Genomic DNA, 56,466 nt, shown 5'->3' with positions numbered 1-56,466 from the left:
CTCGGTCGACATCGCTTCTCCTTCGTCGCGGGTGTTTCCGACAGGAGTTATCTGACCACCGGCGTGCCGGGGCCCGCCTGGTCCGTGGGACACCGTGGGACACGGAGAACCCGGTTGAGCAGCGCGAACGCATGGCCGATCCGTCCGCGCGGGCCGGGACGGGTACGGTGTTGCACGTGTCCAGCCCCCAGGAACGACTGGTGGCTCAGCTCGTCCGGATCAAGGAGCTGAGCGGGCTCAGCCTGCGCGCACTCGCCCGCCAGACGGATCTGAGCAGCTCGTCGTTGTCCAGGTATCTGACCGGCCAGCTCGTGCCGCCGTGGGAGGCCGTCGTGGCGCTGTGCCGGGCCGTGGGACGCGATCCCCGGCCGCTGCGCGCGCTGTGGGCCGAGGCGGCCGAAGCCGGCGCGGCGCCCGTCCGGCGCCGCAACGATCTGCCGGCCGACCTGTTCGACTTCACCGGCAGGGAAGCGGAGTCCGCGCTGGTCGAAGAGCTGCTGCGCGCCACTGGCGCGGCCGCGATCGACGGTATGGCCGGCGTGGGCAAGACCAGCCTGGCCGTGCACGTGGCCCATCGGCTCGTTTCTGCCTATCCGGACGGCGGGCTCTACCTCGACCTGCAGGGCTTCACCCCGGGCCAGGAGCCACTGGAGCCGCACGCCGCGCTGGGCCGGCTGCTGGGCGCGCTGGACGTCACGCATCCCCCGGCCGGCACCGCGGAACGCGCGGCGCTCTGGCGGTCGGAGCTGTCCCGCCGGCGGGTTCTCGTCGTGCTCGACAACGCGGTCGACGCGGAGCAGGTGCGCCCGCTGCTCCCCGGCGCGGGGAAGTCCGCGGTCCTGGTCACCAGCCGCCACCGGCTGGTCAGCCTGGACGCAGTGCCGCCGGTGTCCCTGGAGCCGCTGACCGACGGCGAGGCGGCGCACCTGTTCGGCCGGGCGGCCGGGCTCTCGCTCACCGAAGAGGAAGCGGTCAGCCAGGTGCTGCGGCAGTGCGGCGGACTCCCGCTGGCGCTACGGATGGCGGGTGCGCGGCTTCGCCACCGCCCGGGCTGGACGGTGGCGGTGCTGGCCGAGCGGCTGCGCGCCACCCCCAGCCGCTTCGACTCCGCCTTCGGCATGTCGCTGCAGCAGCTCGACGCGGTCCAGCGTCGTATGTTCCGGCTGCTGGGCGTGCTGCCGGGCGCCGACTTCGACGCGGCGGTGGCGGGCGCGCTCACCGACATGCCGTCCGACCGGGCCGGCGCCGCGCTGGAGGAACTGGTCGACGCCCACCTGGTGCAGGAGCCCTCGCCCGGGCGCTACCGGATGCACGATCTGATCCGGCAGTACGCGGCGGACATCGCCGCCGACGAGGAGCCACGGGCCGAAGCGGCTCTGCGCCGGGTTCTGACGCACTATCTGGCGCAGGCCGTCGCCCACGATCGGACCCTGCCCTCGCCGCACCGCAAGGAACCCTCGCCGGGGGATCCGGCGAAGGCCATGGCCTGGTTCGACCTCGAGTACGTCAACCTGGTCGCCTGCTTCGACGCCGCCGTACGGCTCGGCATGGACGAGGTGGTGGCCGAGCTGCCGCAGGCCATGCGGGTCTGGTTCTTCCGGCACCGCGGAACCGACGACCAGGCACGCATGCTCGACGCCGCCGCGGACGCCGCGGCACGTCTCGGCCGCGACCAGCAGCGGGCGTCGCTGCTCGCGGACCTCGGCTACGCCCGTGCCGCCGCCGGACGCCTCAACGAGGCGCTGTCCGCCTACGAACTGGCCGAGCAGTCAGGGGCGGACGACGACATCGCAGCCGCCCTGGCGCTGCGCATCGGCTTCGTGCGCCGGGATCTCGGCGACCTCGAAGCGGCACAGGCGCACTTCCGGCGGGCACGCCGGCTGTTCGAGAAGCTGGGACGCCCCATGGGGCAGTCCCAGGCGCTGGCCTTCGACGGGTGGGTGACACTGCACCTCGGGCGGCGTAGTGAAGCCGTCGAACTCGCCCGGGCGTCCGTCGCCCTGGCGGACGGGCCCGCACAGATCACCGGGCTGGTCACCCTCGGTCTCGCGCTGGCGCCGGACGACCCGGCGGAGTCGCTGCGAACGCTGCATGACGCGTTGAAGCTGTCCGAGCAGAACAATCTCCAGCACAACCAGGCGTGGTGCCACAACTATCTCGGTGTCGCGTTGCGGATCACGGGTTCACCCGAGGAGGCGCTCGAACACCACCGGCGGGCCTTCGAGCTGCTGGAACCGCTGGCCGAGGTGCAGTTGGAGATCGACTTCCTGCACGCCTACGCCGAGACGTGCCGCGCGGCGGGCCGCTGGGACGAGGCGGTGGCGCTGCTCGACCGGACCATCGAACTCGCGCGTGAGCTGGGCCGGCCGTACGACGAGAAGCGCGCCCGCGCGGCGCGGGAGGCCGTGCGCGCCGCCTGCTGAGCCGTCCCCGCCGTCCGTACGTCTCGTCCGATCGCCGGCCATGCCCTCGTTAATCGCTTGTCGGCCGCCTTGCGCGTCACCCATGATGCGGCCATGGCGCATGCTGCCGGCACAACCGATCGGGGATCACCATGGACGTCGCCAAACGCCGTGAGCTCGCCCGCAGGGCGCTCGACGGCTACGTGAGCGGTCCTGCCGCCCCGATCCGGGCGATGGAACGCGCCCTGGCGAAGGTCGGCGACGCGGTGACCGTGGTGCTCGTCGAGGGCCCCAGCGACCAGATCGCACTGGAGACCGCCGCGGTGGGCCGCGGCCGGGATCTCGAGGCGGAGCGGGTCGTGATCGTGCCGATCGGCGGGGCGCACGCGATCGGCCGCTTCCTGACGGGGTTGGGCCCGCCGGACACCCGGGTGCGTCTCACCGGTCTGTGCGACCTGCATGAGGAGGAGATATTCCGGCGCGCGATGGTCGCGAACAATGTCGGCTCACCCCGCACGCGTGTCGACATGGAGCGTCTCGGGTTCTACGTATGTGTGAAGGACCTGGAGGACGAGCTGATCCGCGCCGTGGGCACGCCAGGGGTCGAAGCGCTCTTCGACTCGCAAGGCGACCTCGGGTCGTTCCGCTCGTTGCAGAGCCAGCCCGTTTGGCGTGGCCGGGAGCCCGAAGCGCAGATGCGGCGGTTCCTGAGCAGTGGCTCGCGCCGCAAACTCCGCTACGCACGGCTGCTCGTCGAGGCGGCGGTCGGCAGGGACGTCCTGCCCCGGCCGCTCGACGCACTGCTCACCGCCGTTTGAGGCAGCAGCTCCATTGCCCCGTAGGACTCATTGAATGCGCTGCCTGCCGCCCCGGTTCATCACACTGGATTTTCACGTGCCTTCTCATGATCCGGCCGGGTAGGTTGAGGGGTCGCGGGAGGGATGATCATGTCGGGCGAGTTGACGACCTTATGGCGGCCGACCGGCCCGGAGGAGTTGGAACTGGTCAGGCGATCCGGGTGGCGGGCGTGGCCGCCGCGGTTGCCCGAGCAGCCGATCTTCTATCCGGTGCTGAACGAGGACTACGCGATACGAATCGCTCGCGACTGGAACGCGCCCCACTACGGGGTGGGCTACGTGACCCGCTTCCACGTGCCCGAAGAGTTCCTGGCCCGCTATCCGATCCGGCAGGTCGGCGGGGAGACGATTCTCGAACTGTGGGTTCCCGCCGAGGAACTGGACGAGTTCAACGCGCACATCTCCGGCGTCATCGAGGTGGTGCACGAGTTCCGGCCGGACCTGGACAGGACGTGAGCTCGTGCCCCTGATCTCCCGTAGCGACGGCTTCCTGCTCCTCGGCGAGCCGGAGCGGCCGTGGAACGTACGGGTGTACACGCGGGCCGATGACGGAGCGGATCCGCGGGAGCAGTTCTTGGTCCAGTTCTGGCCGCCGAGCGCCTCGACCTAGATCCAGATCTTCTTTGCGCAGGGTCGGGAGAGAACAAGATCCGGCCAACTGTTGGCACGACCGCACGTGTCATGCCCCGCCTCTCGTCCCCGTCGGGCGAATCTTCCCTGCGGTGCCAGCGCCGGTCATACGGCCTGGTGAAACGCCACGACGAGAGGACGTTCATGATGAGGCACATCCGCAGGATGTGTTACCCCGTCGCCGCCCTGGTGGCGGCGGCTGTCCCCCTGACGCTGTCCGGAGCGGTTCCCGCCGACGCCGCGCCCGCTCGTACCGAGGTCGCGGCCACAGCGGCGCAGCGGGCCGCGGCGCCGAACCCCGCGTCGTGTCCCGAGCAGGTGGCGCTGGTCAACGGCGGTTTCGAGAAGCCCGTCGTCGCCGGGACGTGGGCTTCGTTCCCCGACGCCTCACAGAACAACCCGAACGCGGTGCCGGGCTGGCGGACGACCGCCACCGACCACATGATCGAAGTCTGGAGCCCCCGGATGAACGTTCCGGCGGTGGAGGGCGCGCAGTTCGCGGAGCTGAACGCCAACCAGGTCTCAACTCTCTACCAGGACCGTCCGACCACTCCAGGCCAGAAGCTGTACTGGCGGCTGTCCCACCGCGGGCGTCTCGGCAGCGACCAGATGGCGCTGGACATCGGCGCCCCCTCGGGTCCCGCCCAGCAGGGGACCATGTCCGACGCCACCGATAAGTGGGGCACCTACCACGGCAGCTACACCGTGCCCGCCGGGCAGACGACCACCAGGTTCGCCTTCCGTTCCATTTCCGCTGCCGGAGGCAACGCGTCGGTCGGCAACTTCCTCGACGACGTCTTCTTCGGCACCCCGCCGTGCGTCGTGGTCACCAAGTCCGCGAGCCCGCAGGGGCCGGTGAACGTCGGCGCCGAGATCACCTACCGGCTGACCGCCGTCAACAAGGGCGGCGACGTCGCGCAGAACGTCCGGCTCACCGACAAGGTCCCGGCCGGGACCACCTACGTGCCCGGCTCGCTGCGCGTCGTGGGCGGCCCGGGCAGCGGCGCCATGACCGACCAGGCCGGCGACGACCAGGCCGAGTTCGACGCGGCCACCGGTGCGATCTCCTTCAGGCTGGGAGACGGCGCCACGGGTACGGCGGGGGGCCGGCTGGCCAACGACACCACCCTGCCGGACGGCACCACCGTGGAGTTCCGGGTCAAGGTCGGCAGGTCGGTCGCGGGCAAGCAGGTCGTCAACAGCGGCGCGGTCGCCTACGAGAACCGGCTCGGCCCCGAGCCCGAGCCGCTGACCTCCACCAGCGGTGACACCGTCACCGAGGTCAACCCGGCCGTCGACCTGAGCGTGGTCAAGTCCGCGGACAAGACCGAGGTCACCGTGGGCGAGACCGTCACCTACCGCGTCACGATCGCCAACGCCGGGCCCAACGACGCTACCGGCGTCGCCGTCAAGGACGCCCTGCCGGCCAACCTCGCCTTCCTGTCGTCCACGCACTCGACCGGCACGTACGCCGACGGAACGTGGACCGTGGGGACGCTGGCCAGTGGCGCGACGGCCACGCTGGTCGTCCGCGCGAAGGCCACCGCGGTCGGGGAGACGGTCAACACCGCCACCGTCGGAGGCAAGGAGCTCGACCTCGACCCGGCCAACGACAGCGACGCGGTCAAGGTCTGCGTCCAGCGCGAGCCGTTCTGCCCGTACTGCACGCCCGGGAGCAAGCAGGGCATCGAAAAGTGACCTGCTGAAACCGGGAGCCGCCGGGACTACCGTTGTGTCGCCGAAGACGCGCCACGACGGAGAGGACTCCCATGGCAGGCACTGTTCTGGACGAGCTGTACGAGGCCGAGCGGCGACTGCAGAAGGCGCAGCTCATCGGTGACGTGGAGGAGCTCGACCGGCTGCTCGACGAGCGGCTCGTCTTCACGGGACCGCCGGACGGCCGGCTGCACACTGAGGCCAAGCAGCTCGATCTCCACAACCACCGCTCACGTACGCAGGTGATGACGAAGGTAGCCGAGGAGGACCTCACCGTCGTCGTCTCGGGGACGACCGGAGTCACGTGCTTCCTCGGCACCCTCGAAGGCACCTTCGCGGGCGAGCCGTTCGCCGGCCGGCTGCGCTACACGCGTACGTGGGTGCACACCGACGAGTACGGCTGGCGCGTCCTGGCGGCGCACGCCAGTGAGGCGTGACGCGAGGTTTCGACGTCACGAGGCCCCTCCGGACCAGGCGAATTCCAGGGCTCGTCGCAACACATGATCAATTACTGGCTGCGAGCAGCATAGCGAGACGCTCGGCTGGGGTATCCCAGTCGAGCGTCTTTCGTGGTCTTCAGTTCAGTTCAGCGCCTACCGGGCCGGAAACGCGCGAGCGGCGAATCGCCGCAAAGACGCGAGCAGCGGATCGGCGGGGGTGCGCGTTCACACTGCATGGATCGTGAATCCCTACGGCTGACGGCGCTCGCGCCGCCCGCACCGCCTCCCGAGGCCGATCTGGCGGGGCTGTACCGCGAGCACCGGGTCGGCCTGGTGCGGCTCGCGGTGCTGCTCGTCGGCGACCTGGAGACGGCGGAGGACGTGGTGCAGGACGTCTTCGCCCGGTTGCACGGCCGGCGGCGGCCCCCGGATCTGACGCTCGCCTATCTGCGGACCTGTGTGCTCAACGGGTCGCGGTCGGTGCTGCGCCGCCGTGCGGTCATGCTGCGCCGCACGCAGCGGGTCACCGACCTCGCCGACTCGGCGGAGACCGCCGTCCTCATCGGCGAGTCCCGCAGGCAGGTGCTGCTGGCGCTGGCCCGGCTGCCCCGGCGCCAGCGGGAGGCGCTGGTGCTGCGTTACTACCTCGACCTGGCGGACTCCGAGATCGCCCTGGTCATGGGGGTGGGGCAGAGCACCGTCAGATCCACGACCGCAAGGGCCCTGGCCCGACTCCTCCGCGAACTGGGAGAGGACGAATGAGCACCATCGAGGATCGGCTCCGTGACGCCATGGCGGCCCGCGCGCGTACGGTGCCGGACGACGGCCTCGACCACGCGCTGCCCGCGCCACGCACCACCCGGCCGCGCGGCCTCGCGATCGCCGCGGCGGCCCTCGCGGTGGCCGGCACGATCGTGGGCATGGCACGGCTCGCGGAGCCGTCTCCAGACCCTCGGGAGGCCGGCCTCGCCGTGACGTCGCTGAGCGGCGGCGCAACCTCGTCCAATGGGGTCGACATCTCGGTCTACCTCTGTACGGATCACTCCCCCTTCCCGCGCTGCAGGGGCGGCGCGACCACCGACTGGGAGAAGGGGAACATGGAGCGAGCTCTCCGGGCCCGCCGCGACGTGCAGATCGTGACGTTCGAGGACCGGCGGACGGCGTTCGAGAACTTCCGCAGAAGCGAGACGAACCCCAGGCTGCTGGAGGTGACCAAGGCCGAGGACATGCCGGAGTCCTTCCGCCTGAAACTCGCCCCCGGCGCCGACCACCTGGCCGTGGCCAGGGCGGCGAGCGACCTGCCCGGGGTGTCCAACGTCGTCGACGAGGGGTGCCTGAGGGACAACCTGACCCGGCCGGCGGAGGAGCATAGACAATGCAGCTTCCGGAACAGGGGACGTTGAGCGCGTACGGACGACGAGAGAGGCACGGGCGGGAACGCCCGTGCCTCTCATGGCCCTACTACTGGATGTCAGGACCTCGCTTCCCGGCTCACTGGCCGCAGCCCTCGCTGGACGAGCGCATCATGGGCCGGCTGTAGCTGGTGATCTGCCGTGACTCGGTGACGTACCGCGTCTCGGTGACCGGACGCCGGTAGGTCATCATGCGCGTGTAGCTGACCGGACGGCTCTCGGTGACGAAGCGCGTGGACTTCACCTCGTGAGTCTCCGGCACCATCCGGGTGTAGCTGACCGGACGGCTTTCCGTGACGAAGCGCGTCTCCGTGACCGGGCGCCGGAAGGTGACCCGCTCGGTCACCGGACGGCTCTCGGTGACGAACCGCGTCTCGGTGATGGGCCGCCGGTAGGTCACCTGGCGGGTGACCGGCCGGGTCTCGGTGACGTAGCGCACCACCGGGCGCTGATAGGTGACGTACCTGGTCACCGGACGCGACTCGGTGACGTACCGGGTCTGGGTGATGGGCCGCTGGTAGGTCACCAGGCGGGTGACCGGCCGGCTCTCGGTGACCATGCGCGTGTAGGTCACGGGGCGCTGGAAGGACACCTGACGCGTTTCGGTGACCGGACGCATCCGGGTGACCATCCGCCTCTCGGTAACCGGGCGCCGGAAGGTGACCTGCCCGGTGAACGTGACCGGACTGCTCTCGGTCACCATGCGCGTCTGCGTGACCGGGCGCCGGTAGGTGATCGTCCGCGTGTAGCTGATCGGACGGCTGTACGACGCCCGCTCGCGCAGCGACGACTCGCGCAGCGACGAGCGCAGTGATGACGAGCGCAGCGAGGCCCGCGAGTGGTGGTAGGCGATGTTGCTCCCGGACTGGCCGCTTGACTCCTCGCTCGATGAACCTTCCTGGGCGCTCTCCCGCCCGTACCCGCTCTCCTCCTCGTACGCGCGTCCGCTCTGCTGACTCGCCTCCTGCGACTGTTCGCCGAGGCTGCTGCCCGGCTCCTCGGCCCGCGGCGCGCTGAGCGCGGCGGCGAGGCCGGACGGGTGGGCGGCGGTGGAGGCCGATGCGATGGCCGGCCAGAGCGTGATGGCGGACAGGACTGCCGGACCCAGCAGTAATGAGAATCGAGTGCCGTGCATAGAGATACTCCTCTCCGATCAGCGATCGGGTGTATCTCAATCGTTGGCACACGCCGCCCGAGCCCGTCCAGGCGATTTGACCCCTCCCGGGCCGTTCGCTGTGGCATTTCATGTATGCCGATGGGCGTGGCTGTCGATGACGCCGTCAATGACCGGGCTCCGTTTTGCCCCCGCATTCCGCGGACAATGCGCTTCGACTAATTGCCGAGACGTTTACGGATTCGGCATTGCGCGTTTTCCGCAGAATACGCAGCTCAGTGGTGGGCGATGACGGCGTACCGCTCGTCGTGAATGGGCTTGCCCCACAGCACGGGGTCGGTCAGCGGCTCCACCCGCATGTCCGCGGCGTACGGCCGCAGCACCTCGACGAGGGGCCCGGCGCTCACCCCGCCGAGCCAGGGCAGGGAGCCCGCGCCCGGCACGTACGGCGGGCCGTCCCCGGAGGCCTGCCAGTTGCCCTCGATGAGGATCAGTCGGCCGTGCGGGCGCAGCAGACTCATCCAGGTGCGCAACGCGCGTTCCGGCGCGGGCAGGGTCCACAGCAGGTGCCGGGCCAGGACGACGTCGAAGGAGGTTCCGGCGGCGGCCGGCGGGTCGCTCGCGTCGCCGGTGAGGACGGGCGCGGCGAAGCCCGCCGCGGCGAGCTTGCGCTGGGCCGCCTCGGCCATCCTGGGGGACAGATCCACGCCCACCGGCCGGTGTCCCTGCTCGGCCAGCAGCAGCGTCAGCGAACCGGTGCCGCAACCCAGGTCGAGGACGTCGGTGGGAGGCCGCGGCATCCAGGACCGTAGCCGTCCCGCCCAGGCCGCGCGCACCCGGAGGTCGCGAAGCCCGTGGTCGGCTTCGTCGTCGAAGGTGTCTGCCTCCGCGTCCCAGTAGGAGGCGATCGACTGGGGATCCAGATCAGGCACGGACGCATCTTGTCACCCGTCACCGACAAAAGTGGACGCAAAGGGTAAGACAGGTGATATCCGCAGGGTCAGCCGGCCTGGGGGGTGAACGGTTCACTCCAGGACAGACGCCAGGACCCCGGCAGGAGGATCTCCTGCCGGGGTCCCGCACGTGTGGTGCCGGTGCCGGGTCGCCTCTCGGCGAAAGGCACAACGCGGCTCCAGCCGAACGGTAGTCCGCGAAGGCAAATTAGGTGAGGCCCGGGGACACCTGCACACCGGCCACGCTTCATCCAACCACGTGTCCGCACTCGTTGTTCCCGGGCCACGCCATCTTTTTCCGAGCCGATCTCCGGCGCCCGCCGCTCAACACTCCTCAGTCCCGGAGGAAGACGGTCTTTCCGGACGTGCCGGGGAAGACGAGGACCAGGTGCTCCTCGACCGGGCCATCGGACTCGTACGTCATCGCCTCCTCCTGTTTCCGCAGGTAGATGCGGACGCGGTAGCGGCCGGGCCCGGCGGAGGCGAGGTTCGGCAGTGGGGTGCTGTCCTCTCCGAGGAGTTCGAGCGTGCCGGCCGGGCTGTCGACGCCGGTCTCGACGACCGTGTCCCAGCCCGGCAGCCGCACGCGGGGAGCCTGGCGCAGCGCCTTGACTGTCAGGCAGATCGGGTAGTTGTCCACGGCGGTGCCCACCGAGACGGCGGTCGTGGTCAGCCAGTCGATGACGTCGTCGAACGCGCGGGCCAGACTGCGCGGCCGCTCCTCGCCGGACCGGCCCGTGCCGCCGTCGACCAGATAGCCGCCGCCCTCACCCACGTGAAGGGCGGTGGTCGCTTGCCGCACCGCCCGCAGGCGGCGGGCAGGGTCCGCGCAACGGGCGGTCATCCGCGTCTGATACTCGTCCTCCTTCCGCTGCGCCTCGGCCTCCGACAGCACGAGGTCGGGCCACTTCCGGGCGACCGCGTCCGGACACAGGAACACCAGCGCCTCCGCGAGCTGGTAGCTCCAGTCGTACGCCCCGGCCTGGTCGAGCAGGGTGCGGACGCGCGGCTCGGTGGAGGGCCGCCCGGCGACGCCGCACAACGCCCGGCCGAAGGACAGCAGCTCCCGATCGGGCAGCCCCACGAGCCGCGGGGCGTACCCCGCGACGTCCCGCGCCATGCAGAGGAAGGCGAGTTCGCGGTCGCGGGGCGCGGTGTCGCCGTACGACTGGTGGATCACAGTCCACGGGTCGCAATCGGGCTCCGCGGCGAACCCGCCCTCGTGTCCGCTCTCGTCTCCGGCTTCGTCGAGGTCATCGCCGAGGCTCAGGGCCGTGCCCTCGTTCTCTCCGGCCTCCTCCGCGGCCTTCTCGGCCGCGATGGCGAGCAGCCGCTCCGTCTCGAGATCCCTGCCGGACCCGGCGGCCGGGGAGTCCGTCGGCGGGAGGTCGGCGTACAGGCGCATGACCACGTCGAGGCCGGTGTAGCGGTCGTCGGCTCCCCGGTCCGCCACGGGCACGGTCAGCAGGAGGCAGCACACCGCGAGTCCCCCGGCCGTACGGCGCAGCCGGACGCGGGGGCGGGACCAGGCGGGCCGGACGGCCGACAGGATCAGGGCGGCGGCGACCACGTCGCAGGCGCTCACGCCCAGGTTCCACACGGCCATCGGCTCCCACTGCCTCCAGCACCCGGAGCCGGCCGTGAACAGGTCGTACGCGACGAGCGCCGGGTTCACGAGCGCCAGGAGCAGCCCTTGGCAGGCGACGACGCGGCCCGTCACCCGGCTCGGGAGCCCGCTGCGCGTCACCAGCCAGAGCGCGAAGGCGAGAGGGACGGCGACGACGTGCGACCAGAGCAGGTACGCCATGACCGGAGCGGAGAACAACGTCGTCTGGAATTCGAAGGCGGGACAGGACGGGACGTCGACGAACGTCGTGAATCCGAAGGACAGCTCCCCGTACGTAAACGCCCACGGCATCAGGGGCAGCAGCGTCATCACGGTCGCGGTCACCCACAGCCAGAAACCTCGTGATCGCCACATGACGCCACTCCCGGTCCGCCCGACAAAACCAGAGGCACCTTATCCACAGGAAGATCGAAATGTATGGATGAATGGAAAAAGGGCCGTGGCCGCCGTTTTCTCCGGAGGATCCCGCGTGCGCGGGGCGAAAAACGTGTTGCCCGGCGTTGCGGGCTGCGGAAGCCTCCCTTCTGTGGAGCGAGTGATTCTGGCCGGGGCGGACGGCGCCCCTGCCTTCAGTTATGTCGAGGACCAGCGGTATGGGCTGCCGTGCGCCGACCTGGTCGAGGTCCTGGGCCCGGGCGCGGTCGATGCGATCATGGCGAAGCTGCCGGGCTGGGCGGTGGCGGGGCCGGTGGACCTGGGCGAGGCGCTCGTCGCGCGCGGCGCCCGCGTGCGGCGGCACGCCCACGAGATGACCTGTGAGCTGCGTACGGCGCCTCCCGCCGAGGCCGGGGCGCCCGAGGACTTCCGGTTCGTGCCCTGCGACCGGTCTCCGGAGGAGGTGTTCGCGGCGTGGCGGGCGGCCTATCCGCCGGGTCACCCCGACCACCGGAACGTGGACGACGCCACCGCGCTGCGCGACCTCCTCACCCCGCTGCTGAAGGGACAGGTGACCGGGGAGATCCTGCCCTGCAGCCGGCTCGCCGTGGACCGGGACGACGTGGTGGCCGGCGGCGTGGTGGTCACCCTCTTCCACGGCCGGCCCTGGGCGGTCGAGGTCTTCCGCCACCCCGCCCGCACGCCCTCCGGCCTCGGCACGCGCATGCTGGCGGCCGTACGGGACAGGGCCGCGGCCGACGGATGGGAGCGGCTGGGCCTGGTCGTGTCCGAGGGCAACCCGGCCAGACGCGTGTACGAACGGCTCGGCTTCACCCTGGTCGGCAGCTCGATGACCGTCGTCATCCCGAGCTGATCGACGAGACGAACTCCTTCAACTCCCGCTCGTAACGCCCGGGGTCGGCGTTCCAGGAGCCCGTGTGCCCGCCTCCGTTCGTCCGTACGAGCCTGACGATGTCGGGGCGGGCCTCGGCGAACCGCAGCGCCGGGGGGGTCGGCACGGTCGCGTCGTCGTCGTCCACGAAGACCAGCGTGGGGATCCTGAACTCGCGGGCGTGCCGCAGGTGGTCGAGGTCGTCGAACGACACGCCGGTGCGCCGTTCGATGACCCATTCGCCCACCGACACGAGGAAGCCGGGCACGCCCATCTGCTCGGCCCCGAGGGCGATCGGCGCCCGCCAGTCGATGACCGGGCTGTCCAGGATCATGGCCTTGATCGGCTCGCCGGGCAGGTTGCGCACGGCCATCGGCACGATGCCCCCGCCCATCGACCAGCCGTACAGCACGATCCCGGTCGCGCCCTGGCTCTTGGCGTACGCGATGGCGGACGCCACGTCCTGCCACTCGGTGGCGCCGAGGTGGAACTTGCCGTCCGGGCTCGCCGGGGCGTCCTCGTCGTTGCGGTAGGTGATGCCCAGCACCGGCATCCCCAGGCTGTGGAAAACCGGCAGCACGCGCAGGGCCTCCGCCGGGCCGCCGTTGCGGCCGTGTACGGCGATCACCCAGGTCGTCGAGGTGCCCTCGGTCCGCCAGCCGGGGAAGGCGCCGAGCGGCGAGGGGATCTTCACGTCCGTGTACGGCACGCCGGCGGCGGCCGGGGTCGCGTGGCCCCACAGCCAGCGGTCGAGGTAGGCGTGCACCCCGGGCCGCAGCTCGCCGTGGACGATCTCGGTGACCTTCCTGGTCACCGTGCCGGCCCCGGTCGCGATCACCTGGCCCAGCAGTGCGTTGCCGTCCGCCCAGGTCAGGCCGTACGTGCCGGGGGCGTCCGTGTCGGCGCCGCCCTTGATCGTGACCTGGTCGCCGCCGACGGCCGTCACCTCCAGGGGATAGCCGGAGGTGTGGACGGGGTCGATGACCAGGCCGGAGTAGTACCAGCCCGCGCCGCCGACGGCGGCCACCGCGAGCACCACGACGACGGCGAGCGTCCACAGCAGGCGGCGCCGCCAACGTCTTGTCCCGCGCATGGCCCAGAATCTACTGGGCCTTTTTCAATTGGTTAAGTGCGGATGACGCCTTTCGTACGCATGAGGAACTCGCCCAGGTAGGCGTCGTGCGGAACCCACGGCGGCATCAGATACGTGGGGGTGTCCCCCAGGTAGACGTTCCTGATCGACGGGTCCTCCACCAGGCGGTCGACCAGCCCGTCGTCCTCGGTGACGGCGGTCAGCACGAGCGTGTTCCGCAGCGGCTCTATGCCGTCCGCGCGACTCCACGGCGCGAACCACACACAGGGGAACGACAGCTCGATGCCCGTCTGGGGCGCGTCCGGCCGGTCCACCCGGAAGACGGCCGGTCGCAGGACCCCGCTGCCGTCGCCCAGGTCGTCCACCACGCCGTCGCCGCCGAGCACGGGCGTCGCGCCGTTCACGTGGTCAAGCAGGTACTTCTCGATCGCGTGCGCGTCCGCGACCGGCTGGACGGGCAGCACCGCGCCGTCGTCCTCCGGCGGCAGGCTCGGGATCGCCGAGAGCCGTTCCGCGACGGCATCGGCCACCGGTGCGGGATCGCCCTCCACGAAGACGGCGGTGGTGTTCACACAGGCCGTCCCCCCGAAGGCGCTGACCGACTCCACGATCGTGCCGAGGTGGGACTCCCAGTCGTGCCCGGTGAGAAGGATCTTGGACCGTCCCGGGCCCTGCGGCAGCACCCTGACGTCGTTGCCGTACTTGTTCACGACCTCCTCGCCGCCGTACACCATGGCGAGGTCCGCGTCGCGGATGATGTCGTCGGCCACCGCGTAGTCGGTCGGCAGGAGCACCACCTGGTCGTCGCCGAACCCCGACTCCCGCAGCGCCGTGATCAGGCGGTGCGGGGTGAACGGCTCGCGCCGCGAGGGGCGCACCGCGACCCGGTAGCCGAGCGCCAGGGCCTCCAGCCACAACGTGTGCACGCCCGGGTGGTTGCCCGCGGCGTGCACGGCGAAGACGTCGCCGCGCCGCGTCCAGACCGCCTGGCCGTTGCGGGTGAGCGGGTCGCGCCAGTCGTCCACCGCCCCCTCGGGACGGGCGTACCGGGTGGTGCGGTACGCCTCTCCGGCGCGCCGGCCGATGCCCGCGGTCGCCGAGCGGACCACGGTGATCGGCATCCCCGAGACGCGGCTGACGATGTGCCGGTATTCCTCCGCCGGGATGCCGTCCACCACACCGGTCGCGAAGAGCCGTCCCGCCCGGGCGAGGGCCGTCGCCCGCTCGTGGGCCGGCAGGGTTCGCGCCTCGCGCAGGGCCGCCATCGTCCGCTGGACGAACAGCCGCGGCACCAGGCTCAGCTCGGCGACCGGCGTCCCGGTCAGCTCCCTGATCGTCGACCGGCTGCGGCTGTGGTAGGGCCCGCCCGCGCCCAGCGCGTCGAGCCGGATCAGCTCGTCCATCAGTACACCCCCTCGATGACCGTTTCGTTCTCGAAGGTGGTGAGCGGGCCGACGTCGGCGACGGAGTCGCCCATCTGCCCCGGCGGCGGCGCCACGCGGGTGGCCAGGTCGCGTTCGAGGTTGTTGGGCAGCAGGAAGCTCTTGCTGACATGGTGCATCACCACCTGGCCGCGGTCGCCGTACCGGACGGCCTCCCCGGTCTCCTGGTCCACCACCGAGAACGTGATGTAGGGCGAGAACGTGTCGAAGACGACGAGGTCCTCCTCCGGCGGCGTGACACGCTCGCCCAGCCCGCCGAGGATCATCGTGCTGCCGTACGTGCCGTACAGCTTGACGTTCGGGAAGACCTCGGTGCGGAGCAGGTAGCGGGTGTCGGGGTCCATGTGCGCGCCGCCCCAGCTGATCGCGGCGATCTTCGAGTTGATCAAATCGACGAGCGCGTTCCTGCGGGCAAGCCGGGTCAGCAGCGGCGGCGTGGTCACCAGGACCCGCACGTCCTGGGTCTCCAGGATGTAGGTGCTCTGGTCGATCAGGTGCTCGGCGTAGCGTTCGGCCTCGTCGCCGCGGCCCTCGGCGATGCACCTCTTCACCCACCGGGGGTCCATGTCGACCGTGAACCGGATGCCGCCCCGCCGCGCGGCCTGCCAGCGGACCAGTTCGCCGAAGACGTGCGGCCCGGTCGGCCCGAGCGACAGCCAGTGGCCGCTCTCCGGGTAGCCCCTCGCCTGAAGGTCCTGCTCGGTCCGGTGCATCAGCCGTTCCATCCAGTCCCGCAGCAGCACGACGCGCTTGGGTGGCCCGGTCGTGCCGCCGCTCTCGTACACGCCGATCACGTCCGCGTCCGGGCCGTACCCCCGGGGGATCAGGTCCTCCACCCGGACGTCACGCAGTTCGTTGGCCACATTGGGGAACCGGCGCAGGTCCTCGAAGGTGCGCACGTCCTCACGCGGGTCGAAGTCGAGCGTCTTCGCCCGTTCCAGCCAGTACGGCGAGCCGGTCTCGGGACTGAAATGCCACCGCATGGCGGCCTCGATGAACTCCGGGCCCTCCGGGACCTGGTCGAGCGGGCAGTCGAGGATCGGATCTGTTGACATATCCGGCCCCTTTGACTCGGAAATCCCCTGAAAGGCCAGGCTATTTCCGGGCGATTCGCCACCAGGTCAAGAGATTCCGGGACTGTGGAAAAGATCGGACACCAGATCCCAGGGCCGGATCTCAGGGCCAGATTTCAGGGCCGGGGCGAGGTGCGCTGCCAGAGCCGGCCCTGGCCCTTCCCCGTCGCGGCCCGGCAGCGGGGACACACCCTCCGCACCTCGTCGGCCGCCCCGCCCGATTCCGGGAACGCGTCCGGCCACGGGACATGGTGGAACCGGTGCAGCCGCGACCGGCTGAGCGCGAGCCCGCACACGGTCTGGTTGGTGCCGGGCCACCAGGCGTGCGCCTCGCCCGCGGGCTTGCGTACGCCGTCCTCGTCCCGCCACTCGCCCGAAGCGGCCACAGAAGGCTCCCCACGCGGCATCGCCCGCCTCCTCTCGCGTCCCCGCCGCATGCTTCCCGTACGAGGCGGGGCGAACCCTCAGCAGGGCACCTTGACGTGGGAGGGGCTCGGCGCGAGAGAGGGCAGGTCCTGTGCGACGTCCACCCCGACGACGGCCGCGGAGTCGATCACCGCCCCCTTCGGCGTACGCGTCGTCACCGTCCTCGGCTTCCTGTCCCGTTCGAGCTCCCTGCGCAGCCCCTTGGGATCCACGCCCTTGGTGACCATGTAGCGGTAGGTGCGGTCGACGTGCGCCTTGCTCAGGGGCCCGGTCGTGAACGACCTCGTCCTGTCGCGGATCGCCACCGCGCTGTGGTCGCGGGCTGGGCAGTGCGATGCCCGGAGCCGGAGCCGCGCCGATCTGCCGTTCCCGGCTGAGCCAGGGGCCGGTGCCGCCGGCCGGGATCCAGCGCTCCTCCGTGCCGGTGACCTGCATCCCGGTCCCAGGCGACGAGCAGCAGCACGTGACGGTCGCCCGGTCTGAGCGCGGCGAGCGCGGCCGCGAGCGGCCGGTTCACCGCCAACGTCGTCACTTCGTCCTCCACCAGGCCGCCGGACACGGCGGCGGGATGGACGTCGCTGCGGACGTACGCCCGATAGAGGGTCATCTCGCTGCGCCGGCGCTTGCCGATGACGTTGGAGGCGATGCCGTACAGCCATGGACGGGCGTCGGCGTGCCGGACGTCGTAGCGATGCCGGCTCTGGAACGCGGCGAGGAACGTCTCGGACACCACGTCCTCGGCGCTGTCCGGCCCCAGGCGTCGGGCGGCGTACCGGTGCAGGGAGGGCGCGTGCCGGTCGAAGAGCACGGCGAAGACCTCGGGCTGCCGCATCGACCGCTGGATCAGCGTCATGTCCGCGGCGTCAACGGCCGTGACGGGTTCCGGCATGAATGGTGGGCCCCTTCATCAGTCGCCTCTCGCGACGGCGGGTACGGTCGCCCGTCATTACCGGCCGCCCCCGGAATGGTTCACGATGCCGATGTTCCGGCCCGCAGGCCGTCGTGACGGCGGAAAAATGGCGTGCCCGGTGTGGTGGGCGGCAGGTAGCCTCTCCGGGAAATCCGGAAGGGGCGTCAAGTGGGTCATGTCGAGGTCGGGCATCTGACGCATGTGCTGCCGGACGGCAGGATGCTCCTGAACGACGTCTCGTTCCGGGTGGGGGAGGGCGTCAAGGCGGCCCTGGTCGGCCCGAACGGCGCGGGCAAGACGACCCTGCTGCGGATGATCGCGGGCGATCTCCAGCCGGTCGAGGGCACGGTGGCCCATTCGGGCGGTCTCGGTGTGATGCGGCAGTTCGTCGGCAACATCCGGGACGGCCGTACGGTCCAGGACCTGCTGCTCAGCGTCGCGCCCGAACGGGTCAGGACGGCGGCCGAACGGCTCGACGCCGCCGAGCTCGCGATGATGGAGCGGGACGACGAGAAGACCCAGATGCGGTACGCCCAGGCGATCACCGACTACACCGACGCCGGGGGCTACGACATCGAGGTGCTCTGGGACGCCTGCGCGATGGCCGCCCTCGGCACGCCGTACGACAGGGTGAAGTATCGCGAGGTCGCCACGCTGTCCGGAGGCGAGCAGAAGAGGCTGGTGCTGGAGGCGCTGCTGCGCGGGCCCGACCAGGTGCTGCTGCTCGACGAGCCCGACAACTACCTCGACGTGCCGGGCAAGGTGTGGCTGGAGACGGCGCTGCGCGAGACGCCCAAGACCGTGCTGCTGGTCTCCCACGACCGCCAGCTTCTCGCCAACGCCGCCGACCGGATCGTCACGGTCGAGTCCGGCAACGTCTGGATCCACGGCGGCGGCTTCGCGACGTACGCCGAGGCGCGGCGGGAGCGCAACGAGCGGCTCGACGAGCTGCGCAGGCGCTGGGACGAGGAGCACGCCAAGCTCAAGCGCCTGGTGGTCATGCTCAAGCAGAAGGCCACCTACAACGACGGCATGGCCCCCGCCTACCACGCGGCGCAGACGCGGCTGCGCCGGTTCGAGGAGGCCGGGCCGCCGGAGCTCGCGCCGAAGGAGCAGGTCATCAGCATGCGGCTGCGCGGCGGACGCACCGGCAAGCGTGCGGTGATGTGCGAGGGGCTGGAGCTGACCGGCCTCATGAAGCCCTTCGACCTGGAGGTCTGGTACGGCGAGCGGGTCGCCGTGCTCGGCTCGAACGGCTCCGGCAAGTCACACTTCCTGCGGCTGCTCGCGGGAGAGGGCGTACGGCACACCGGGACGGTCAAACTCGGCGCGCGGGTCGTCCCCGGGCACTTCGCCCAGACCCACGCCCGGCCCGAACTGCTCGGCCGTACGCCCTGCGAGATCGTCATGACCGAGCACGCCCGGCTGAAGAACGAGGCGATGAAGGCGCTGGCCCGCTACGAACTCGCCGGCCGGGTCGCCGAGCAGCGGTTCGAGACGCTGTCGGGTGGCCAGCAGGCCCGCCTGCAGATCCTGCTGCTCGAACTGTCGGGCGCCACGCTGCTGCTGCTCGACGAGCCGACCGACAACCTCGACCTGGCCAGCGCCGAGGCCCTGCAGCAGGGACTGGACGCCTTCGAGGGCACCGTGCTGGCGGTGACGCACGACCGCTGGTTCGCCGCGGACTTCGACCGCTACCTGGTCTTCGGCTCCGACGGGCGGGTGTACGAGTCGCCCGAGCCGGTCTGGGACGAGACACGCGTGGTCCGCCCGCGATAGACGGCCGGTAAAGATACCGGCGGGAGCGCGCGTGTCCCGGAGGCGGCGTCCGATTCAGCGGTTATGACGGCTAAGTGACGCGACGTTGCCACATGACCGTCGCACTCGCCCTCGCCGCGCTGGCGATGGCGTCGTGCGCGAGGGAAGACAAGCAGGAGGGCCCGCAACCGCTGGCCCTCAAGGAGCAGGTGTCCTCGATCGTGCGCTCGGGGACCGGATACGCGGTGACCTGGGCGGGGGTGCTGAGCAACCCCAACCGCTGGCACTTCGGGGAGAACGCGGTCGCCGTGATCACGGCGGTGGACGCCGCGGGCAAGGAGGTCGTCCACCTGGAGCAGCCGCTGGACGCGGTGCCGCCCGGCCGCCCGCTGGCCTTCGGCGGCCAGGTCGCGAGCGCCGCCCAGCCGGTTCGCGTGAAGATCGACTATCGCCCCGCCTCGTGGCGGTCCATCCCGCGCGCCCCTTCGGCGTTCCTCAAGTTCCCGATCTCGGACGTCCGCAGCGACAAGCTGACGAACGGGTCCTACCTCGTCACCGGCTACGTGCTCGACCCGTTCCGCAAGCCCGCCGGCGGCCTCGCCGTCACGGCCCTGCTGCGTGACGCGGCGGGCAAGCTCGTCGGCGGGGCCACGTCGTACGTGGATGACGTACGGCCGGGGGCCAAGCGCAGGTTCGTCATCACCGTCGAGGGCGTGCGCGGGCCGGTCGCCGCGACCGACGTGCAGGCCACGACCTGGGGCTCGACCGCCAAGACGTACGAGGATCTGGCCCAGGCCGGGGCCGTTCCGCTGCACACGGTCGCGCCGACGACGGAGCCTTTCGTCAAGGACCGCGGGTATCCGCCGCCCAACGACCGGCGCCAGTGAGCGGCCCACTGCCGATCTTGACAGGACGGGCGGGTTACCGTAGCGGGATGGCCACCCCGAGGATCGTGCTGTTCGGAGCCACCGGCTTCACCGGCAGGCTCACCGCCGAGGCGCTCACCGCACGCGGGGCCCGGCCGTTGCTGGCCGGGCGGGACCAGACGCGGCTCACCGCCCTCGCCGACTCGCTGGGCGGCGACCTGCCCACCGCGGTCGCCGACGTCGGGCGCCCCGAGTCCGTACGGCGGATCGTCGCGCCGGGCGACGTGCTGATCTCGACCGTCGGCCCGTTCGTCAGGTGGGGAGAGGCCGCGGTCGCCGCCGCCACCGAGGCGGGCGCGGTCTACCTCGACACCACCGGAGAGCCCACGTTCATCAAGCGGATCTTCCAGCGGTACGGCCCCGCCGCGGCGGCCCGGGGCGCGGCCCTGATCACCGCCTTCGGGTACGACTACGTGCCCGGCAACCTCGCCGCGGCCCTGGCCCTGCACAAGGCGGGGCCGGGGGCCGTACGCGTGGACGTCGGCTACTTCGTGGAGGGTGGCATGGCGCGGCGCGCGAGCGCCGGGACCCGCGCCTCGGCGCTGGGAATGATCCTCGAACCGATGTACGGCTTCCGCGAGGGCCGTATCGTCCCCGAGCACGGCCGCACCCGCAAGTTCCTCGTGGACGGCCGTGTGCGGCACGGCCTGTCCATCGGCGCCTCCGAGCACTTCACGCTGCCGCCCGCGCATCCCGGCCTCCGCGAGGTGAACGTCTACCTCGGCTGGCTGGGCGGGCTGACGAGGGTCGCGGGCGTGCTGGCCAAGGCGACCCCCACCATCGCCGCGCTGCCGGGGATCCGGCGGGCGACCGAGGCGCTGGCCGACCGGGTGCTCCGTACGGGCGGGGGCGGCGCGCCGGCCGGGGCGGGCGTGTCGTCGCGCATCGTCGCCGAGGCGTACGACGCGGAAGGCCGCCGCCTGGCCGCCGTCGACCTCGCCGGAGGCGACCCGTACGAGTTCACGGCCGGTGTGCTGGCCTGGGCGGCGACGACGGCGCTGGCCGAGGGGGTGCGCGGCACCGGTGCCCTCGGGCCCGTGGACGCCTTCGGCCTCGACGCGCTCACGCGCGGCTGCGCCGAGGTGGGAATGACCGCGAGGGAGTGACGGGCCTCCACACGGCGTCCTGTATCGGGAGCCGGGGTTTTTCATGATTAGTCGCGCGATATAGCGGAAAATTCCGGCAAATTAACTGGATGGCGAAGTGTAAAAGCCGACGAGGTAGGACGTGACTTCGCCCGAACGGGTGGAGCGGCGAGTTACTGAGCATTTACTCTCAGTTATATGAATGATGGCGTCCTGGTCGAGGCGTTGCGGGCCCGGGATCCGGGAGCGCTGGCCGCCCTTTATGACACTTATGCGGGCAATCTTTACCGATACTGCCGCACGTTGCTGGCCGGGCCCGACGCCGCCCAGGTCGCGCTGCGCGACACGCTGATCGCCGCGGAGGCCCTCGTCGGCTCGCTGGCCGACCCGGACAGGTTCCGCCCCTGGCTGTACGCCCTGGCCCGTGGCGAGTGCATGCGCCGCCGCACGCCAGGGGAGGAGGGCGGGCCGGACCCCGGGCCGGTCCCCGTCGCGACCGTGCCCTTCCCCGGCGTCACGGCCGAAGGCGCCGAGGCCGACCTGCGCCTCGTCGCGAGCAGTGCCGTGGGGGCGCTGTCGGCCGAGGACCGTGAGGTGCTCGAACTGGTGGCCCGGCACGGGATGACCGGCCTGGACCTGGCCGCCGTGCTCGGTACGGGCGAGCGGTACGCCGAGGCGCTCCTCGACGCGGCCACGGAACGCCTGCGTGAGACGGTGACCGTCGAGATCCTGGCCAGGCGTGCCACCCACGACTGCGAGCGGGCGTCCGCCATCCTCGCGGGCTTCACGGGAGAACTCACCCCGCAGACGCGGGCCCAGCTCACTCGGCACCTCGCCCGGTGCGAGACCTGCGGGCGCCAGCGCGTCCGGCAGATCTCGCCGGCCAAGGTATTCGGCCTGCTCCCCCAGATCGCCCTGCCGGAGACGCTGCGGGTGCGGGTGCTCAGCAGCTTCATCGATCCCGAACTCGTCCCCTATCGGCGGTACGTCGCCAAGCGCGTGGGCGGGCTCAACACCGCGGGCTTCCCGAGGGCGGGCCGCCGCGAGGGCAGGCTGGCGCAGGCGGTGGCGGGCGCCGTGGCCGCCCTGGCGGCGGTGGCGACGATCGCGCTCGTGTTCGCCCAGTTCGCCGGGGACCTGCGCGAGCAGGCCGCCGACACGTTCGCCCCGCGACGGCTCCCCACGGCCGAGGCCCCCGCCAGCCCGTCCGGCGGCACCACCTCCCCCGAGGGGTCTCAGGACGAGGCCGACGGGGTCGGCGGGCGCTCGCCGGTGCCTCCGGTCTCCCGGGATCTGGCCGAGCCGGTCGTGCCCGTGGTTTCCGCGAGGCCGGTCGCCCTGCCGCGCCCCGCGCCCCTGCCCGCTCCCGTGCCGCCCACGGCCGGCCGGCCGCACCACCCCGCGCCGCACGGGAAGCCGTCCGGGCACCCCACGGGCGCGCCGTCCTCACAGGGGCCGGGTGCCTCACCGTCCGGCCCGACACCCACGCCGACCATCACCCCCGGAACCCCAGGCACTGAGCCGGGCGAGGAGCCCAGCCCCGGCGGGTCCGGCTCCGATGACCCGGGTTCCGGCGGGCCCGGCTCCGAGGGGCCGGGTTCCGGTGGGCACTGGCCCGGCCACCCCGGATCGGGCTGGCCGCCCCGTGGCGGACCGCCGCCGGCGCACTGGCCGGGACACCGTCCGCCCTGGCGTGACCACCAGCACCATCCCCGTCCTCACCGGGAGTGCCCGCCGACTCCCGCGCCCTCCCGCAGGCCCTCGGGCGATGACGGCGGGCCCTCGGCCGTACCGCCCGGGCGCGGCGGATACGGCGGGAGGCGCGAGGCGCACGGCCCAGGAGGCGGCGCGCGAGCACAAGGTGCCGGAGGCGGCCGACGAGCAGAGGGCGCCGGAGGCGACGGGAGGCAGGGCGCCGGATACGGCGGCCCGCCGCGGCACGTCCGGCCCGGCGACCCCGGCCGCGACGGCCGCGACGGCTCACGCCGCGACGGTCCTGGGCCCGACCGCCTCGGCCGGGACGGCTCCCTGCCGGGCGTACCCGATGGAACCCGGGACGGCGGCTCCGAACGCGGGCCGGAGCGCCGTGGCACGTCCGGCGACCCCGCGGCCGGAAGCTCCGGCGGGCCCGGAGGGCCCGGGGGCGGATCCGCTCCGGGCCGGACCGTCCGCGAGGCGGTGTAGGGGCCGCTCACAGGCCCCGAGACGTCGGCCCGTTCTTTCCCTGCCTAAACGGGACGACCTACCACATAGGTTGATTACTGGACGTAGCTTAGATGTGTACGGAGAGTAGTCGACGGGAAGTGAGGGGAGTGGAGCAGGGAAGGGGAAGGAATTGCCACTCCTCAGAGCATCGGGGCTGGTCGCCGGGCTCGGGTCAAGTCTCGTCCTGACCTTCGGAGCCCCGGCGGGAGCCGATCCGAAGCCGTCCGCCAAGGACGTCGCCAAGGCACGCCAGCAGGTGCAGGAGCGCGTAAAGGAACTGGGCAAGGCCGAGGCGGACCTCGCGGTCGCGCAGGCCCGCCGGGAGGCGCTGAACACCGAGGCCGAGCGGCTCGTGGAGGCGTACAACGGGCAACTCGTCCAGCTTGAGCAGGCGCGTTCCGCGTACGAGCAGTCGGCGCGGCGGGTCCGCCAGGCGGCCGACCAGGTCGCGGAGCTGCGCGGCGAGGTGGCGGCGAGAGTGGCCGAGGGGTACGGCGGGGTGCGGCTGTCACCGTCCGCCGCGGCCATGCTCGGCGGTCTCGGCGACGTGCACGGCTTCCTGCGAAGAGCCAGCGTGCTGACGCAACTCGGCGACGAACGGACCGCCTCGCTGCAACGGCTGAAAGACGCGCAACAGGTCTTCGAGATCCTCCGAGAACAGGCGGCCCGTGCCTACTCCGAGCAGTCGCGCAGCGCCGACGAGGTGCGACAGGCGAAGGACGCGGCACAGCGGGCCGTCGAGGAACAGCTCGAACAGACCAAACGGATCGAGCAGGAGAAAGCGGAGATCTCCAAACGGCTGGAGGCCGCCCGCGACCGCGTCGACGAACTGAAACAGGCGAGGAGCAAGGCCAGGCAGGCGGCCCTCCCCGCACGCAGAAGTCTGGCGGTGCCGGCCTGGGCCGGGCGGCTCGGGTCGGGACCCGGCGAGATGGCCGCCCAGTGGGCGCTCAAACAGATCGGCAAGCCGTACGTGTGGGCCGCCGCAGGCCCGTCGGGGTTCGACTGCTCGGGGCTGACGATGCGGGCCTGGCAGCGGGCCGGGGTGTCACTCGATCACTGGACCGGCACGCAGTGGACCTCGGGACGGCACGTCCCGATGAAGGACCTGCGCACCGGCGACCTCATCTTCTACGGCCGGTTGAGCCGGAATCCCGGCACCATCCATCATGTGGGCATCTACATCGGGCGCGGCATGATGGTCCACGCCCCCCAGACGGGGGACGTGGTGCGCATCTCGCCCATCTGGCGCCACGATCTGGTCGGCGCCACCCGGCCCGGCTAGTGCTCCTCGTCGTGGTGCTCGGTCTCCTGGAAGCGCTCGATGCTGGCGAGGATCTCGGCCTCGGCCTCGGTGCGGCCGACCCAGTTGGCGCCCTCGACCGACTTACCGGGTTCCAGGTCCTTGTAGACCTCGAAGAAGTGCTGGATCTCCAGCCGGTCGAACTCGGCGACGTGGTGGATGTCGCGGATGTGCTCCATCCGCGGATCGGTCGCCGGAACGCACAGGACCTTGTCGTCGCCGCCCTTCTCGTCGGTCATCCGGAACATCCCGACGGCGCGGCAGCGGATCAGGCAACCGGGAAAGGTCGGCTCCTGGAGCAGGACCAACGCGTCGAGCGGGTCTCCGTCCTCGCCGAGAGTGTTCTCGATGAACCCGTAGTCGGCGGGGTACTGGGTAGACGTGAAAAGCAGGCGGTCCAGACGTATGCGGCCGGTCTTGTGGTCAACCTCGTACTTGTTCCGTTGTCCCTTGGGGATCTCAACGACAACGTCGAACTCCACTCGTTCCTCCGCATGAGTCCCCGGTCTCCCGGGCTGGCGTTAATGTCTCGTAGGCGTGGTCAAGGTCGGCGCGAAATGAGGGTGTAGTGGTGCGACGTGAGCGGTGGATGGTGGTGGCCACCCTCGCCCTGCTGCAGATCTTCGTCGTCCTCGCGGGCACCTATCTGATCACCCATGACGCCGACAGGACCCCGGCTCCGGTCGCGTCCCCGAAGCCGACCCCGATCCCCCTGGTGACCGCGGGTCCGGTTCTGGCCGCGGCGGGGGACGGGGCTCTCCCCGCCAAGGGTACTTTGACCACCCGGCTCACCGCTGCGATGGGTGACCCCGCCCTCGGCGGCAGCGTGGCCGGGATCGTGCTCGACGTCGCGACGGGAACGCCGATATTCGACGGCCGCTCGGGCACGGCCATCACCCCGGCCTCGACCACCAAGGTCGTCACCGCGCTGACGGTGCTGGCCACGGTGGGGCCGGACGCCCGCCTGGCCACCCGGGTCGTGCGGGGGGCCTCCGCCACATCGATCGTCCTGGTCGGCGGCGGCGACCCGACCCTGGCCGGCCCGCGGACGAGCGCCGCCGAGCAGGAGGAGATCTACCCGCGGCCCGCGTCGCTCGCCCGGCTCGCCGCGAGCACGGCCAAGGCGCTCAAGGCGGCGAAGCTCACCTCGGTGGACCTGTCGTACGACGCCTCCCTGTTCGGCGGGCCGCGGACGGCGCCGGGCTGGAAGCCGACGTACATCCCGGAGGGCAGCGTCGCCCCGGTGTCCGCGCTCATGATGGACGAGGGCCGGGCGGCCAACGGCGCCCGCTACCCGGACCCGGCGCAGGCCACCGCCGACGCGTTCGCCACGCTGCTCAGGAAGAACGGCATCAAGGTGGGCAAGGGGGTCGACTCGGCCAAGGCGGCGCCCACCGCGCAGGAACTGGCCCGGGTGGAGTCCGGCCCGATCTACGCGCTCGTGGAGCGGATGCTCACGCACAGTGACAACGACCTCGCCGAGGCACTCGCCCGCCAGGCCGCCATCAAGGAGGGCCTCCCGCACACCTTCCAGGGCGTGCCCACGGCGGTCGGGCGCGTGCTCACCCGCCTCGGCGTGACCGACGGGGTGGAGGTCCACGACGGCAGCGGGCTGTCCACGAAGAACCGGATCACGCCGACGGCCCTCGCGCACATCCTGGCCGTGGCGTCGTCCTCCGCCCATCCGGAGCTGCACTCGCTGATCAGTGGCCTGCCGGTCGCGCATTTCACCGGGACTCTGCACAATCGTTACCAGAAGTCCGATTCCAGGGCCGGCGCCGGATTGGTACGCGCGAAGACGGGCACTCTGAACGGGGTGAACACCCTGGCGGGCATCGCGTACACGTCCACGGGCCGGTTGCTGACCTTCGCGTTCATGGCCGACCAGGTGGCCAACCCGCCGGAGGCGATCGCCGCCCTCGACAAAATGGCCACGATCGTCTCCCAGAGCTAGCGATCCCCTCACGCCTGCATGCGCGGCGAGAAGTCGGAGAACGTACGGTGGTGGGTATGCAGGTGATCGACTGGGATCTGGCCGTCGCGACCGGGGTGCGCCTCGTGCGGCCCGGCCCTCAGGTGAGCCGCGAGGAGGCCAGGCAGGCGGTCCTCGAACTGCGGCGGCTGTCGCGGGACGCCGAGGGGCACGTGCGGGAGTTCACCCGCATCGACTCGGCGACGCCCGAGGCGGCGACCGTGGTCGACCGTCCCGGGTGGATCCGCGCCAACGTGGACGGCTTCCGCGTGGTGCTCGAGCCGCTGACGCAGAAGATGTCGAACATGCCGGCGGTCGTCGGCGCGGTCGGCTCGCGCATCACCGGTCTCGAGGTCGGCGCCGTGCTGGCCTTCCTCGCCTCCCGGGTGCTCGGTCAGTACGAGCTCTTCCTCCCGCCCGACCCCTCGGGCCGCGCCCCGACCGGCCGCCTGACGCTGGTGGCGCCCAACATCGTGCACGCCGAGCGCGAGCTGGGCGTCGATCCCCGCGACTTCCGCCTGTGGGTGTGCCTGCACGAGGAGACCCACCGGGTGCAGTTCACCGGCGTCCCCTGGCTCCGGGAGTACGTCCGCAGCCAGATGACCGAGTTCCTCCTCGCGTCCGAGATGGACCTGGCGACGCTGCTGGAGCGCCTGCGCGCCGCCTCCGACGCCGTGGCCGACGCCTTCAGGGGCGGCGAGGGCAACCTCATCGAGGCCATCCAGACGCCCGAGCAGAAGGCCGTGCTCGACCGCGTGACGGCCGTGATGACGCTGGTGGAGGGGCACGGCGACTACGTCATGGACGCCGTGGGCCCGTCCGTCGTGCCGTCGGTCGCCGAGATCCGCGCCAAGTTCCAGCGCCGCCGCGAGGGCGGCTCGCGCTTCGACCAGCTCGTCCGCCGGCTGCTCGGCATCGAGCTGAAGATGAAGCAGTACGCCGAGGGCTCCCACTTCGTCCGCACCGTCGTGGACGAGGCCGGCATGGAGTCGTTCAACAAGGTCTGGACCTCGCCGGAGACCCTGCCCGACCGCGAGGAGATCGCCGACCCGCACGCCTGGATGTCCCGCGTCCTGACCTCCGCCTGATCCCGCCCACCTGCCCGGACCCGTCGGACGCGCGTTTCCCCACGCCCGCCCAGGGCGGACAGAATGGCCGCATGGGCCCACATCCCGCCGTCGCCGACGTCCGCCGCGCCGTACGGCTGTCGCTCGCGGACCTCGCCGCGCCGGACGACTCCCCCGCCCCTCGCGGGGCGCGGGAGTCGTCCGGCGCGCTCGTCCTCGTGGCCTGCAGCGGCGGCGCCGACTCGCTGGCGCTGGCGGCGGCCACCGGCTTCGCGGCCCCGCGCCTCGGCCTGCGCGCCGGGCTGCTGACCGTCGACCACGGCCTGCAGGAGGGCTCGGCCGGCCGGGCCCGCGACGTCGTAAGGCTCGCACCCTCGCTCGGTCTCGACCCGGCCGAGGCGCTGACGGTCACGGTCGGCACGGCCGGGGGCCCCGAGGCCGCGGCGCGGGAGGCCCGCTACGCCGCGCTGACCGCCGCGGCCGAGCGACTGGGCGCGGCCGCGGTCCTGCTCGGCCACACCCGCGACGACCAGGCGGAGACCGTGCTGCTGCGCCTGGCCCGCGGCAGCGGCACGCGGTCCCTTTCCGGCATGGCGGAGGTCTCCGGGATCTATCGGCGGCCCCTGCTGGGGCTCGGCCGGGAGCGGACCAGGCAGGCGTGTGACGCCCTCGGCCTGCGGCCCTGGGACGACCCGCACAACGACGATCCCGCGTACACCAGGGTCCGGGTGCGGCGCGACGCCCTCCCGGCGCTGGAAGCCGCGCTGGGACCGGGGATCGCCGAGGCGCTGGCCCGTACGGCGCGGCTGTGCCGGGACGACGCCGACGCTCTGGACGAGTGGGCGGACGCAGTCCACGCGAAGTCGCGCGGCCCCGGCGGGGAGCTGGACGTGTCCGTGCTGGCGGACGTGCCGGGGGCGGTGCGGCGGAGGGTCATCCAGCGGGCGGCCGTGGAGGCCGGGGCGCACGCCGCCGCGCTCGCGGCGGTGCACATCGAGGCGGTCGAGCGGCTGGTGACCGGCTGGCACGGGCAGAAGGGAGTGGACCTACCCGGGGGGGTAGGGGTGGTCAGGCGCTGTGGCACCCTTGTCTTCGCCGTGGACAACCTCTCGCTCGCGTAAGGAAAACCCCAGGTGGACGCAGCCGACATGGGCAAGGATCTCTCCAGAGTCCTCATTTCGGAGCAGGAGCTACAGGAGAAGATCAGAGAACTGGCGGGCCAGATCGACGCCGACTACGCCGGCAGGGAACTGTTGATCGTCGGCGTGCTCAAGGGAGCGGTCATGGTCATGGCCGACCTCGCCCGCGCGCTGCACGTGCCCGTGCAGATGGACTGGATGGCCGTTTCCTCGTACGGCGCGGGGACCATATCGTCCGGCGTCGTGCGGGTGCTGAAGGACCTCGACACCGACATCGCCGGCCGGCACGTGCTCGTGGTCGAGGACATCATCGACTCCGGGCTGACCCTCTCGTGGCTGATGAACAACTTGAAGTCGCGCAACCCGGCGTCCGTGGAGATCTGCACCCTGCTGCGCAAGCCCGACGCGGTGAAGGTGGAGTTGGACGTCCGTTACGTCGGTTTTGACATCCCCAACGAGTTCGTCATCGGGTACGGGCTCGATTACGCCGAGCGGTATCGCAACCTGCCGTTCATCGGGACTCTTGCGCCTCATGTGTATGGAGGGGAGTAAGCCCTTAGCGAAGTGACCCTCGAATCGTGCGTTATTGGGCGCCAGGTCCGGGAACACGGGGTTGGCTGACGTACGTTGGAAAGGCAAAGCCGGAGCCGCTCGGGCAGTTACCCGAGGCGGCTGCCGGGTGTACCTTCGGATATCCGTGGGAGGCCGCTTGGCCGGCCCGCGGTAGCCAGAAGGAGCGGTAAGGGATGCCGCGACCCCGGGGTTTCCCGGGGCAGGCCTTGGTCAGGAAGGGACGGGCCCGCCGGGGTTCCGCAACGGATGGATCTCAAGCGATTTACACGTGGCCCACTGCTGTGGATCCTGGGCATCGTATTGCTTCTCCTGCTCGTCACCACGATGTTCGGCGGAGACGGCAACTACACCACCGCTGACACCTCGACGGTCGTCCAGCAGATCCAGCAGGGCAATGTCAAGAACGCGGTGGTCGTCGACAAGGACCAGCGTGTCGAACTGACGCTGAACAAGCCGATCGACGCCGGCGGCAAGCAGGGGGTCACCCGCATCCAGGCCCCCTGGGTCGAGGGACAGGGCGTCCAGCTCACTCAGGCGCTCGACCAGGCCAAGCCCACCGGGGGCTGGACCGTCGAGGTGCCGAAGGAGAACTTCCTCGTCAGCCTGCTGGTCAGCTTCCTGCCGATCATCATCATCGTCCTGATCTTCCTGTTCATCATGAACCAGATGCAGGGCGGCGGCTCCCGGGTCATGAACTTCGGCAAGTCGCGGGCGAAGCTGATCACCAAGGACACCCCGAAGACGACGTTCGCCGACGTCGCGGGGGCCGACGAGGCCATCGAGGAGCTCCAGGAGATCAAGGAGTTCCTCCAGGCCCCGGCCAAGTTCCAGGCGATCGGCGCCAAGATCCCCAAGGGCGTGCTGCTGTACGGCCCGCCCGGCACCGGCAAGACCCTGCTCGCCCGCGCCGTCGCGGGTGAGGCGGGCGTGCCGTTCTACTCGATCTCCGGTTCCGACTTCGTCGAGATGTTCGTCGGTGTCGGCGCCTCACGCGTCCGCGACCTGTTCGAGCAGGCCAAGGCGAACGCCCCGGCGATCATCTTCATCGACGAGATCGACGCCGTCGGCCGGCACCGCGGCGCGGGCCTCGGCGGCGGCCACGACGAGCGCGAGCAGACGCTGAACCAGCTCCTCGTCGAGATGGACGGCTTCGACGTCAAGGGCGGCGTGATCCTCATCGCCGCGACCAACCGCCCCGACATCCTCGACCCCGCGCTGCTGCGTCCCGGCCGTTTCGACCGGCAGGTCGTCATCGACCGGCCCGACCTGGAGGGCCGCAAGGGCATCCTGCGCGTCCACGGTCGCGGCAAGCCGTTCGCCCAGGACGTCGACCTCGACGTGATCGCCCGCAGGACCCCCGGCTTCACCGGCGCCGACCTCGCGAACGTGATCAACGAGGCGGCCCTGCTGACCGCCCGTCAGGACCAGAAGCTCATCACGATGACGACTCTCGAGGAGTCGATCGACCGCGTGATGGCCGGTCCCGAGCGCAAGTCCCGGGTCATGTCGGACCAGGAGAAGAAGATCATCGCCTACCACGAGGGCGGTCACGCCCTGGTGGCCCACGCGCTGCCCAACTCCGACCCGGTCCACAAGATCACGATCCTGTCCCGCGGCCGCGCCCTCGGTTACACGATGACGCTGCCGATGGAGGACAAGTTCCTCGCGACCCGGTCCGAGATGATGGACCAGCTCGCCATGCTGCTCGGCGGCCGCACCGCGGAGGAGCTCGTCTTCCACGAGCCCACCACCGGCGCGTCCAACGACATCGAGAAGGCGACCTCGATCGCCCGCCGCATGGTCACCGAGTACGGCATGAGCGAGCGGCTCGGCGCCCGCAAGTTCGGCAGCGGCAACGGCGAGGTCTTCCTCGGCCGCGAGATGGGCCACGAGCGCGACTACTCCGAGCAGATCGCCTCGGCGATCGACGAGGAGGTCCGCCGCCTCATCGAGAGCGCGCACGACCAGGCGTGGGAGATCCTCGTCCAGTACCGGGACGTGCTCGACAACCTCGTGCTCGAACTGATGGAGAAGGAGACGCTCTCCCGGGAGCAGGTCCTCGAGATCTTCTCGCCCGTCGTGCCCAAGGAGAAGCGTCCCTCCTACGCCGGGTACGGCAAGCGCCTGCCGTCCGACCGTCCTCCGGTCATCACGCCCAAGGAGCGCGCGAACGGCAACGGCTCGGCGCTGCCCGCCGGCGGCACCGGCTCCACCCCGTGGGTCAACGACCAGTCGGCGCAGCGGGACGAGGCCTGACCGTGGCGGAACCCAACGTGGTGGGCCCGCCCCCCGGATTCGACCACGACCGGATCGAGAAGGCTGTCCGGGAGATCCTGTTCGCGATCGGGGAGGACCCCGATCGCGACGGGCTCCGGGACACCCCGGCCCGGGTGGCCCGCGCGTTCGCGGAGCAGTTCGCCGGCCTGGGCCAGCGACCCGAGGACGCGCTGACCACGATGTTCGACGCGGACCATGACGAGATGGTGCTCGTCAAGGACATCGAGGTGATGTCCACCTGCGAGCACCATCTGCTCCCGTTCCACGGCGTGGCCCACATCGGCTACACCCCGAACGACAAGGGACGCATCACCGGCCTGTCCAAGCTGGCCAGGCTGGTGGATGTCTACGCCCGCAGGCCGCAGGTCCAGGAGCGGATGACCTCCCAGATCGCCGACGGACTGATGCAGGTGCTGGAGCCGCGCGGTGTGATCGTGGTCATCGAGGCCGAGCACATGTGCATGACCATGCGCGGCGTGCGCAAGCCCGGCGCCAAGACGATCACGTCGGCCGTCCGGGGTGACTTCCGTTCCAGCGAGGCGACCAGGGCCGAGGCCATGTCGCTGATCCTGCGCGGCTGAGCGCGGGCGACGGCCGATTGGGACGGCGCTCCTGCCCGACAGGCATCGACCCTTGGGGCATTACTCTTGACCCCATGACCGCAGCGAGTGTGCCCGGTATGCCCGAGTTCGGGCGCTGTCTGGTCATGGGCGTGGTCAACGTGACCCCCGACTCCTTCTCCGACGGCGGGCAGTGGTTCGACGCCGACGTCGCGATCAGGCACGGCCTCGCCCTGGTGGCCGAGGGCGCCGACATCGTCGACGTGGGCGGCGAGTCCACCCGTCCGGGCGCGGCGCGGGTCTCCCTGGAGGAGGAGCTGCGCCGGGTCGAGCCGGTGATCCGCGCGCTCAGCCAGGAGGGCGTGACGGTCAGCGTCGACACCATGCGCGCGGAGGTGGCCGAGGCGGCCGTCGCGGCCGGGGCGAAGCTCGTCAACGACGTGAGCGGCGGGCTGGCCGACCCGGCGATGCCGCGGGTGGTGGCCGCGACCGGCGTGCCGTACGTCGTGATGCACTGGCGCGGGCACAGCCGCGACATGGACAGCCGGGCCATCTACGGCGACGTCGTGACCGAGGTGGCGGAAGAGCTCCGCAAGCGGGTCGACTCCGTGCTGGCCGAGGGCGTACGGGAGGAGCAGATCGTGCTCGACCCGGGCCTCGGGTTCTCCAAGAACGCCGAGCACAACTGGGCGCTGCTGGCCGGCATCGGCGAGCTGAACCGCCTCGGCCGCCCGTTGCTGATCGGAGCGTCGAGGAAACGCTTCCTCGGCCGCCTGCTGGCGGGGCCGGACGGCGAGCCCCGGTCGTTCGACGGCAGCGACGACGCCACACTGGCTGTCACCGCGCTCGCGGCGCGGGCCGGCGCGTGGTGCGTACGGGTGCACCGGGTGCAGGCGAACGCCGACGCGGTGCGTGTGGCCGCCGCGTGGAGGGCAGCAGCCGTACGACACGCTGACGAGGGCCGGTGACGACATGCCGACAGGGACGCCCATGAAGGACATCGAGGAGCTCAACCAGGCGTTCTACAACGCCATCGAGAGCGGCGACCTCGACAAGATGTCGGAGATCTGGATCGAGGACGTCCCCGGACGCCCGGCCATGTGCGTCCATCCCGGCTGGCCGATGCTGACCGGGCGGTCGGAGGTGCTGCGCTCGTGGGCGCTCATCATGGCCAACACGCCGTACATCCAGTTCGTGCTGACCGACGTGCAGACGACCGTGCTCGGGGACGTCGCCGTGGTCACCTGCGCGGAGAACATCCTCACGGCCGCCGACACCGACGAGCCGGGCTTCGCGGCCGGCCGGGTCGTCGCCTCCAGCACCTACGTGCGGACCGGGACCGGCTGGCGGTTGTGGCTCTACCACGGCTCACCGGTTCTGCAGAGCGACGACGACGAGGAGGATCAGGAGCAGTGACGGCGCGGCCGGCGACCAGTCGTGACACCGTGCGGTTGACGGGTCTGCGGGCCCGCGGCAGGCACGGCTGCCTGCCCGCCGAGCGCGAGCTGGGCCAGGAGTTCGTGATCGACGTGGCCCTGTGGTTCGACACCGCCCCGGCGGCGGCGGCCGACGACCTGACGCTCACCGTGGACTACGGGGCGTTGGCGGCGGAGCTCGTCCACATCGTGGAGGGCGAGCCGGTCAACCTCATCGAGACCCTCGCCGAGCGGCTGGCGGCGGCCTGCCTGGCCCACGAGCTGGTCGAGGAGGCGGAGATCAGCGTGCACAAACCGGCGGCGCCCATCCCGCTGCCGTTCGGCGACGTGGTGGTGACGATCAGAAGGGGTCGCGCATGAGGGTCGTGATCGCGCTCGGCAGCAACCTCGGCCGCCGCATCGAGAACCTCCAGGGGGCTCTCGACGAGCTGTTCGACGCCCCCGGGCTCACGTTCGTGGCGGTGTCTCCGGTTTACGAGACCGATCCGGTCGGCGGCCCCGAGCAGGGGCCGTACCTGAACGCCGTGGTGATCGCCGAGAGCATGCTCGACCCCCGCACGCTGCTCGACCGCGCGCAGAGCGTCGAGACCGCCTTCGGCCGCGAGCGCAGGGAGCGGTGGGGCCCCCGGACGCTCGACGTGGACCTCATCACGGTCGGGAACCTTATGTCGGACGACCCCGAGCTCACGCTCCCGCACCCCCGGGCGCACGAGCGGGCGTTCGTGCTGGTGCCGTGGGCGCAGGCCGATCCCGCGGCGGTGCTGCCCGGGCGCGGGTCGGTGGCGGCCCTGCTGGCCGACATGGACCAGAGCGGGGTGCGGCTGCGGCCCGACCTCGTGCTCGAACCCCCGGCCTGATCGACGAGGAGTCCCCGCGTGAAGCCCAGCAATCCCGGCGTGCTCGTCGGTCTCGTGGTCGTGTTCGCCCTCCTCACCTGGGGGCTGCTGCGGCAGTTCTACTCCATGGTGCCGACCCTGCCGTGGACCGCGATCCCCACCACACTGCTGCTGGCCGTCGGCGAGGCGTACACGGGCTGGCTGACCCGGGCGAGGATCCTGCGCCGCCCGAACACCAAGCCGGTCGAGCCGCTGGCTGTCGCCCGCCTGGCGGCGCTGGCCAAGGCCTCGGCGTACGTCGGGGCGGCGTTCGGCGGCATCTTCGCCGGGTTCGTGGTGCGCGTGCTCGACCTGCTCGACCTGGACAAGCCCCGCCAGGACGCGTTCGTCGGAGGCGGGTCGTTCGTGGCCTGCGTGATCCTGATCTGCGCGGCGCTGTTCCTCGAGCACTGCTGCCGGGTGCCCGGCAAGCCTTCCGGGGAGACCTGACCGCAACGTGTCGATCTACTTGTCGATGTCGCCGACCACGAAGAACATCGAGCCGAGAATCGCGATCATGTCGGCGACCAGGTTGCCCGGCAGCATCTCGCGCAGCACCTGGATGTTGTTGTAGGAGGCGCTGCGCAGCTTGAGCCGCCACGGCGTCTTCTCGCCCCGCGACACGAGGTAGTAGCCGTTCAGGCCGAGCGGGTTCTCCGTCCAGGCGTACGTGTGGCCCTCGGGCGCCTTCAGCACCTTCGGCAGTCGCTGGTTGATCGGTCCCGGGGGCAGGTGCCGCAGGCGCTCGACGCAGGCGTCGGCCAGGTCGAGGGAGACCTTGACCTGTTCGAGCAGCACCTGGAACCGGGCCTGGCAGTCCCCGGCCGACCGGGTCACGACCTTCACCGGCAGCTCGCCGTACGCGAGGTAGGGCTCGTCGCGCCGCAGGTCGAAGTCGACGCCCGAGGCCCGCGCGATGGGGCCGCTCACGCCGTACTGCATGATCGTCTCGCGGTCGAGCACGCCGACGCCGCGGGTGCGGGCCAGGAAGATCTCGTTGCCGGCGATCAGTTCCTCGATGTCGGGCAGCCGCCGCCGCACGGCCGCGACGGCGGCGGTGACGCGGTCGAGCCAGCCCAGGGGCAGCTCCTCCTTCAGCCCGCCCACCCGGTTGAACATGTAGTGCATGCGGCCGCCGGAGATCTCCTCCATGACGTGCTGCAGGGTCTCCCGCTCGCGGAAGGCGTAGAAGACCGGCGTGATCGCGCCGAGTTCCAGGGGATAGCTGCCGAGGAACATCAGGTGGCTGAGCACGCGGTTGAGCTCGGCCAGCAGCGTCCTGGCCCACACCGCCCTGGGCGGGGGCTGCATGCCCAGCATGCGCTCGACCGCGAGCACGACGCCCAGCTCGTTGGCGAACGCGGACAGCCAGTCGTGCCGGTTGGCGAGCACGATGATCTGCCGGTAGTCGCGCACCTCGAACAGCTTCTCCGCGCCGCGGTGCATGTAGCCGACGATCGGCTCGGCGGCCGTGATGCGCTCGCCGTCGAGGACGAGCCGCAGCCGCAGGACGCCGTGGGTGGACGGATGCTGCGGGCCGATGTTGAGGATCATGTCCTCGGTGGCCAGCTCCCTCGCCTGCACGGCGTCGGCACCCGCGCCGATCCCCACGATGCGTTCCCGGCGCGCGCCCTCCTGCTCGGTCGTCATGCCGTCCATGCTTTCACGCTCATACCGCACGAGCGAAAGCCTCCCGCGAGCTCGACCTGGCTCTCCGCCGTCAGGCGGTGGCGATATCGCGTAGGGCCTCGATGAGGCGGTCGACGTGCTCGGTGGTCGTGCCGATGCCGATCGAGGCGCGTACGGCGCTGAACGTGCCGTCCGCGCAGCCGCCGTCCTCACCGCCCCCGAGGAGGTGGCGGACGAACGGGTGGGCGCAGAATTTGCCGTCCCTGACGCCGATGCCCCACTCGGCCGACAGCGCCTCGGCGACCTCGCGTGCCGTACGGCCCGCGACGGTGAACGACACGATGCCGACGCGCGGGTGGTCCTGGCCCCACAGCGACAGCTCGCGTACGCCGGGGATCGTGGCGAGCCCGGCACGCAGGCGGGCGAGCAGCCGCTCCTCCTCCCGCACCAGCGCGGTCCAGCCGGTCGCGGTCAGCGCGTCGCAGGCGGCGGCGAGCGCGATCGCGCCGAGCACGTTGGGGGTGCCCGCCTCGTGCCGCGTCTCGGGGTCGTCGCTCCACTCGGTGGTCTCGCCCACCGCCTGTACGGCTCCGCCGCCGCGCAGGTACGGATCGGCGTCGGCGAGCCAGTCGGGTCGGCCCACGAGCACCCCGGCGCCGAACGGGGCGTAGAGCTTGTGCCCGGAGAAGGCCACGTAGTCGAGGTCGAGCGCGGCGAGGTTGAGCTCGCGGTGGGGGACGAGCTGAGCGGCGTCCACGGCGATCCGCGCGCCGTGCCGGTGGGCGATGTGGGCCAGCCCGGCGATCGGCCACAGCTCGCCCGTCACGTTGGAGGCGGCGGTCACGACGAGCAGGGCCGGGCCCTCGATCGCGTCGAGCGCCTCGTCGGCCGCCCGGATCGCCTCGCCCGGGAAGGCGGGCGGCGCGAGCCGTACGGCGTTCGGCCAGGGCAGCAGCGAGGCGTGGTGCTCGGTCTCGAACACGACGACGGTGGTTCCCTCGGGGAGGCTGCGGGCCAGCAGGTTCATGGCGTCGGTCGTGTTGCGCACGAAGACCAGCGCGTCGCCGGGGCGGGCGCCGACGAAGGCCCGAACGGTGTGCCTGGCCTGCTCATACCTGGCCGTCGTGAGCTGCGAGGCGTAGCCCGCGCCCCGGTGCACGCTGGAGTAGGCCGGCAGCGCCGCCGCGACGGCGGCGTTCACCGGCTCGAGACAGGGCGCGCTCGCCGCGTAGTCGAGGTTCGCGTACGGCACGAGCCTGCCGCCCTTGACGGGCACCTCCAGGTCGGAGCCCACGACAGCCGGTAGGCGCACGGGCTCGGAGATGCGGTTGACGGCCTGCTGGACGAAGGTGAGTGCGGACAACGCCACGCCTCCTCGGGGTCGGGGACCCCGGCCATGGCGTCGGAAGGCAGGGCCCGCGCTTGTCCGGCACACCTCGCGCCGGACCCGGTCCTCACCCGGGGCACCCCGCCGCGAGCGCGAGGGTTGCCGGCCAGCAAGCCGGGGCTTGACGCTGGCACTCATGACCTGGACGGCACTATAACCCGGTTCGGCCCCCCGGCCGCAAGTGCCGTGGACTCAAGTGCCTTCAGTCGTCGTCGACCGTGACACCCAGGATGTGGGCGAACATCGGCGCGAGCTCCATCAACTGGACGCCGCTGATGGTCGCGCCGCGCAGCGCGTCGTAGCCGTCGGAGATGCCCAGGGACACGGCGCCACGCAGGTCGACCCGGGACATGCACGCCTTGTCGAAACGCACCCGTTCGAGCGTGGAGCCGGGGAAGGCGACGCCGGTCAGCGTGGCGCCCGCGAAGTCCACGTCGCGCAGCGTGCACTCGACGAACGAGACCTCCCGCAGGTCGGCCGCGCGGAGGTTGACCGAGTCGAGCTTGCACCGGTGGAAGGTCACATGGTTCATCTCGGCGCCGGGCAGCGCCGTGCCGGCCGGGGCGCTCATGATGATCTCCGCGTCCGCCCAGGTGGACTCGGTGAGGTCGCCGCCCACCCAGCGCACGCCGTTCAGCCACACGTCCGAGAACCGGGCGCGCCGATACCGGCCGCCGACGAACGTCACCGAGGTGAACGCCGACTCGATGAACCGGGCGTTGGAGGCGTCGGCGTCCTCGAACTCCTGCCCGTCGAACAGGACCGTGTCGTAGTCGCCGCCCTGAGCGAGCCGGCCGTCGAACGGTTCGAGGTGATCGGCGTAGGGCAACTCGCCGAGCTCGCGGGGTTCTCTGCGGTGCTGTTCGCGGCGCTTCGGCATCGCCCCAACCTACGCCATGACGGACCCGCACGCCCGTACTCCCGGGCGAGGTCTTTCATCCGTATTGTTGTCCATTGTGAAGTTTGATCCCTGGAATGCCGAGTTCATCGCGTACCCCTACGACGCCTACCGCGACCTGCGCGACAACGAGCCGGTCAGCTTCTTCGAGCCGACGGGACAGTGGCTGATCGCCCGCCACGCGGACGTGAACGCGCTGCTGCGCGACCGGCGCCTCGGCCGGTCCTACCTGCACGTGGCGACGCACGAGGCGTTCGGCCGCGAGCCCGAGCCGGAGTTCCAGGAACCGTTCTGGCGGGTGATCCGGGCCGGGATGCTCGACGTCGAGCCGCCGGTCCACACGCGGCTGCGCCGCCTGGTGTCCAAGGCGTTCACGCCCCGCATGGTCGAGTCGCTGCGTCCCCGCGTACGGAAGATCGCGACCGAGCTGACCGAGGGACTGGTCGAGCGCGGCGGCGGCGACCTGCTGGCAGAGGTGGCCGAGCCGCTGCCGGTCACTGTGATCGCCGAGATGCTGGGCGTGCCCGAGGCCGACCGCCACCTGCTGCGCCCCTGGTCGGCCGACATCTGCGGGATGTACGAGCTGAACCCCTCGCTGGAGGTCCAGCACACCGCCGTACGCGCGGCGACGGAGTTCGCCGGCTACCTGCGCGAGCTGGCCAGGGCACGCAGGGAGCGGCCGGGCGACGACATGATCTCGGCGCTGGCCCAGGTGGTTGACGACGGGGACCGGCTGACCGAGGACGAGCTGATCGGCACCTGCGTGCTGTTGCTCAACGCCGGCCACGAGGCCACGGTCAACGCCACCGGCAGCGGGTGGTGGGCGCTGTTCCGCAACCCGGGTGAGCTGGAGCGGCTGCGCGCCGACCCCGGCCTGATGCCGACGGCGGTCGAGGAACTGCTGCGCTACGACACCCCGGCGCAGATGTTCGAGCGGTGGGTGCTGGAGGACATCGCGGTCGGCGGGGTGACGATCCCCCGGGGTGTGGAGATCGCCCTGCTGTTCGGCTCCGCCAACCGGGACCCGGAGGTCTTCGCCGACCCGGACCGTCTCGACCTCGGCCGGGCGGACAACCCGCACATCTCGTTCGGCGCCGGCATCCACTTCTGCCTCGGCGCGCCGCTCGCCCGGGTCGAGATGGCGGAGTCGTTCGGGGCCCTGCTGCGGCTGGCGCCCAAGCTTGAGCTCGCCGAGGAGCCTGCCTGGAAGCCCAGCTACATCATGCGCGGCCTGGAGTCGCTCAAGGTCACCGTCTGACCACCTGACTGAGCCAGCCGAAGCCGCCGAGACCGGCCGGGTCGATCAACTCGGCCTCCTGGGAGGCCCGGCCGAGCGCGCGTACGTATCCGGCGGGATCGGCGGACGCCAGCGCGAGCGGCGGGCGGGCGCCGGTGACCCCCAGGTCGCGCAGCGCCTCCCGCTGCGTGGTGAGCGTGGTCGCCCGCGCCCCCGCCCGCTCGCCTGCCGCCGCGCAGGCGTCCAGCGCGACGTGTGCGGTGATGTCGCACGACCCGTCCGGTGTGGGCGGCACCACCGAGCCGTCGCGATATCCGGCGACCGTGCCGAGCGGGGGCCGCCGCCCGGCCGGATGGGCGTAGTCCACGGCGACCGCCGTGCCGCGCGCCAGCCGCGTGATCAGCGAGGCCCACGCCTCGTCGCGGGGGTGGCCGATCTCGGCGCGTTCCCCCGGTGAGCGCAGCGGCCACCAGCGCTCCAGCCAGGCCAGGTCCTCGGGGCCGGGAGCGGGCCCGAGCCGTTCTTCGCCGGTCGAGGTGTCCACGAGCACCAGGCGAGGGCCGTCGGGCGTCATCTCGGCGATGTCGAGCGGCACGTTGTCCAGCCACTCGTTGGCGATCACCAGGCCGGTGATCCCGTACGGCGCCTCCGGCTCCCAGGCGACGCGGGGGTCGAGATCGCCGGGCCGGGGGGACAGGTCGACGGCGATGACTCGCAGCCGCTCCGCGAGGTCCGGTGGCGCGGCGGCCCGCACCCGGGCGGCCAGCAGGCCGTTGCCGCTGCCCATGTCCACGAGATCGACCGGATCGGGCCGGCCGAGGGCCGCGTCGACCCGCAGGAGCAGGCGCAGCACCGACTCGGCGAAGACCGGCGAGGCATGCACCGACGTGCGGAAATGGCGGTCGGGGCGCTCCCGCAGGTAGAAGCCCTCCGCGCCGTAGAGCGCCCGCCGCATGGCCTCCCGCCAGGTGACCTCCACGACGCTTCAGGTTACCGACACGCCGAGGGTGTGACGAAAAGTAGTCACTTTCGTACTTATGGCTCAACATAGGCCCGTGAGAAACGGGACAAAATCCGACCGTTGGGCCACGCCCGGGCCGGCGGGAGCGCCGCCGCTACGCTGAACCGAGGGGAGGCGTCATGGACACAAGTGACCGCCCGGCGCGGCTCGCCGTGGGAGTGCTCGGCGCGGGACGGGTCGGTTCCGTGCTCGGAGCCGCGCTCATGCTCGCGGGTCATCGGGTGGTGGCGGCCAGCGGCGTGTCCGACGCGTCGGCGCGGCGGGCCGCCGACCGCCTCGGCCTGAAGCTCAGCAGGCCCGACGAGGTGATCGCGCGGTCCGAGCTCGTGCTGCTGACCGTGCCGGACGACGTGCTGCCCGGCCTCGTCTCCGGCCTCGCCGCCACCGGGGCCGACCTGCGCGGCAAGCTGCTCGTGCATGCCAGCGGCGCGTACGGCCTGGGCGTGCTCGACCCCGCGGCCGAGGCGGGGGCGCTGCCGCTCGCGCTGCACCCCGTGATGACGTTCACCGGCAGGAGCGACGACCTGACCCGGCTCAACGGCTGCTCGTTCGGCGTCACGGCGCCCGACCTGCTGCGGCCGGTGGCCGAGGCGCTGGTGATCGAGATGGGCGGCGAGCCGGTGTGGATCGCCGACCAGGACCGGCCGCTCTACCACGCCGCCCTGGCCGGCGCCGCGAACCACATGGTGACGCTCGTCGCCGAGTCGCAGGAACTGCTCGCGAAGATCGGCGTGGAGCATCCTGGCCGGATGCTCGGCCCCCTGCTGAGCGCGGCGCTCGACAACGTGCTGCGCCTCGGCATCAGCGGGCTCACCGGGCCCGTGGTCCGCGGCGACGCGGGCACCGTGCGCAAGCACGTCGACGCGCTCATCCTGGCCGCCCCCGAGGCCGCGGACGCGTACGTCGCCCTCGCGAGGCTCACCGCCGACCGGGCGCTCGCGGCGGGCCTGCTCAAGCCGGAGGCGGCCGAACGCCTGCTGGATGCCCTGGGAGGGAACATATGGACCTGACCGTCGCCGCGGACCGCGCCGCCCTCGACAAGGCGAGGGACGCCCTCGGCCCCGGGAGGATCGCCCTGGTCCCCACGATGGGGGCGCTCCACGAGGGTCACCGGTCACTGATGCGGCTGGCGCGCGAGCACGCCGACCACGTGGTGGTGAGCGTGTTCGTCAATCCCCTGCAGTTCGGCCCCAACGAGGACTTCTCCCGCTATCCCCGTACGTTCGACGCCGACCTCCGGGTGTGCGAGGAGGAGGGCGTGGGCATGGTCTTCGCGCCCTCGGCCGAGGACATGTACCTGCCGGACCGCCAGGTGGAGGTCTCGGCCGGCGGCATGGGCGGGGTGGTCGAGGGCGCCTTCCGGCCCGGCCACTTCGACGGCGTGCTGACCGTGGTGCTCAAGCTGTTCAACCTGGTGCGGCCGGACGTCGCGGTCTTCGGGCAGAAGGACGCCCAGCAGCTCGCGCTGATCCGGCGGATGGTGGCCGACCTCGACGTCCCGGTGTCGATCGTCGGCGCCCCGACCGTGCGGGAGCCCGACGGCCTCGCGCTGTCGAGCCGCAACAGGTATCTGTCCGAGGCCGACCGCCGCACCGCGCTCGCGCTGTCGCGGGCGCTGCGGGCCGGCGCGGCGCGGGCCCAGACAGCCGGGCCGGCCGGGATCCTCGACGCCGCGCGGGCCGTGCTGGAGGAGGCCGCCCGCTTCGACCCGCCGCTGCTGCTCGACTACCTGATCCTGGCCGACCCCGCGACGTTCGCGCCGGTCGGCGACGACCACCGCGGCGAGGCGATCCTGGCCGTGGCCGCCAAGGTGGGCACCACCCGCCTCATCGACAACGTGGTCCTGACCCTGTAGGGGGTCGGCGGCTCAGGCTTCCCCGGCGCGCAGTGTGAACCAGAAGGTGGGGAACGGGTTCGTGCCGGGTGTGACGTCGACCAGCTCCCAGCCGGTGAACCTGGCACGCAGCTCGTCGGCGGTGACGCCGGAGAATTTGTCGTCGAGCGTGCCGGGGCCGTACCCGAACATCAACAGCCGTGCGCCGGGAGCGGCGCGGCGGGTGAGCCCGGCGGCGTAGGCGTCGCGGCGGTGCGGCGGGATGCCGCAGTAGCAGCTCAGGTCGAAGAACAGGTCGTAGGGGCCGGGCGCGTCCAGCTCGTCGAGCCGGGTGGCGTCCCCGTGCAACAGCCGTACGGCCGCTCCCGCGGCGGCGGCCTTCTCCCGGGCCTGCTCGATCGCGCGGTCGATCAGGTCGACGGCCACGACCTCCCACCCGTGCCTGGCCAGGTATACGGCGTTGGTTCCGGTGCCGCAGCCGAGCTCCAGAGCGCGGCCGGGCGGCAGTGCGCCGTGGCTCTCCTCGTGCCCCTCCCCGCGCCCTTCTACCAGGGCGACCAGCTCGGGCGGCGTCACGCCGGTGTCCCACGGCGGCTTGCCGGCCCGGTAGTACCTCTCCAGCTCTCGGCGTACGGCCTCCTCCTGGTCTCGTTCGGTGCCCGCGTCCGCAGTGTTCGGCTTGTCCACGGCTCTGCTCCATGTTATTAGAGTTGAACTCTAGTGACTAACTCTAGAGATATACTCGCGCCATGGACACCGTCAAGCGGCCGGACAAACGGGCCGAGCGCTCACGCCGCACCCGGGAGAAGGTCATCCAGGCGGCGCGGGAGCTGTTCGTCGCGCAGGGCTATGGGGCGACGAGCCTGCAGGAGGTCGCCGACCGGGCGGGCGTGGCCGTCCAGACGGTCTACTTCGTCTTCGGCAACAAGCGCACCCTGTTCAAGGACGTCGTCGACACGTCCATCGCCGGCGACACCGAACCGGTGGCCACCATGGACCGTGAATGGTTCCGCGCCGCGTGCGCCGAGCCCACCGCGGCCGGGCAGTTGCGCGCGCACGTTCGCGGCGCCGGCGAGATCCTCGGCCGGGTCGCCCCGATCATGCCGCTGATCGAGTCCGCCGCGGCCACCGACCCGCAGATCGCCGCGCAATGGCCCGACGGCCCCGATCCGCGCTACATCGTGCAGCACGCCGCGGCCCAAGCGCTGGCCGGCAAACCTGACGCCCGGCCCGACGTCTCCGTCGAGATGGCCGCGGACCTGCTGTTCTGCCTGCTCAGCCCGCAGCTGTACCTGCTCTTCGTGCAGGACCGCGGCTGGTCGCAGGACAGGTGGGAGGAATGGGCCTATGCCACGTTGACCGCCCAGCTCTGCACCGACTCCGCGGCGCGCCCCTTGCGGGAGGGGCCGGGGCTGTAGGAGGGGCCGGGGCTGTGGGAGGGGGCGGGGCGTCACCATCGCCCGGGGGGCGTTATCGTCATTATGACGAAAGGGGATCCCCTAATGGTGGCGCTCGCACGTAGACTCACCGCCCCCGCACCCGGCTGGACCGTCGAGGCCGACGTTGTCGTGATCGGGTCCGGCATCGCCGGCCTCACCGTGGCGTTGCGCCACGTCGAACTCGACCCCCGGGCGCGGGTGCTCGTGGTCACCAAGGACGTCTTGTCGGCCGGGTCGACCCGGTGGGCCCAGGGCGGCATCGCCGCCGTCCTCGACCCCGAGGACACCCCCGACGAGCACCTGAGGGACACGCTCGTCGCCGGGGTCGGCCTGTGCGACGAGGAGGCCGTACGCGTCCTGGTCACCGAGGGCCCCGACGCGCTGAAGCGGCTGATGAGCCACGGCGCCGAGTTCGACCGCGATACCGACGGCGAGCTCCAGCTCACCCGCGAGGGCGGCCACCACCGCAACCGGATCGTCCACGCGGGCGGCGACGCCACCGGCGCCGAGGTGCAGCGGGCCCTGGCCGAGGCGGTGCTGGCCGAGCCCCGCATCGAGGTCATCGAGCACGCACTCGCCCTCGACCTCCTCCTCGACGCCGAGGGGCACGCCTGCGGGGTCACGCTCCACGTGATGGGGGAGGGCGCCCGCGACGGCGTCGGCGCCGTACGGGCCGGGGCCGTGGTGCTGGCCAGCGGCGGCATGGGCCAGATCTACGCGGCCACCACCAACCCCGTGGTGTCCACCGGGGACGGCGTGGCGCTCGCTCTGCGGGCCGGCGCGGTGGTCAGGGACATCGAGTTCGTGCAGTTCCACCCCACCGTCCTGTGGCTGGGGGAGGGCTCGACCGGCCAGCAGCCTCTCGTCTCCGAGGCCGTGCGCGGCGAGGGCGCCGTGCTGATCGACGCGAACGGCGAGCGCTTCATGCGGGGCGTGCACGAGCTGGCCGACCTCGCGCCCCGCGACGTGGTCGCCAAGGCGATCATGCGCCAGATGGCGCGGATCGGCGCCGACCACGTCTACCTCGACGCCACCCACTTCGGCGAGGAGAAGTGGCGCTCCAGGTTCCCCACGATCCTCGCCGTCTGCCGCGAGCACGGCATCGACCCCGTCACCGAGCCCATCCCCGTCGCCCCGGCCGCCCACTACGCGAGCGGCGGCGTGCGCACCGACCTGTACGGCAGGACCAGCGTCCCCGGCCTGTACGCCTGCGGAGAGGTGGCCTGCACGGGCGTGCACGGCGCCAACCGGCTGGCCTCCAACTCCCTGCTGGAAGGGCTCGTCTACGGCGAGCGCATCGCCGCCGATCTGGCGGCCGGAAACCTGACTGGCGACCGCACGCCGCGCGAGCCCGCCCCGGCCGACGATCGGCCGGAGGGCCTGGTGGACCCGCGTACGCGACCGAGGATCCAGAGCCACATGAGCAGGGGCGCCGGCGTGCTGCGCAGCGACCGGAGCCTCGCGCAGGTCGCCCGCGCGCTGTCGGACGCCCGCTGGACGCCGGTCGCGGTCGAGCCCTGCACCGAGTCGTGGGAGGCGACCAACCTCCTCACGGTGGCCTCCGCGCTGGTCGCCGCGGCGGCCGTGCGCGAGGAGACCCGCGGCTCGCACTGGCGGGAGGACCACCCCGACCGCGACGACGCCCACTGGCGGGCGCACATCGACATCGCCCTGACGGCGGAGGGACTGACCTTGACGTACACGCCTCACGAGGAACTGCGGACCGAGCTGGAGAAGGCCGGACTCGACCCGGACGCCGTGCTCGGTCTCGTCCGCGCCGCGCTGGAGGAGGACCTGGCCGGGGGACAGGACGTGACCTCGGTCGCGACCATCCCCGCCGACCAGCGGGCCGTCGCCGACGTGGTGGCCCGCAAGGAGGGCGTGGTCGCCGGCCTGGCCGTGGCCGAGACCGTCTTCCGCCAGGCCGCCGGGCGGGTCGAGGTCGAGCGGCACGCCGCCGACGGCGACCGGGTGCGCCCCGGCGACGTGGTGATGACCGTGCGGGGCGCGACCAGGGACCTGCTCACGATGGAGCGCACCGCGCTCAACTTCCTCACCCACCTGTCCGGCATCGCCACCCAGACCCGCCGCTGGGTGGACGCCGTCGAGGGCACCGGCGCCCGCATCCGCGACAGCCGGAAGACCCTGCCGGGGCTGCGCGCCCTGGAGAAGTACGCCGTCCGGGCCGGCGGCGGGGTCAACCACCGGATGGGCCTGCACGACGCCGCCCTGATCAAGGACAACCACGTCGTCGCCGCCGGCGGCGTCGCCGAGGCGTTCCGGGCCGTACGGCAGGCCTTCCCCGGCCTGCCGATCGAGGTCGAGGTGGACCGCATCGACCAGATCGAGCCGGTCCTGGCCGAGGGCGCCGACGAGATCCTGCTCGACAACTTCACCGTGGACCAGCTCGCCGAGGCCGTACGGCTGGTGGCCGGGCGGGCGCGGCTGGAGTCGAGCGGCGGGCTGACCCTGGACGCGGCCCGCGCGGTGGCCGAGACCGGGGTCGACTACCTGGCCGTCGGCGCGCTCACCCACTCGGCCCCGGCACTCGATCTGGGCCTGGATCTTCGTGAGGCATAATCAGGGAATGCTGCTCACCATCGACGTCAGCAATACCCACACGGTGCTGGGCCTGTTCGAGGGTGAAGAGGTGATCGAGCACTGGCGGATCGCCACCGACCCCCGCCGTACGGCGGACGAGATCGCGGTGGTGCTCCAGGGTCTGCTCGGGCAGTCGCCGCTGCTCAAGGACGCCGACATCAGCGGCATCGCCATCTGCTCCACGGTCCCGTCGGTGCTCAACGAGATGCGGGAGATGTCCCGGCGCTACTACGGCGACGTCACGGCGGTGGTCGTCGAGCCCGGCGTGCGCACCGGCGTCCCGGTCCGGATGGACAACCCCAAGGAGGTCGGCAGCGACCGCATCGTGAACGCGCTCGCCGCCACCACCCTGTACGGCGGTCCGTGCGTGATCGTCGACTTCGGCACGGCCACCTCGTTCGACGCCGTCTCGGCCCGGGGCGAGTACGTCGGCGCGGTGACCGCGCCCGGCCTGGAGATCTCGGTGGACGCGCTGGCCACGGCCGGGGCCCAGCTCCACAAGGTCGAGCTGGTCCGGCCGCGGTCGGTGATCGCGAAGAACACCGTGGAGGCGCTCCAGTCGGGCATCATCTACGGCTTCGCCGGCCTGGTCGACGGCATCGTGGACCGCATGACGGCCGAGCTGGCCTCCGACCCCGACGACGTCACCGTGGTCGCCACGGGCACGGGTGCGCCGCTCGTCATCGGCGAGGCCCGTACGATCGACGTGCACGAGCCCTGGCTCACGCTGATCGGCCTGCGGCTGGTCTACGCCCGTAACGCGTCCTGACGACTGCCTCGCGTACGGGACCATAGAAGGCAGGATCCCGTTCAGAGAGGACTGACGTGATGGACGCCGACTGGGTGGCGCGTTTCGCCGATGAGGTCATCGCCGAGGCTGAACGGCGCGCACCGGGCAAACCCGTCGTCTGCGCGTCCGGCCTCAGCCCGTCCGGCCCGATCCACCTGGGCAACCTGCGCGAGGTCATGACCCCGCACCTGGTGGCCGACGAGATCAGGCGTCGCGGCTACGAGTGCGTGCACATCATCTCGTGGGACGACTTCGACCGCTTCCGCAAGGTTCCGGTGGGCATCGACCCCGCCTGGAACGAGCACATCGGCAAGCCGCTGACCACCGTCCCGGCTCCGCCCGGCAGCGAGTACCCGAACTGGGCCGAGCACTTCAAGGCGCCGATGATCGCCGCGCTCAACGAGCTCGGCGTGGAGTTCCACGGCATCAGCCAGACGCAGATGTACACCTCCGGCGCGTACCGGGAGCAGGTGCTGCTCGCCATGCGCGAGCGGCGGAGGATCGACGCGATCCTCGACCAGTACCGCACCAAGAAGGCCAAGGCCAAGGAGGTCACGGACGCCGACGAGGCCGCCGCCCTGGAGGGCTCGGGGGCCGCGAGCGAGGACGACGGCTCCGGTGCCGGGGGCTACTACCCCTACAAGCCCTACTGCTCGGTCTGCGACCGCGACCTGACCACGGTCACGTCGTACGACGACGAGACCACCGCCATGTCCTACACCTGCGTGTGCGGCCACGGTGAGACCGTCCTGCTGTCCGAGCACACCCGCGGCAAGCTGGTGTGGAAGGTCGACTGGCCGATGCGCTGGGCCTACGAGGGCGTGGTCTTCGAGCCGTCGGGTGTGGACCACAGCTCGCCGGGTTCGTCGTTCGTCGTCGGCGGCCAGATCGTCCGCGAGGTGTTCGACGCCCCGCAGCCGATCGGGCCGATGTACGCCTTCGTCGGCATCAGCGGCATGGCCAAGATGAGCAGCTCCAAGGGCGGCGTGCCGACCCCGGCCGACGCTCTGTCGATCATGGAGCCCGCGCTGCTGCGCTGGCTGTACGCCCGCCGCCGCCCCAACCAGTCGTTCAAGGTCTCCTTCGACCAGGAGATCCAGCGCATGTACGACGAGTGGGACACGCTGACCAAGAAGGTGCAGGACGGCACGGCGCTGCCGGCCGACCAGTCGGCCTACCGCCGCGCGTCGAGCACGGCCTCCCGGGTCCTGCCGGAGACGCCGCGACGGCTGCCCTACCGGACCCTCGCCTCGGTCGTGGACATCGCCACCGGGCACGAGGAGCAGACGCTGCGCATCCTGCGCGCGTTCGACCCGGAGATCACCGGGCTGGACGAGCTGCGGCCGCGGCTCGACCGCGCCCAGCACTGGGTGAACACGTACGTGCCCGCGGAGGAGCGCACGCAGGTGCGCGAGACGCCCGACAAGGAACTGCTCGACACGCTCGGCGAGCAGGACCGGGAGTCGCTGCGCCTGCTGGTGGAGGGCCTCGACGAGCACTGGTCGCTCGACGGGCTGACCACGCTCGTGTACGGCGTGCCGAAGGTGCAGGCCGGGCTCGACATGGACGCCAAGGCGGCCACGCCCGAGCTGAAGGCCGCCCAGCGCGCCTTCTTCGCCCTGCTCTACCGGCTGCTCGTCAGCCGCGACACCGGCCCGCGGCTGCCCACGTTGCTGCTGGCCGTGGGCCGTGACCGGGTGCGCGAGCTGCTCGGCCGCGCCTGATCTCGGGCCTGATCTCCTGCGGGTGGGCCGGACGGTATGACCGTCCGGCCCACAGCCGTGTGCCGGGACAGGCGAATCAGTGCAGGCAATTCAGTGCAGGCAATTCAGTGCAGGCGAATCAGGGCAGCAGGACCAGCCGGCCGCGGAGGCCGCCTCTCCGTAGCCGTTCGTGCGCCTCGGCCGCCCGCTCCAGCGGATAGGTGCCGGCGACCCGCAGGCTCAGCCGCCCCGCCTCGGCGAGCTTCGCGACGTCCCGGAGCTGGGCCGCGTCGGCGCGGACGAACACCGTCGAGACCCGGATGCCGCGCAGCGGCAGGGGGGCCAGCCCGGCGGCGACGGCGACGAACGCGCCCCCGTTGCGCACGGCGTCCAGCGCGGGCAGGCCGACGACCGCCGCGTCCACCAGGCCGTGCACGCCGCCGGGAACGACGGCTCTGACGGCCGCGGCCAGGTCGGTGCCCCTCGGGACGAACCATTCCGCGCCGAAGCCCCGGACGAGTGACTCGTCGCCGGGCGCGGCGACCGCGGCGACCCTGAGCCCTCGCGTCACGGCCAGCTCCACGAGATAGCCGCCGAGGCCACCGGCCGCTCCCGTGACGAGCAGGGTCTCACCCTCGGCGAGCCCGGCGAGATCGAGCGCCTGGACGGCGGTCAGCGCGTTCAGCGGCAGCGTCGACGCCTCGGGCGCGGCCACCCCGGCGGGCGCGGGCGCGACGGCCGTCTCGTCCAGCACGACCAGGTCCGCCTGGGCCTTGAGCGGCTCCGTCAGCCGGTCGGACAGCCCGATGACCCGTTCGCCCGGGCGTACGCCCGTCACTCCCGGTCCGGCCCGATCGACCACACCCGCCACGTCCCAGCCGAGTGCGTACGTCTCCAGGTGCGGCATGAGTCCGTTGTCGGCGAGGGCGCCCGCGGCCGTGAGCAGGTCGACGGGGTTCACGGCCGCCGCCTCGACCCTGATCCGCACCTGCCCCGGCCCCGGCTCGGGCTCTGCCACGTCGACGACCCGTACGGCTCCGTCCCGTGCCACCAGTGCTCTCATGAGTTCCTCTCCTTCCGATGTCGCAAGGAGCGTAAGGAGAGCTGCTCTCTTCTGGGAAGAAGGCACCTGATAGTGCGTAAGGCAGGAGAAGGTAAGTCGATGGCCCCCGGCTCGCGTCGCTCCACGGGCGGCGTACGACCGGAGGCTCGACTCCGAACCTTGACGACCTTCATGGCAGGCGTTTACCTTCCCTGAAGGGTGGGCCGACGAAGCATCGTCGTGGGGGAGGGCGGACGATGGGTGTTCCCGAGGTCGTCTACCGAGGTGACAATCTCGCCTCGGACCTTGAGCGTGCCGGTCTCACCGAAGAGGATCTGCTTCTCCTCGCGGAGCTGGCCAAGGGCGTGACCGCCGACCGGGTGGGCCGCAGTCTCGACGTCAGCGGGCGCACCGTGCGGCGCCGGCTGCGGTGCATCTGCGACCGGATCGGCGTCGCGACCGCGATCGAGGCCGTCGCCTGGGCGGCGCGCCGCCGCCTCATCTGACCGCGTTCGCGACGCCCTCTGGCGAGGAAGGGCTCAGTCGGCGACGCGCACCGCTCCCGCGAACGGCCGCCCGGCGATCTTCGCGATGTGGATGACGTCTCCCGTGCGCGGCGCGTGGATCATGTAGCCACCGCCGATGTAGATGCCCACGTGGTGCAGGTCGGGGTAGAAGAACACCAGGTCGCCGGGGCGGAGCTGGTCGCGGGAGATGTGCGTGCCGGCCGTCCACTGGTCGCCCGTGTAGTGAGGAAGGCTGATGCCGACGGACTGGTAGGCCGCCATGACCAGACCCGAGCAGTCGAAGGAGCCGGGCCCCTCGGCGCCCCACACGTACGGCTTGAGCTGCTGCTTGAGGGCCCAGCGTGCCGCCTGGGCGGCCTTGCCGTCGCCCACGATGGGGAACGACATCCTGCTGCGCGTCTCGGCGCCGACCGTCCGGGAGACCTGCCGGTAAAGGTTGCTCTCGGTCTTCTTGATCAGCTTGGTGATCTTGTCGCGCCGCGAGTCGAGGCCGCCGAGGAGCTTCTTGACCTCGGCCTGCCGGGCCGAGGCGCTCTCCCTGGCCCGCGCGGCGGCGTCCATGGCCTTGGTGACCTCGGCGACCTCCTGGCTCTCCTGGAGCTCCAGCGCGTACGTCGTGGAGGCCTGGTCCAGGTATCGCCGGGGGTCGGCGTCGCTGTCGATGAGCACGAGCGCGTTGCCGAGCCCGTTGGTCATGTAGGAGTGCTGCGCGAGGGCGCTCGCCTTCTGCCGGCGGACCTCGAGCTCGGCCTCGCTCTTGGCGAGGTTCTTCTTGGCGAGGTCGGCGGACCGCTCGGCCGCCTTCAGGCGCACGCGCTCGCCGTTGTACTGCTCGGTGAGGGTCTCGATCTCGGTGTAGAGGCTCTCGACCTGCGCGGTGAGCTCCTTGAGGCTCGGCTTGGGGTCGGCGGTGGCGCGGACCACCGGGGCGCCGAACGTGATCGCGGTGATCGCGACGCCGACGAACGCCAAGCGGCGGATGGCACCCGGACCGGCCGTGCCGGATCCGGATCCTCGGCCGCGGGCGTGCCTGCCCACCGGCCGTCCTCCACGCATGCGCAACCGAGCTCCTCTCCCACATGTGCCCGCGGCGGGCCCGTCGTCGAGACGGGGCCGTACGGCGGGGCACTTCTGAGCGCCTACCGGGTTAGCTGACGGGTTCGGGCCGGAGTAGCCCTACCTTTGCGGATTCACCCCTTGACGATCCGAGATCGAACCGATCCTGATCCTGCAGTTGGGTCCCCGGCTCCCCTTCGCACTCGGTGCTTCGAAGATTCGGCGCCCGGTCGCCGTGAGCGCTCACGATGACCGGCATCGTCGCTGGACGATAGTGCACGGCGAGTTCTTGCTCAACCAGAACTCCGAAACCCGTCTACGTTTGACAACCAAACGATCACGGTCGGGTCACGAGATCGGTAGTGATACGTCCGCGTTCACCTGGGTTTAGAGCGATCTGGGACTTTGGATGTGCTGCCCGGGCTGGTGAAAAAAGTGGGACGAACCGGAACAGTCACCTCGGGGGGCGGTCGTTCATCCGTCCGTATCTTGACGGCTACGGACGGTCAAGCATCATGTCGGGTGTCGCGTTTGGGAATGACCGTTATCCGTACGGGACCGCTCCGCGCCGACCGCGTTGGATCGGCCGCGGTCCGGCTAGGCTGGCCGGTCATGGAGCAGGTCGCCGCGCAGACATCCAGTGAGCCGGGTGCCATGGCCGTGACGGTGCGCCGGGCCAGGACGCCGGACGTCCGGGCGATCCGGCGCCTCGTCGACGCGTATTCGGGCGTCGGTCCCCGCCTGCTCAAGAAGAGCACGGTCACGCTGTACGAGGACGTCCAGGAGTTCTGGGTGGCCGAGACGGGCGGGCAGGTCGTCGGCTGCGGCGCGCTGCACGTGCTGTGGGAGGACCTGGCCGAGATCAGGACCGTCGCGGTGGACCCCGCGGCGCGCGGCGGAGGCATCGGCCACCGGATCGTCGCCGCGCTCATCGAGACCGCCAGGGACCTCGGCGTGCGGAGGGTCTTCTGCCTCACGTTCGCGGTGGAGTTCTTCGCCAGGCACGGTTTCACGCCCATCCAGGGCACCCCGGTCTCCCAGGAGGTGTACGCGGAACTGCTCGCGTCGTACGACGAGGGTGTCGCCGAGTTCCTCGACCTGGAGCACGTCAAGCCGAACACGCTGGGGAACACCCGGATGTTGCTGCACCTCGACCGTCATTGATCGCCATTGATGGGCATTGATCACTGATCTTGACGACGATTGTCGGCTGCTGCAAAGGTGACTGTTGATACACCTGTCGCTACTTTTGGCAATATCAGCGTGTGCTACAGACGTGCGGCGCATGCGTCTTCGAAACGAGGTGACACGGTGAGCACCGGACAGCCGCCGTACCCCCAGGACGAGTCGGACGGAACGCCACCGCCGTCATCGAACCCCGGGTACAGCACGGACAGACAAGCCCAGGACTACGACCCCGACGTCACGGTCGTCAGCTATCGCGGGCAGCACACGGGCCCGCAGCAGCCGCCCGGCTACGACCCCGCCCAGGGCGGCTACGGCCAGCAGCAGGGCTACGGCGCCCAGCAGAGCCAGCAGCAGGGTTACGGCCAGCAGGGCCAGCAGCCCGGTTACGGGCAGCAGGGTTACGGCCAGACCGGCCCACAGCAGGGCTACGGCCAGGAGGCCGCCCAGCAGCAGGGTTATGGCCAGCAGCCCGGTTATGGGCAGCAGCAGTACGGTCAGCAGGGGTACGGCCAGACCGGCCCACAGCAGGGTTACGCCCAGCAGGGGTATGGCCAGACCGGCCCGCAGCAGGGCTACGGCCAGACCGGCCCGCAGCAGGACTACGGCCAGCAGTACGGTCAGCAGGGCTACGGCGCCCAGCAGGGCCAGCAGCAGTACGGCCAGCCGTCCCAGGGCGGCTACGGCCAGCAGGCCGCCTCCCAGGACTACGGCCAGCAGCAGGGCTACGGCGCCCAGCAGGGGCAGCAGCAGGGCTACGGCGCCCAGCAGGGCTACGGTCAGCAGCCCGGTTACGGGCAGCAGCAGTACGGCCAGCAGGGCTATGGGCAGCAGCAGTACGGCCAGGAGCAGTACGGACAGCAGCAGTACGCCCAGTCGTCCCCCCAGCAGGGGTACGGCCAGCAGCAGGGCTACGGCCAGCAGCCCGGTTACGGGCAGCAGCCCGGTTACGGGCAGCAGCAGTACGGCCAGCAGGGCTATGGTCAGCCCGACTTCGGCCAGTCGTACGCGGCCGCGGGGCCGATTCCCCCCGGCGCCCCGGCCCCGCTCGCGGAGTGGTGGCAGCGCCTGGTCGCCCGCATCATCGACGGCGTGATCGTCGGTGTCCCCTTCGGGATCATCACGCTCGTGATCACGGGGATCGTCGTCACCAACGCGAGCATCGATCCGGCGACCGGGGTGTTCACCACCGGAAGCGGTTACTTCCTGGCGTCATTGCTCACGGCGATCCTGGGCGGCCTTGTCATGGTCGCCTACGAATTCCTCATGCTGCGGGCGCAGGGGCAGACGCTCGGCAAGAAAGTCATGGGCATCAAGGTCGTTCCCGTCGGAGGCACTCTCGACGCGGGCGGGCTTCCCCAGGACGCGGCGCTGAAGCGCGCCGGCGTGCTCTACGTTTTCGAGTTCCTGCAGTGGATTCCCGTTATCAGCTACCTCGCGAGCCTCGCCTCCCTTCTGAACGTGCTGTGGCTGTTGTGGGACAAGCCGCTGCATCAGGCGCTGCATGACAAGGTCGCCAACACCGTGGTGGTCAAGGTCAAGTAACGACGACGGACGGGGCCGATGGAACGGACCATCGGCCCCGTTTTTCTATGGGTCGCTATGGTCCGTCCGCACCGCCCGCTCACCCGGCTGTGACGGAAAAACCTTGCGGCGCCTCCCGGGCATGCCATGCTTGGGTTCACCGTCCCGAGAGGTGCCCAATGACCGCGAGGCCGCCCCCGGCGCCAATCCTTAAGACTCGCCCCCGCCGTCCCGCCCGGGTCATATCCGCCCACGGGCGGCTTAAGGAACCGTCAGGGGCGCTTATGGGGCCGTATGGAGCCGCACGTGCCCTTATGGCGCTCCCGGATGCCCACCCGATCTACCCGGCCGCAGGCGGCGGCCGCGGAATGCGGGGATCGTTTGGCCGTGGGAAACTCCGACGCCACGACCGCCCGGGCCGTCCACGCGATTGTGCCCCCGCTCCTTTTTTCGATCTTCAGACCTCCCGCCCGTCGATCTTGATGGAACCGGCCGGTCCTCTCTTTTTACGAGGCTTCCGGGCTGTGGCGATCTGCTTGCGCGTATATCCCGCAAGCCGTGCGCGCCGTACGAGAAGGGTGCCGGGCCCCTTGTGAAGATCCGGCCGCCGTGACACGGGCTCCTCGTTTCGCCCGAGCTCTTCAACGGCGTACGTCCTCGGTCCGGCCTTTTCCATGGGACGTGTTTGCCGCTTCGCACTTGTCCGTCCGTGCCTGTTCGTCCTGGTCGGCAAGCCGCTCACCTGCGGCTACGGCCCGGTCGCCGGGGAACTCGGGGGCCTGCGGCCCCGCCGCCCGCCGCCGCCCGCGAAGTGCGCAAGCGGCTGAAACGGCGGGACGGCCCAGGATCGGTGACCGGCGGGGTCGGCATTCTGGGTACGATTTCGAGTGCATCCGGTAAGACCGCTGGAGAGACGAGGGATTACCCCGGCCCTCCAGGGGCACCCCGGAAGGCACGCCTGGTCCCTCCCGGCGCTATGGTCGTATCAGGGCGCCCGGCCCGGCAAGAGGCCGGCGGCCTTGCCACGTCCTCGGAATTTCCTCGGGTGCACCTAATGACACCCCCGGCACGAGCGAGGCAGAATGACAGAGGTATTGTCCGCCTTGATACCTTCCGCGGTCGTCGCCGGCGCGGCCGTCTACGGCATCGTAAAGTTGGTACGTTCCGACGCGGCGGGCCTCCGCACGGCACGGGAGCCACGCGAGAAGTCACCGGACTCAGAGGTTCCTGAGAATCCGCAATCATGAATTGTCAGCCAGGGGAAACCGGGTATATGTTTGGCTGACGAATCAAACTATGGGCTGCGAAAGGATTGCCGGATGGCCAAGCACACGCAGGTGATTCTCATCGACGATCTCGATGGCGGCGAGGCCAATGAGACGGTCACCTTCGCGATTGACGGCACGTCATATGAGATTGACCTGAGCGACGGCAACGCGAAGCGGCTTCGCGAGGCTCTGTCGCCTTTCGTCAGCAGCGCGCGGCGCGCGGACAGCGGGCAGGCCCGTGGGCGCCGTCGTGGTGCGGGCGGTGGGGGCCAGCGAGCCATGACCCGCGAGAAGAGCGCGGAGATCCGCGCCTGGGCGAAGGCTCACGGACACCCCGTGAGCGAGCGCGGTCGCATTGCCGCCTCGATCGTCCAGGCGTACGAGGACGCGCACTAACTCAACCTTGATCGCGCGGTTATGGCGGTCGTCGGAGGACCTGACGATCGCATAACCGCGCGATTGTGTTTGCGCTCCCTTAAAACCTCGTTCGCTTGCGGCGTATCGGGAACATGTCACCCCCAGCAGGGGGTTGGATAGAGCATGAACGCCCTGCGCTTGGGGAACCCTTCTGCCAAGGAGCGGGTCGCTGGGTCGGGGCTACCATGCGGAACGACGGGCCGGATCTCCCGTGCTCGCCTGACCGCTCTGTGAGGAGCGACGAGATGTTCGAGAGGTTCACCGACCGTGCGCGGCGGGTTGTCGTCCTGGCCCAGGAAGAGGCTCGGATGCTCAACCACAACTACATCGGTACTGAGCACATTCTTCTTGGTTTGATCCATGAGGGTGA

Annotated in this window: 55 protein-coding genes and 2 riboswitches (1 of these 57 only partly in view); of the genes, 37 read left to right on the top strand and 18 right to left on the bottom strand. The window is 71.2% G+C overall.

Features of this window, described 5'->3' with window-relative positions:
* A protein-coding gene (locus tag IL992_RS42695; protein ID WP_193208985.1) for a carboxymuconolactone decarboxylase family protein crosses the window boundary here: on the bottom strand, positions 1 to 12 show its start. 444 nt of this gene lie to the left of the window's left edge; 12 of the gene's 456 nt are visible here — the first part of the coding sequence; it begins with the start codon at positions 10 to 12; its stop codon lies off the left edge, out of view.
* A gap of 164 nt (positions 13 to 176) precedes the next feature.
* On the opposite strand from IL992_RS42695, the gene IL992_RS42690 reads away from it, so the two are divergent.
* The 8 genes from IL992_RS42690 (at position 177) to IL992_RS42655 (ending at position 7,448) form a co-directional block, all read left to right on the top strand.
* Positions 177 to 2,423 (top strand): ATP-binding protein, encoded by a 2,247-nt coding sequence (locus tag IL992_RS42690; protein ID WP_319019189.1) that lies wholly within the window; start codon positions 177 to 179, stop codon positions 2,421 to 2,423.
* 131 nt (positions 2,424 to 2,554) lie between these two features.
* The gene (locus IL992_RS42685; protein ID WP_193208983.1) at positions 2,555 to 3,220 is read left to right on the top strand and encodes a TOPRIM nucleotidyl transferase/hydrolase domain-containing protein; all 666 of its coding nucleotides are present in this window, start codon (positions 2,555 to 2,557) and stop codon (positions 3,218 to 3,220) included.
* 129 nt (positions 3,221 to 3,349) lie between these two features.
* On the top strand, positions 3,350 to 3,715 hold the full coding sequence (locus IL992_RS42680) for a hypothetical protein (protein WP_193208982.1): 366 nt from the start codon (positions 3,350 to 3,352) through the stop codon (positions 3,713 to 3,715).
* Between the two features lie 4 nt (positions 3,716 to 3,719).
* The gene (locus IL992_RS42675; protein WP_193208981.1) at positions 3,720 to 3,869 is read left to right on the top strand and encodes a hypothetical protein; all 150 of its coding nucleotides are present in this window, start codon (positions 3,720 to 3,722) and stop codon (positions 3,867 to 3,869) included.
* A gap of 164 nt (positions 3,870 to 4,033) precedes the next feature.
* A complete protein-coding gene (locus IL992_RS42670; RefSeq protein ID WP_226874810.1) occupies positions 4,034 to 5,587 on the top strand; it encodes a DUF7507 domain-containing protein in 1,554 nt (517 codons plus the stop codon).
* A 71-nt stretch (positions 5,588 to 5,658) separates the two neighbouring features.
* The gene (locus tag IL992_RS42665; protein WP_193208980.1) at positions 5,659 to 6,042 is read left to right on the top strand and encodes a nuclear transport factor 2 family protein; all 384 of its coding nucleotides are present in this window, start codon (positions 5,659 to 5,661) and stop codon (positions 6,040 to 6,042) included.
* Positions 6,043 to 6,279: 237 nt separating this feature from the next.
* The gene (locus tag IL992_RS42660; protein WP_193208979.1) at positions 6,280 to 6,807 is read left to right on the top strand and encodes a sigma-70 family RNA polymerase sigma factor; all 528 of its coding nucleotides are present in this window, start codon (positions 6,280 to 6,282) and stop codon (positions 6,805 to 6,807) included.
* Positions 6,804 to 7,448 (top strand): permease-like cell division protein FtsX, encoded by a 645-nt coding sequence (locus IL992_RS42655; protein WP_193208978.1) that lies wholly within the window; start codon positions 6,804 to 6,806, stop codon positions 7,446 to 7,448. Before IL992_RS42660 ends, IL992_RS42655 begins: the two co-directional genes overlap by 4 nt.
* Positions 7,449 to 7,536: 88 nt before the next feature.
* Here the strand turns inward: IL992_RS42655 and IL992_RS42650 are convergent, their stop codons facing one another.
* The 3 genes from IL992_RS42650 to IL992_RS42640 all read right to left on the bottom strand — a co-directional run bounded on the left by IL992_RS42650 (position 7,537) and on the right by IL992_RS42640 (position 11,505).
* Entirely contained in the window at positions 7,537 to 8,592 is a 1,056-nt protein-coding gene (locus IL992_RS42650) for a hypothetical protein (RefSeq protein WP_193208977.1), read from the bottom strand.
* Between the two features lie 254 nt (positions 8,593 to 8,846).
* Complete coding sequence (locus IL992_RS42645) at positions 8,847 to 9,503, bottom strand: class I SAM-dependent methyltransferase (RefSeq protein ID WP_319019188.1); 657 nt, start codon at positions 9,501 to 9,503, stop codon at positions 8,847 to 8,849.
* A 355-nt stretch (positions 9,504 to 9,858) separates the two neighbouring features.
* Positions 9,859 to 11,505, bottom strand: coding sequence for a hypothetical protein (locus IL992_RS42640; RefSeq protein WP_193208976.1), 1,647 nt, complete (start codon positions 11,503 to 11,505; stop codon positions 9,859 to 9,861).
* Between the two features lie 172 nt (positions 11,506 to 11,677).
* Here IL992_RS42640 and IL992_RS47235 point away from each other — a divergent pair, with 172 nt between their 5' ends.
* Positions 11,678 to 12,400 (top strand): GNAT family N-acetyltransferase, encoded by a 723-nt coding sequence (locus tag IL992_RS47235; protein ID WP_319019187.1) that lies wholly within the window; start codon positions 11,678 to 11,680, stop codon positions 12,398 to 12,400.
* Here IL992_RS47235 and IL992_RS42630 read toward each other — a convergent pair.
* The 6 genes from IL992_RS42630 to IL992_RS42605 form a co-directional block, all read right to left on the bottom strand.
* On the bottom strand, positions 12,387 to 13,511 hold the full coding sequence (locus IL992_RS42630) for an alpha/beta hydrolase family protein (protein WP_193208974.1): 1,125 nt from the start codon (positions 13,509 to 13,511) through the stop codon (positions 12,387 to 12,389). The genes IL992_RS47235 and IL992_RS42630 overlap by 14 nt on opposite strands.
* A gap of 32 nt (positions 13,512 to 13,543) precedes the next feature.
* Entirely contained in the window at positions 13,544 to 14,914 is a 1,371-nt protein-coding gene (locus IL992_RS42625) for an aldehyde dehydrogenase family protein (RefSeq protein ID WP_193208973.1), read from the bottom strand.
* Complete coding sequence (locus IL992_RS42620; protein ID WP_193208972.1) at positions 14,914 to 16,008, bottom strand: phenylacetate--CoA ligase family protein; 1,095 nt, start codon at positions 16,006 to 16,008, stop codon at positions 14,914 to 14,916. The genes IL992_RS42625 and IL992_RS42620 overlap by 1 nt, the downstream gene beginning before the upstream one ends.
* A gap of 134 nt (positions 16,009 to 16,142) precedes the next feature.
* On the bottom strand, positions 16,143 to 16,433 hold the full coding sequence (locus IL992_RS42615) for a hypothetical protein (RefSeq protein ID WP_079320225.1): 291 nt from the start codon (positions 16,431 to 16,433) through the stop codon (positions 16,143 to 16,145).
* A 57-nt stretch (positions 16,434 to 16,490) separates the two neighbouring features.
* Positions 16,491 to 16,757: a hypothetical protein gene (locus tag IL992_RS42610; RefSeq protein ID WP_193208971.1), complete on the bottom strand. Its 267-nt coding sequence runs from the start codon at positions 16,755 to 16,757 to the stop codon at positions 16,491 to 16,493.
* Entirely contained in the window at positions 16,712 to 17,341 is a 630-nt protein-coding gene (locus tag IL992_RS42605) for an RNA polymerase sigma factor (RefSeq protein WP_193208970.1), read from the bottom strand. Before IL992_RS42605 ends, IL992_RS42610 begins: the two co-directional genes overlap by 46 nt.
* Positions 17,342 to 17,530: 189 nt before the next feature.
* On the opposite strand from IL992_RS42605, the gene IL992_RS42600 reads away from it, so the two are divergent.
* From IL992_RS42600 to IL992_RS42580, 5 genes are all read left to right on the top strand, one after another.
* Positions 17,531 to 19,141, top strand: coding sequence for an ABC-F family ATP-binding cassette domain-containing protein (locus IL992_RS42600; RefSeq protein ID WP_193208969.1), 1,611 nt, complete (start codon positions 17,531 to 17,533; stop codon positions 19,139 to 19,141).
* A 92-nt stretch (positions 19,142 to 19,233) separates the two neighbouring features.
* The gene (locus IL992_RS42595; RefSeq protein ID WP_193208968.1) at positions 19,234 to 20,007 is read left to right on the top strand and encodes an FxLYD domain-containing protein; all 774 of its coding nucleotides are present in this window, start codon (positions 19,234 to 19,236) and stop codon (positions 20,005 to 20,007) included.
* 47 nt (positions 20,008 to 20,054) lie between these two features.
* Positions 20,055 to 21,152: a saccharopine dehydrogenase NADP-binding domain-containing protein gene (locus tag IL992_RS42590; RefSeq protein ID WP_193208967.1), complete on the top strand. Its 1,098-nt coding sequence runs from the start codon at positions 20,055 to 20,057 to the stop codon at positions 21,150 to 21,152.
* Between the two features lie 177 nt (positions 21,153 to 21,329).
* Positions 21,330 to 23,315, top strand: coding sequence for an RNA polymerase sigma factor (locus tag IL992_RS42585; RefSeq protein WP_193208966.1), 1,986 nt, complete (start codon positions 21,330 to 21,332; stop codon positions 23,313 to 23,315).
* A gap of 151 nt (positions 23,316 to 23,466) precedes the next feature.
* Complete coding sequence (locus tag IL992_RS42580) at positions 23,467 to 24,621, top strand: C40 family peptidase (RefSeq protein WP_193208965.1); 1,155 nt, start codon at positions 23,467 to 23,469, stop codon at positions 24,619 to 24,621.
* Here the strand turns inward: IL992_RS42580 and IL992_RS42575 are convergent.
* Positions 24,618 to 25,121 (bottom strand): inorganic diphosphatase, encoded by a 504-nt coding sequence (locus IL992_RS42575; RefSeq protein WP_193208964.1) that lies wholly within the window; start codon positions 25,119 to 25,121, stop codon positions 24,618 to 24,620. The genes IL992_RS42580 and IL992_RS42575 overlap by 4 nt on opposite strands.
* An 89-nt stretch (positions 25,122 to 25,210) precedes the next feature.
* On the opposite strand from IL992_RS42575, the gene dacB reads away from it, so the two are divergent.
* The 11 genes from dacB to IL992_RS42520 all read left to right on the top strand — a co-directional run bounded on the left by dacB (position 25,211) and on the right by IL992_RS42520 (position 34,988).
* Positions 25,211 to 26,593, top strand: coding sequence for a D-alanyl-D-alanine carboxypeptidase/D-alanyl-D-alanine endopeptidase (gene dacB, locus IL992_RS42570; protein WP_319019185.1), 1,383 nt, complete (start codon positions 25,211 to 25,213; stop codon positions 26,591 to 26,593).
* Positions 26,594 to 26,649: 56 nt separating this feature from the next.
* Positions 26,650 to 27,699: a zinc-dependent metalloprotease gene (locus IL992_RS42565; protein WP_193208963.1), complete on the top strand. Its 1,050-nt coding sequence runs from the start codon at positions 26,650 to 26,652 to the stop codon at positions 27,697 to 27,699.
* 71 nt (positions 27,700 to 27,770) lie between these two features.
* Entirely contained in the window at positions 27,771 to 28,799 is a 1,029-nt protein-coding gene (tilS, locus tag IL992_RS42560) for a tRNA lysidine(34) synthetase TilS (protein ID WP_193208962.1), read from the top strand.
* Positions 28,800 to 28,811: 12 nt separating this feature from the next.
* Positions 28,812 to 29,369 (top strand): hypoxanthine phosphoribosyltransferase, encoded by a 558-nt coding sequence (gene hpt, locus IL992_RS42555; protein WP_240809458.1) that lies wholly within the window; start codon positions 28,812 to 28,814, stop codon positions 29,367 to 29,369.
* 267 nt (positions 29,370 to 29,636) lie between these two features.
* Positions 29,637 to 31,646 carry an ATP-dependent zinc metalloprotease FtsH gene (ftsH, locus tag IL992_RS42550; protein ID WP_193208961.1) on the top strand — a complete coding sequence of 670 codons (2,010 nt, stop codon included), beginning with the start codon at positions 29,637 to 29,639 and terminating at the stop codon, positions 31,644 to 31,646.
* Between the two features lie 2 nt (positions 31,647 to 31,648).
* The gene (folE, locus tag IL992_RS42545; protein WP_319019184.1) at positions 31,649 to 32,248 is read left to right on the top strand and encodes a GTP cyclohydrolase I FolE; all 600 of its coding nucleotides are present in this window, start codon (positions 31,649 to 31,651) and stop codon (positions 32,246 to 32,248) included.
* A 74-nt stretch (positions 32,249 to 32,322) separates the two neighbouring features.
* Positions 32,323 to 33,195, top strand: coding sequence for a dihydropteroate synthase (gene folP / locus IL992_RS42540; RefSeq protein ID WP_226874809.1), 873 nt, complete (start codon positions 32,323 to 32,325; stop codon positions 33,193 to 33,195).
* Between the two features lie 22 nt (positions 33,196 to 33,217).
* Positions 33,218 to 33,643, top strand: coding sequence for a nuclear transport factor 2 family protein (locus IL992_RS42535; protein ID WP_193208960.1), 426 nt, complete (start codon positions 33,218 to 33,220; stop codon positions 33,641 to 33,643).
* Positions 33,640 to 34,023 carry a dihydroneopterin aldolase gene (gene folB, locus IL992_RS42530; RefSeq protein WP_193208959.1) on the top strand — a complete coding sequence of 128 codons (384 nt, stop codon included), beginning with the start codon at positions 33,640 to 33,642 and terminating at the stop codon, positions 34,021 to 34,023. The genes IL992_RS42535 and folB overlap by 4 nt, the downstream gene beginning before the upstream one ends.
* Positions 34,020 to 34,520, top strand: coding sequence for a 2-amino-4-hydroxy-6-hydroxymethyldihydropteridine diphosphokinase (gene folK, locus IL992_RS42525; protein WP_193208958.1), 501 nt, complete (start codon positions 34,020 to 34,022; stop codon positions 34,518 to 34,520). Before folB ends, folK begins: the two co-directional genes overlap by 4 nt.
* A gap of 18 nt (positions 34,521 to 34,538) precedes the next feature.
* Entirely contained in the window at positions 34,539 to 34,988 is a 450-nt protein-coding gene (locus IL992_RS42520) for a DUF3180 domain-containing protein (protein ID WP_193208957.1), read from the top strand.
* 15 nt (positions 34,989 to 35,003) lie between these two features.
* Here the strand turns inward: IL992_RS42520 and IL992_RS42515 are convergent, their stop codons facing one another.
* From IL992_RS42515 to IL992_RS42505, 3 genes are all read right to left on the bottom strand, one after another.
* Entirely contained in the window at positions 35,004 to 36,188 is a 1,185-nt protein-coding gene (locus IL992_RS42515; protein WP_193208956.1) for an NADH-quinone oxidoreductase subunit D, read from the bottom strand.
* Between the two features lie 70 nt (positions 36,189 to 36,258).
* Positions 36,259 to 37,530 (bottom strand): aminotransferase class V-fold PLP-dependent enzyme, encoded by a 1,272-nt coding sequence (locus IL992_RS42510; protein WP_193208997.1) that lies wholly within the window; start codon positions 37,528 to 37,530, stop codon positions 36,259 to 36,261.
* Positions 37,531 to 37,580: 50 nt separating this feature from the next.
* Positions 37,581 to 37,696: riboswitch (SAM riboswitch) on the bottom strand.
* 60 nt (positions 37,697 to 37,756) lie between these two features.
* Positions 37,757 to 38,434, bottom strand: coding sequence for a pentapeptide repeat-containing protein (locus IL992_RS42505; RefSeq protein ID WP_193208955.1), 678 nt, complete (start codon positions 38,432 to 38,434; stop codon positions 37,757 to 37,759).
* A gap of 76 nt (positions 38,435 to 38,510) precedes the next feature.
* Here IL992_RS42505 and IL992_RS42500 point away from each other — a divergent pair, with 76 nt between their 5' ends.
* A complete protein-coding gene (locus IL992_RS42500) occupies positions 38,511 to 39,710 on the top strand; it encodes a cytochrome P450 (RefSeq protein ID WP_319019183.1) in 1,200 nt (399 codons plus the stop codon).
* Here the strand turns inward: IL992_RS42500 and IL992_RS42495 are convergent.
* Positions 39,700 to 40,668: an SAM-dependent methyltransferase gene (locus tag IL992_RS42495; RefSeq protein WP_319019182.1), complete on the bottom strand. Its 969-nt coding sequence runs from the start codon at positions 40,666 to 40,668 to the stop codon at positions 39,700 to 39,702. The two genes, IL992_RS42500 and IL992_RS42495, sit on opposite strands and share 11 nt — an antisense overlap.
* Positions 40,669 to 40,829: 161 nt before the next feature.
* Between IL992_RS42495 and IL992_RS42490 the strand changes: the two genes are divergently transcribed.
* Positions 40,830 to 41,720, top strand: a complete 891-nt coding sequence (locus IL992_RS42490; protein ID WP_193208953.1) for a Rossmann-like and DUF2520 domain-containing protein — start codon at positions 40,830 to 40,832, stop codon at positions 41,718 to 41,720.
* Entirely contained in the window at positions 41,711 to 42,565 is an 855-nt protein-coding gene (gene panC / locus IL992_RS42485) for a pantoate--beta-alanine ligase (RefSeq protein ID WP_193208952.1), read from the top strand. The genes IL992_RS42490 and panC overlap by 10 nt, the downstream gene beginning before the upstream one ends.
* Before the next feature lie 12 nt (positions 42,566 to 42,577).
* On the opposite strand, the gene IL992_RS42480 is transcribed toward panC, so the two are convergent.
* Positions 42,578 to 43,231, bottom strand: a complete 654-nt coding sequence (locus tag IL992_RS42480) for a class I SAM-dependent methyltransferase (protein WP_319019181.1) — start codon at positions 43,229 to 43,231, stop codon at positions 42,578 to 42,580.
* A gap of 62 nt (positions 43,232 to 43,293) precedes the next feature.
* Between IL992_RS42480 and IL992_RS42475 the strand changes: the two genes are divergently transcribed.
* From IL992_RS42475 to lysS, 4 genes are all read left to right on the top strand, one after another.
* On the top strand, positions 43,294 to 43,962 hold the full coding sequence (locus tag IL992_RS42475) for a TetR/AcrR family transcriptional regulator (RefSeq protein WP_193208951.1): 669 nt from the start codon (positions 43,294 to 43,296) through the stop codon (positions 43,960 to 43,962).
* Between the two features lie 84 nt (positions 43,963 to 44,046).
* Positions 44,047 to 46,563: an L-aspartate oxidase gene (locus IL992_RS42470; RefSeq protein WP_193208950.1), complete on the top strand. Its 2,517-nt coding sequence runs from the start codon at positions 44,047 to 44,049 to the stop codon at positions 46,561 to 46,563.
* Positions 46,564 to 46,570: 7 nt separating this feature from the next.
* Complete coding sequence (locus IL992_RS42465; RefSeq protein WP_079319601.1) at positions 46,571 to 47,353, top strand: type III pantothenate kinase; 783 nt, start codon at positions 46,571 to 46,573, stop codon at positions 47,351 to 47,353.
* A gap of 59 nt (positions 47,354 to 47,412) precedes the next feature.
* Positions 47,413 to 49,098: a lysine--tRNA ligase gene (gene lysS, locus IL992_RS42460; protein ID WP_193208949.1), complete on the top strand. Its 1,686-nt coding sequence runs from the start codon at positions 47,413 to 47,415 to the stop codon at positions 49,096 to 49,098.
* 118 nt (positions 49,099 to 49,216) lie between these two features.
* On the opposite strand, the gene IL992_RS42455 is transcribed toward lysS, so the two are convergent.
* Positions 49,217 to 50,140, bottom strand: a complete 924-nt coding sequence (locus IL992_RS42455; protein WP_193208948.1) for an NADP-dependent oxidoreductase — start codon at positions 50,138 to 50,140, stop codon at positions 49,217 to 49,219.
* A gap of 236 nt (positions 50,141 to 50,376) precedes the next feature.
* On the opposite strand from IL992_RS42455, the gene IL992_RS42450 reads away from it, so the two are divergent.
* Positions 50,377 to 50,625, top strand: coding sequence for a helix-turn-helix domain-containing protein (locus IL992_RS42450; RefSeq protein ID WP_179155467.1), 249 nt, complete (start codon positions 50,377 to 50,379; stop codon positions 50,623 to 50,625).
* Positions 50,626 to 50,658: 33 nt separating this feature from the next.
* Here IL992_RS42450 and IL992_RS48775 read toward each other — a convergent pair whose 3' ends face one another.
* Positions 50,659 to 51,618, bottom strand: a complete 960-nt coding sequence (locus IL992_RS48775) for a C40 family peptidase (RefSeq protein WP_226874808.1) — start codon at positions 51,616 to 51,618, stop codon at positions 50,659 to 50,661.
* 149 nt (positions 51,619 to 51,767) lie between these two features.
* Positions 51,768 to 51,921, bottom strand: a riboswitch (cyclic di-AMP (ydaO/yuaA leader).
* Between the two features lie 393 nt (positions 51,922 to 52,314).
* Between IL992_RS48775 and IL992_RS42440 the strand changes: the two genes are divergently transcribed.
* From IL992_RS42440 to IL992_RS49175, 4 genes are all read left to right on the top strand, one after another.
* Positions 52,315 to 52,866 (top strand): amino-acid N-acetyltransferase, encoded by a 552-nt coding sequence (locus IL992_RS42440; RefSeq protein ID WP_193208946.1) that lies wholly within the window; start codon positions 52,315 to 52,317, stop codon positions 52,864 to 52,866.
* Between the two features lie 147 nt (positions 52,867 to 53,013).
* Positions 53,014 to 54,432: an RDD family protein gene (locus tag IL992_RS42435; protein WP_193208945.1), complete on the top strand. Its 1,419-nt coding sequence runs from the start codon at positions 53,014 to 53,016 to the stop codon at positions 54,430 to 54,432.
* 1,298 nt (positions 54,433 to 55,730) lie between these two features.
* Positions 55,731 to 56,075: a histone-like nucleoid-structuring protein Lsr2 gene (locus tag IL992_RS42430; protein ID WP_079319595.1), complete on the top strand. Its 345-nt coding sequence runs from the start codon at positions 55,731 to 55,733 to the stop codon at positions 56,073 to 56,075.
* Positions 56,076 to 56,341: 266 nt separating this feature from the next.
* Positions 56,342 to 56,466: Clp protease N-terminal domain-containing protein (locus IL992_RS49175; RefSeq protein ID WP_139578418.1), on the top strand; the 125-nt coding region annotated here is incomplete at its 3' end.

Source organism: Microbispora sitophila (assembly GCF_014892245.1).
GTDB lineage: Bacteria > Actinomycetota > Actinomycetes > Streptosporangiales > Streptosporangiaceae > Microbispora > Microbispora siamensis.
This window is presented reverse-complemented; position numbering and strand designations above follow the sequence as displayed.

Excerpts from the sequence above, each read along its gene's own strand:
- IL992_RS42590 (WP_193208967.1), top strand. The coding sequence starts at position 20,055 with ATGGCCACCCCGAGGATCGTGCTGTTCGGAGCCACCGGCTTCACCGGC.
- IL992_RS42430 (WP_079319595.1), top strand. The coding sequence starts at position 55,731 with ATGGCCAAGCACACGCAGGTGATTCTCATCGACGATCTCGATGGCGGC.
- IL992_RS42640 (WP_193208976.1), bottom strand. The coding sequence starts at position 11,505 with ATGTGGCGATCACGAGGTTTCTGGCTGTGGGTGACCGCGACCGTGATG.
- IL992_RS42615 (WP_079320225.1), bottom strand. The coding sequence starts at position 16,433 with ATGCCGCGTGGGGAGCCTTCTGTGGCCGCTTCGGGCGAGTGGCGGGAC.
- IL992_RS42650 (WP_193208977.1), bottom strand. The coding sequence starts at position 8,592 with ATGCACGGCACTCGATTCTCATTACTGCTGGGTCCGGCAGTCCTGTCC.
- panC (WP_193208952.1), top strand. The coding sequence starts at position 41,711 with ATGGACCTGACCGTCGCCGCGGACCGCGCCGCCCTCGACAAGGCGAGG.
- IL992_RS42670 (WP_226874810.1), top strand. The coding sequence starts at position 4,034 with ATGATGAGGCACATCCGCAGGATGTGTTACCCCGTCGCCGCCCTGGTG.
- IL992_RS42475 (WP_193208951.1), top strand. The coding sequence starts at position 43,294 with ATGGACACCGTCAAGCGGCCGGACAAACGGGCCGAGCGCTCACGCCGC.
- IL992_RS42680 (WP_193208982.1), top strand. The coding sequence starts at position 3,350 with ATGTCGGGCGAGTTGACGACCTTATGGCGGCCGACCGGCCCGGAGGAG.
- IL992_RS42620 (WP_193208972.1), bottom strand. The coding sequence starts at position 16,008 with ATGTCAACAGATCCGATCCTCGACTGCCCGCTCGACCAGGTCCCGGAG.
- IL992_RS42535 (WP_193208960.1), top strand. The coding sequence starts at position 33,218 with ATGAAGGACATCGAGGAGCTCAACCAGGCGTTCTACAACGCCATCGAG.
- IL992_RS42465 (WP_079319601.1), top strand. The coding sequence starts at position 46,571 with ATGCTGCTCACCATCGACGTCAGCAATACCCACACGGTGCTGGGCCTG.
- IL992_RS42470 (WP_193208950.1), top strand. The coding sequence starts at position 44,047 with ATGGTGGCGCTCGCACGTAGACTCACCGCCCCCGCACCCGGCTGGACC.
- IL992_RS42455 (WP_193208948.1), bottom strand. The coding sequence starts at position 50,140 with ATGAGAGCACTGGTGGCACGGGACGGAGCCGTACGGGTCGTCGACGTG.
- IL992_RS42515 (WP_193208956.1), bottom strand. The coding sequence starts at position 36,188 with ATGACGACCGAGCAGGAGGGCGCGCGCCGGGAACGCATCGTGGGGATC.
- IL992_RS42595 (WP_193208968.1), top strand. The coding sequence starts at position 19,234 with ATGACCGTCGCACTCGCCCTCGCCGCGCTGGCGATGGCGTCGTGCGCG.
- IL992_RS42585 (WP_193208966.1), top strand. The coding sequence starts at position 21,330 with ATGAATGATGGCGTCCTGGTCGAGGCGTTGCGGGCCCGGGATCCGGGA.
- IL992_RS42665 (WP_193208980.1), top strand. The coding sequence starts at position 5,659 with ATGGCAGGCACTGTTCTGGACGAGCTGTACGAGGCCGAGCGGCGACTG.
- IL992_RS42685 (WP_193208983.1), top strand. The coding sequence starts at position 2,555 with ATGGACGTCGCCAAACGCCGTGAGCTCGCCCGCAGGGCGCTCGACGGC.
- folK (WP_193208958.1), top strand. The coding sequence starts at position 34,020 with ATGAGGGTCGTGATCGCGCTCGGCAGCAACCTCGGCCGCCGCATCGAG.
- IL992_RS42490 (WP_193208953.1), top strand. The coding sequence starts at position 40,830 with ATGGACACAAGTGACCGCCCGGCGCGGCTCGCCGTGGGAGTGCTCGGC.
- IL992_RS42660 (WP_193208979.1), top strand. The coding sequence starts at position 6,280 with ATGGATCGTGAATCCCTACGGCTGACGGCGCTCGCGCCGCCCGCACCG.
- lysS (WP_193208949.1), top strand. The coding sequence starts at position 47,413 with ATGGACGCCGACTGGGTGGCGCGTTTCGCCGATGAGGTCATCGCCGAG.
- IL992_RS42625 (WP_193208973.1), bottom strand. The coding sequence starts at position 14,914 with ATGGACGAGCTGATCCGGCTCGACGCGCTGGGCGCGGGCGGGCCCTAC.
- tilS (WP_193208962.1), top strand. The coding sequence starts at position 27,771 with ATGGGCCCACATCCCGCCGTCGCCGACGTCCGCCGCGCCGTACGGCTG.
- IL992_RS42450 (WP_179155467.1), top strand. The coding sequence starts at position 50,377 with ATGGGTGTTCCCGAGGTCGTCTACCGAGGTGACAATCTCGCCTCGGAC.
- IL992_RS42605 (WP_193208970.1), bottom strand. The coding sequence starts at position 17,341 with ATGCCGGAACCCGTCACGGCCGTTGACGCCGCGGACATGACGCTGATC.
- IL992_RS42565 (WP_193208963.1), top strand. The coding sequence starts at position 26,650 with ATGCAGGTGATCGACTGGGATCTGGCCGTCGCGACCGGGGTGCGCCTC.
- IL992_RS42440 (WP_193208946.1), top strand. The coding sequence starts at position 52,315 with ATGGAGCAGGTCGCCGCGCAGACATCCAGTGAGCCGGGTGCCATGGCC.
- IL992_RS42505 (WP_193208955.1), bottom strand. The coding sequence starts at position 38,434 with ATGCCGAAGCGCCGCGAACAGCACCGCAGAGAACCCCGCGAGCTCGGC.
- folP (WP_226874809.1), top strand. The coding sequence starts at position 32,323 with ATGACCGCAGCGAGTGTGCCCGGTATGCCCGAGTTCGGGCGCTGTCTG.
- IL992_RS42630 (WP_193208974.1), bottom strand. The coding sequence starts at position 13,511 with ATGCGCGGGACAAGACGTTGGCGGCGCCGCCTGCTGTGGACGCTCGCC.
- IL992_RS42655 (WP_193208978.1), top strand. The coding sequence starts at position 6,804 with ATGAGCACCATCGAGGATCGGCTCCGTGACGCCATGGCGGCCCGCGCG.
- ftsH (WP_193208961.1), top strand. The coding sequence starts at position 29,637 with ATGGATCTCAAGCGATTTACACGTGGCCCACTGCTGTGGATCCTGGGC.